Here is a 57,671-nt window from a genome sequence, read left to right as displayed (position 1 = left end):
GAAGCCAATATCTTTATCAAGATGAATCCCGGCGGCCTCGGGGGCGATCTGCTGGAGAACTCCCACTGGGCCATTAACAACTTCACCTGGAGCTACGTCAAGCTCCAGCCGAATGCCGATCCCGTACAACTGCAAAAGAAATTCGCTGCCATGCTCGCGAAATATGGCGGCCAGGAATTGAAGAGCCATGGCATGACCAAGGTCCTCAACCTCCAGCCTATCACCTCGATCCATACCACCGCAGGACTCGACATCGAACCGACCCCCGTAGCCAGCCCCACCTTCCTCGGCATCCTCATCCTTGTCGCCGCGCTTATCCAACTTATCGCCTGCATCAACTTCATGAACCTGTCCACCGCCCGCGCCTCCAACCGCGCCAAAGAAGTCGGTGTCCGCAAGATCGTCGGCGCCGGCCGCAGCAGCCTCGTCTGGCAATTCCTCGGTGAATCGTTCCTGCTCACCCTCATCGGCGTAGCCATCGCCCTGCCCCTGCTGGCCGCCTGCCTCCCCTGGCTTAACGAGATCACCCACAGCACGGTCAGCCTGAACCTCCTGAAAGGCACCGGCATCTGGCTCATGCTCGCGGGCATCGTCCTGGTCACCGGCCTGATCGCCGGCAGCTACCCCGCTTTCTATCTCTCCGCCTTCCAGGCGATAAAGGTTATAAAAGGGAATTTTACGAGTCAGATCTCCGCCACCGGTCTACGCCGTTCGCTGGTCGTTTTTCAATTCGTCCTCTCCATTGTTCTCATCAGCGGCATCATCGTTATCTACAGCCAGCTCAGTTATATAAAGACAAAAGACCTCGGTTTCAATGCCGATCAGGGTATCGTCATCGGCTTCCACCAGGACGAGACAAAAGCAAAAATGCCCCTTATCGCCGCCGAATTCCGCCGGCTTGCAAATGTCGGGGCTGTCAGCCAGACCAATGGGTGTCCCGGGCAGACCAACTATCATGACTGGGGCGTGTGGCTCGCCGGCGGCGATGAGGCCAACGGCATCCTTCAGGCCAATATCGCGTCCGACGAACATAGTCTCAAAGCGCTCGGGATCCAGCTCCTCAGCGGCCGCGATTTCCACTACCAGGACTCCGGTTCGGTCCTCATCAATGAGACCCTCGCCCGCCGGCTCAATCTCGATCCCACTAACGCCGCCGGCACCATGCTTTACAACGGCGACGGCCAGACCGTCAAGGTCGTCGGCGTCATGAAGGACTTCAACTACCAGTCCCTGAAGGCCGCTATCAATCCCTTCATGATCCTCTACAACCCCGCCAGCGGAGACATGGATCATCTTATCATTCGCGCGAAGACGACGGACTATCCCGCGCTTCTCCAACAAATGCAAGCCACCTGGAAAAAGATCCTGCCCTCGACACCATTCGACTATGCCTTTCTCGACGAACAGGTGCAAAAGCTTTATGAAGCGGATATTACACTCTCACATATCATCAATTCTTTTACCATCATGGCCATCCTCATCTCCACCCTCGGACTGTTTGGGCTGGCCGCCTTCAGCGCCGAACAGCGGCGCAAGGAGATCGGTATCCGTAAAGTATTGGGAGCAAATACGCCGGGACTCGTCCGGCTTCTGTCGCGCGATTTTCTGCGGCTCGTAGCCGTCGCGTTTTGTATTGCCGCACCCATCAGCTGGTGGGCTATGAATAAATGGCTCGCGGACTTTGCCTATCGCGTCACCCTTTCCTGGTGGATGTTCGCCCTCGCGGGTGCGCTGGCCATCGTCATCGCGATGGGTACGGTCAGCTTCCAGGCTATCAAGGCTGCGCTTGCCAACCCGATAAGGGCCCTTCGAAGCGAGTAACCGTGCGCCGAAATGCGTCGCTCTGCCGCGAACCGGCGGCGGCATTATTTATTGGCCTCAAGGGTCTTGCCCGAAACCTTTCTGCCCGGCAGCAGCCAGATGCCGGCAAAGAAAAGCACGGCCCCAAAAAATCCACAAACCAGCAATACATTGACGTCTTTGGAGTCCTCCACTGCATTCATAAAAAAAAGCGCCACCAGGAGGCCCAAAAACCCCAACGAAGACAGCGTTATTCCCAGAATCTTCCCTTCCATGATATTTAGTTTCTCTATCCTTTTCAATTATCATTCCACCCCCCAACCCCCAAAAGCCGTAACTTCCGGGAATGCGGGTAACTCCCATCATTATCATGCTTTTATCCGGGATCTGGGCCGATGCACAGCAACAGGATTCCCTATGGGTCCGCCGTAATTACACAAAGACGGAACAATATATCCCCATGCGCGACGGCATCCGGCTTTACACCGCGATGTTCCATAGTAAATCCGTATCTTTTGGTACAACTTCTCCCCATGATGAACAACTCCTTTCGTTCAGCCTGGCGCCACCTCCTCGCCCACCGGACCTTCACTCTTATCAATATTATCGGCCTGGCCATCGGCATCGCAGCCTGTATCCTCATCGGACTATCGGTATCCCACGAACGAAGCTTTGATGCCGATATCCCCAACATCGCCCATCTTTACCGGCTCAATGAATACGTCCATTATGACGGCACTCCACCCCAGGTCGCCGGCAACGTCGGCGCTCCTATTGCGCCTTTTCTAGCCGCCGACCACCCCGGGATCGAGGCCTTCGCCCGTGTTATCCCTTCCAGCTGGATCTATCCTTCGACCACGCTGGAAAAGGGGGGCAACAGTATAAAGACCGACGAGCTCGTCTGCACCGACACCGCCTTTGCCCGCCTCTTCGGTCTTCGCTTCCTCGAAGGCGACAAAGCAGACTATGCCCGCACCATCAATACCATCGTCCTTACCCGTTCGCTCGCCCATCGGCTTTTCGGCAGCGAAAGCGCTCTGCATAAGACCCTCCTGTTAAAGGTGGATGACACTATCCGTTACCCCGTCGCCGTCACCGGCGTGGTCGAAGACCTCCCCGCCACCTCGCATCTGCAAGCCGAGGCCATGATGCCCGTTCCAAAAAGCTTTGACACCGGCTGGGCCGGTAAGAACTGGGGAATGTTTGTCGCCGCCGCCTATGCCCGCGTCAAACCCGGTACCAACCCGGAGGACCTGCAGGCACAGCTGACCTCGGCGATCCACCAAAAGAACACCGGTATCGATATCCGTCTCCAGCCGGTGAGTGATCTGCACACCGGCTCGATCGACGTCAATTTCGATCACTTCAATTTTCAAAAGATCGACGGTAAGTACCTCCGCGTCTTTATCATCATCGGTCTCGCCATTTTTATCATCGCCTGCTGCAACTTCGTCAACCTCACCATCGCGCTGGCCGCCTATCGCGGTAAGGAGGTCGCCATGAAAAAGATCATGGGCGCCCGCCGGTCTCATCTTCTGTTCCAGGTCCTGACCGAAGCCTTTCTCTCTACGGCGATCGCCATCGGCCTCTCGGTGGGTCTTGTCGCCCTCTTTCTCCCCACGCTGAACAACCTGCTCGGCCGGGAACTGAGCTTCACCAGCCTCTGGCATTGGCCCATCATCGGCATCTATGGCGCGATCCTCCTTGCGACGACCCTCTTCGCCGGGCTCTATCCCGCGATCCTCATCGCTTCCGCCAGGGCCCAGCAGGCGCTGAGAAGCAAGGTCCTGCTCGGCGGCTCGCGCACTTCCCTCCGCAATATCCTTGTTACGGGCCAGTTCGCCATCGCCGTCATCTTTATCGTCTGCCTCATCGTTTTTGTGCGACAGCTGAACTATATGCAGAACAAGGACCTCGGTTATAGCCATGAGCAGATCTACAAGGTCAGGCTGGAAGGAAAGGACCAGGCAAAAGCCTATCTCTTCCGCAACGAGCTTGCCAGGGTTCCCGGGGTTAAAAGTGTTGCCGGTGGATTCTTTGAACTGGGTACCAGCGGTGGCATCTTCGGCGTCGATTATCTGAGCGCCGATGGCCAACAAAAACATGAGAGCTTCAATTTCGAGAACGGCACTCCCAACTATGTCAAATTCTTCGGGATGAAGATCGTCGCCGGCCGCGACTTCACCCCAGGCAAACCCCATAACGAGTACCTTATCAATGAGACCCTGGCAAAACATCTCGGCTATGCGGACCCGATTGGTAAACCCATCCATGTGTCCTCCTTCGATGCGGGTACCATCGTCGGCGTGGTAAAAGACTTCAACTTTAGTTCTCTCCACAAAAAGATCGAACCCCTGCTCATCGGCTCCATCGACTATGTTCCTTTGTGGCAACGGGAACTGTATCTGAAGGTGGCCACCGCCGATCTGCCTCAAACCCTAAAGGCCATCAACAGCACCCTCCAGTCCCTCTCGGCCGACGACAAGAGACTTACCGGCCAGTTCCTCGACGACCAGTTCCGCCAGCTCTATGCCGCCGACAAACAGGCCGGCTCGATGATCGCCGTCATCGGCACCCTGGCTGTCATCATCGCGGGTCTTGGCCTGTTCGGTCTCGCGGCGTTTATCATGGCGAAACGAACAAAAGAGATCAGCATCCGCAAAGTTCTTGGCGCTTCCGTCACCAACGTGGTCGGCCATCTGAGCAAAAGTTTTCTGGGGCTGGTGGTCATTGCCTTCTGCGTGGCGACCCCGATCACCTGGGTCCTCACCAACAGATGGCTCGAGGGCTTTGCCTACCGCATCGAGGTCCAATGGTGGATGTTTGTGCTTGCCGGCGTCCTCGCCGTGGGGATCGCCTTGCTGATCGTTGGCCTCCTGGCACTGCGGGCAGCAGTCGCTAACCCGGTAAGCAGCCTGAGGACCGAATAGGCGTCCCCCGGCGCGTACACCAACTGTATCGAAACCAACCACCCGTGCGGACCAGGCAATTCCAACTCAGTAAAAACCAGATGTTTGCAAAAGGGCATCCTTCTTGTTCAACACTCTCGCGAAAACCACCTGCAATGCTTAAAAACTTTTTCAAAATAACCCTCCGAACCCTCTGGCGGAGCAAGGACTTCTCCACCATCAACATCGTCGGCCTCGCCATCGGCATGGCGGCCGCCATGCTCATCGGCCTCTGGGTGAAAAACGAACTCAGCTACGATCGCTTCTACACCAACACCGACCGGACCTATCTTTTATATACCCGGGAGGACTATGGCGGTAGCCTCCAGGTCTGGCCACGGACTTCTTCGTTAATGGCGGCCGAACTGAGAACAAACTTTGCCGAGGTCCAGGACGCCGCCCGCTTCCGCAATGTCTACTTCCTCGTCACTCACGGTGACAAACACCTCAACCCCGGCGGCGCTTTCGCCGACTCGGGCTTTCTCCGGATATTCTCCTTTCCCATGCTGCAGGGCGATGCAAAAACCGCACTCAACACCGACAAGGGCATCGTCCTCACCGCCCGCCTGGCCCGGTCTCTTTTTGGTAACGAGGACCCCATGGGCAAGATCGTTCGTATCGACAGCACCGATATCTTCAGCGTTACCGGCGTGCTGAAGGACCTTCCCAACAACACGGACTTTTCCTTTCAATACCTCCTTCCCTGGACCTATGTCGATCACCTGAAATGGGACCCGTCCACCTGGAGCAGCACCTCTTCCCCCACCTATGTCCTGCTGAAACCCGGCGCCAAGCAAACCGCCTTCGATCAAAAAATAAAGCATCTCACGGCCAAACATATCACTGAGGGCAGGGGCCTCACCCGCGAGACCTTCACCCAGCCCATCAGTCGTCAGCATCTCTACAGTAAAGATGTCAATGGCCAACTCGTCACCGGTCAGATCGCCACGGTCCGGCTCTTCATCGTCATCGGCGTTTTCATCCTGCTCATCGCCTGCGTCAACTTTATGAACCTCTCCACGGCCCGCAGCGAGAAACGCGCAAAAGAAGTGGGCATCCGCAAGGTAGTCGGCGCCCGTAGGGCTTCTCTTGTCACGCAGTTCATCGGCGAAAGCACGTTGCTGGCGGCATTTGCCTTTGTGCTGGCCCTTGGCATCGTTCAACTCGGACTCAAGGCGTTTGATGAGATCATCAACACCCATCTCGCAATAAACTACGCCGACCCCCGCTTCTGGCTGGCAGCCGTCGTATTCATTCTCTTTACGGGCATCATCGCCGGCAGCTATCCGGCTTTCTTCCTCTCGGCCTCTCGGCCGATAAAGGTTCTGAAAGCATCCGCAAAGGCCGCCGGCGGCCGCCTTAGCCCGCGAAAGGTTCTTGTCGTGTTGCAGTTCACCTTTGCTGTCGTCCTCATCATCGGTACCATCGTCGTCAGGGATCAGCTCCGCTATGCCCGTGACCGGGATACGGGGTACGATCGCAATCGCCTCGTCTATGCCTTCAGTCAGGGCGGCAATATGACCCACTATGAAAGCATCAAACGCGATCTCCTTGCCAGTGGCGCGGCCGTTTCCGTTACCAGGACCTTCTCGCCGATGACAAGGGCATGGGGCTCCGTCGTGGACCTCTCCTGGCCCGGCAGTAAGCCCGATGACAAACGGCGCAGCTTCGTCCAGTTCGAGTCCGACGCCGACTTTGTCCGCACGACGGGTACAAAGCTGGTCCAGGGCCGCGATATCGATCTGAAAACCTATCCCACGGATAGCACGGCCCTTGTCGTCAACGAATCCGCAGTAAAAGCCATGCGCCTAAAGGACCCGATCGGCAAGATAGTGACCGATAAAGGCGGCAGTAACTATCATATCGTCGGCGTGGTAAAGGACTTTATCATCGAATCACCCTATGACCCGATTCAACCGATGCTTATCCAGGGATTGCAGACAAGCTATCCTGTTATCCATTTCCGGCTGAACCCTGCGGCCCCGATTGCGGACGACCTCGCAAAGGCCGAAAAAGTATTCAAACAGTACAACCCGCAATACCCCTTCGAATATTATTTCGTCGACGAGTACTATGATCAGAAATTCCGTGCGGAACAACGGGAGGGCACCCTTGGCTCCCTCTTTGCCCTACTCGCCGTCCTGATCTCCTGTCTTGGCCTCTTCGGACTCGCCACTTATATGGCGGAGAGCCGCCGCAAGGAGATCGGCATCCGCAAGGTCCTCGGTGCTTCGGTGGCGGGTATCGCCACCCTTATCTCCGCCGACTTCGTAAAGCTGGTGCTCATCTCGGTCGTCATTGCCACCCCTATTGCGGGCTATGCGATGCATGCCTGGTTACAGGGCTTCGACTATCGTATCGCGATCACGGGTTGGATCTTCCTGATCGCCGGACTGCTTGCCGTCAGCATCGCGCTGCTGACCGTCGGCTACCAGGCGATAAGAGCCGCGATCGCTAACCCGGTAAAGGCCCTGCGTAGTGAATAAATAGAAAAAGAAAAATTGCGATAGGCGATCCGGCGAATTTGTCGTATCTTTTAAGGACAAGATTGCTTTATGATTGCCTTGCCAAAACTCGTTCCCGCTACGGCGTGGAATGCTCTCTCCCTTGCTATCGCCCGCGGAGAAGCCAACCGTGTTCAGGAAATTATGGAAGAATACCGGCTTGACGTCAACGCCTGCGTCGACTCGTCCTCCTGGATGCCCATCCTGATGGAAGCCTTGCTCTCTTATGGCTTCCGAACGGAGGAAGAACGTCTCCCCGTCCTTCGATATCTGTTGAAACAAGGCGCTAACCCGAATATCATCTGCGCCCGTGGGTACAACTGTCTGCATATCGCCGCGCAGCAGGAAAGATATATCTATGCCCTCGATCTCATGCTCGACTATGATCCCGATGTCAACATCGGTGACTCGGACGGCTCGAACATAGCTTACTGGGCCGTTCAGGGCTGGTTCCTGCGTCGCGAGGGCGCCGACCGCGCCACCTATCTGCGCGTGCTGGAGAAGATCCTAAACCTTGGCGCCGATCTGGATCAGCAAAACCGCTATGGGATGAACACGCGGCGTTGGCTCGAAACCGCGTCGCCCGACGTTCAACAACTCGTTGCCCGCTGGGAGGCCGCAAGGCCAGCGGTGCATGCTGTCACTACCGTTCAACCCGTGTTTCCCACAAACCTTCGTTATCCCGATCTGGTGCGCGAGATCTGGGATCAGTTTGTTCCCGCCACCGGCGGTCCCGCCAAAACGGTCCAGGGTGAACTCCTTCGCGCTGTCGAGCATCTCCGCGACGAAGCGCGTCAACAGGAAACCAACGGCCGCCGCCTCCAGGGCTCTCATCGCAAAATGAACAAGAAGCAAGCCCTCTTTGTCCGGGATACCCTTCTCGCCTCCGGCCTCTTCGATTCCGCCGAAAGCGATCGCATCCGCACAGAGACCCAACGTCTCGCCAAGACTACGCATCCCCTGCCTCCCGATACGGTCTATGACGACCTTGTCGACAAGATCTGCGTTTTCTATTCGCGACATCCCGAACCCATCCCGCTCTAACTGCCGCGTATAGGTCGTTGCTAAAATACTTTGGTTGGTGTATTTTCTTACGACACGGGCATTAAAAAATGAGCAAAATTCTCAGAACTTTGAGTAATTTTACTCAATATATTGAGTATTTTGGAAAAAACATTTGAACGCTTTCATTTACAACAGATTATAACTAGATCACAAGAGCCCCGCCGGTTCCTTCAGGTCATCTTTGGCCCACGTCAGGTAGGCAAAACCACCCTTGTTTCCCAGTTATTGGAAAAAAAGAAAACCCCCAATTACTTCATTTCCGCCGATGCGGTTCCGGCCTCAAACACCGTTTGGCTCGAACAACAATGGGAGGTAGCCCGCCTGAAAATGGATCAGCAGCAGGCAAATGAGTTTTTGCTGGTGATCGATGAAATTCAAAAAGTAACTAACTGGAGCGAGACAATAAAACTCTTATGGGACGCCGACACACGGACTAAACGAAATCTAAAAGTGATCCTGCTGGGCTCTTCCCGCCTCTTATTGCAACAAGGCCTTTCTGAATCATTAGCCGGTAGATTTGAAACGACTTATATGGGGCACTGGTCATTCCGGGAAATGCATCAGGCATTTGGCTGGAACAGTGATCAATATGCCTGGTTTGGCGGATACCCCGGTTCAGCGGAATTGATCGGCGATGAACCGCGCTGGAAAGCATACGTGCAGCAGTCCCTTATTGAAACGAGCATCTCGAAAGATATCCTGATGCTAACCCGGATCGATAAGCCCGCACTGATGAAACGGCTATTCGAACTGGGATGCGCTTACTCAGGGCAGATACTTTCCTATAATAAAATGATCGGCCAATTGCAGGACGTAGGCAATACGACAACGTTGTCTCACTACCTGGATCTGCTCAACACCGCAGGTCTGCTCGCCGGCGTGGAGAAATTCGCGGGTAATCTGATCTATAAAAGATCCTCCAGCCCTAAATTTCAGGTCCATAATACAGCCTTGATCAGCGCACAAAGTGAGGATTCATTGAATGAGATCCAACTCAGACCAGCGGATTGGGGTAGGATAGTGGAATCGTCCATTGGCGCTCACCTCATCAACCACTCGATTACGGAAGGGTTTACGGTTTCATACTGGCGGGAAAGAAACGAGGAGGTCGATTTTGTCCTGGAGAAAAAGGGTAAGGTCGTCGGCATCGAAGTCAAAAGCGGAGCTAATCAATCCTCCTTCGGGATCGAAGCATTCAAAAGGACCTTTAACCCGTCTAAAGTTTTGTTGATAGGTAACACAGGAATGCCATGGCAGGAGTTCTTGCAGATAAATCCGGCCGAAGTATTTTAGTAGTTACTGATATTCATTGCTAACGGTAATCTAAGCCTATCTCTTTTCTTGACGCATCCCAATGCCGCTTGGCCTCCGCCAGCGCCTTGCTTCCCTTCTTGAACGTCCAAAACTTCGCTGTCTCGGCAGCACAGTGAAAAGTGAGCGCGTTCTTCCCGTAATCCGTCACATATAACGCAGACCCGCATACGGGACAAGTATAACGAACGCTATCGATTATCTGTTTGATTCGATCCAGATCATCCATAAAGTTAAAATAGGTCAGCAGGCCGGATAAACACCGGACCCGCCCTCTTAAATGAAAAGATGAGGAGTAAACAAAAACAACAACATCAGGAAAGAATAACACCGCAGACGGGCGGACCCCGCAGGAAGGTGCGGGAATAAAAACGGGCTGGAGGAGAGACAGGCAAGACATAACCGGCATGCACCGCCCTTGTTACAACAGTCAGTATCCGAAAACCCGGCTCGCCGATGCCGACGCTCATCGGCGAATGGTATCGCTTATCCACCGATGACAGCACCTTTCCGTAACGGTCCCCAAACTCCCGGTGAGCGGGATAGGGGTGGTGTTGCTTGTGCATCATCCGGGAAAGGCCGCCGGTGACACTTGCGCAGATATTGAACCGATCCGTGAGCCTGTTGCCGAAAAGGACAACCGAGCTCGCGAACAGCATCATCTTAAAAAATGCACGGAGGGTTTTATGTCTTAGCGTATACATGTACATGGCGGAACGCCCGGCCATCGGCCTTGGCTGCAAAAATACCACATTCCGGGTAGAAAGTCGGCCTTACCTCCGAAAACCATCGTAACTTTCCTTCCACCATTTAACAGTTAACCATGAAAAATGCACAAACAGGCCGCCGCGGCTTTATAAGATCTGCGGCGGCGCTCACCGGAGCGATGGCCGGAATGGCTTTCCTACCGGCAGGCGCAATGCCCCTTGCGGGAGCTCCCGGCTACTCCGCCGATAAGGACGTCAATCTCATCGGGCCGAAAGAAGGCTATAGTCCGCAGATCGGCACCCTTGTGTCGATGATGGCCTGGCTTCGGCCGCAGGTGATCAGTTCGATCAAGAACCTCACCGTCGAACAACTCGATTTTCTCCTCGATGAAAAAGCCAACACCATCGGCGCGCTCGCTTACCACCTGGCTGCCACGGATGCCTTCTACCATGAACACACGTTTAAGGGCCTCGCCTGGGGGAAATGGGACCAATCCGTAACGGATAAATTCGGCGCAGCCATGGAACTCGGCGACGCCGGCCGCAAAAAAATAAAAGGCAACAACGCGGATTTCTATCTTAGCCTCCTGCAGGAAACCCGCGAAAGCACGCTCGCGGAATTCAGGAAACGCGACGACAAATGGTTTATGGCGGTGGATGAAAAATGGTATTGGGGCCCGACCAACAATTACTGCAAATGGTTTCACGTCACTGAACACGAATCTCATCACCTCGGACAGATCAATCTGGTAAAGAGCCGTCTGCCCGGTGCAAAATCCGCCAACAATGGTTAAAGCCTGTTCCTTTCTGCCCGCCGCTACCCGCATGATCTATGACATGGGACTGCAGGAGCATCTCCACGGCATCACCTTCGAATGTCCCGCCGAAGCGCTCGCCGAAAAGCCAAAGCTCGTCCGATGTATCATGGAAGGGAAGAACTACAGCAGCGCCGAGATCGACACCGTCTTTCGCACCGCTAAGGCCCAGGGTAAAAGCCTGTATTATGTCGAAGAAGAACTGCTCCTGCAGATCCAGCCGGATATCATCTTCACCCAGGACACCTGTGAGGTTTGCCAGATCGACACGAAGTGTACCGCCGCCGCCGTTGCACGCCTGCCGCGCCGCCCGGAGATCATCCCGCTGACTCCCGGCAACCTCGACGATGTATACGACACCGCCGTCACCATCGCAAAAGCGCTCGGCCGCGAAGAAGCCGCTTATGCCTATCTTGGCGCGCTGCAAAAACGCACGGCTTCGATCCTCGATACACTGAGACAGCATAACATGCCGCTCAAACGCGTGCTGCTGATGGAATGGATCGACCCCGTCTACAACTGCGGCCACTGGATCCCCTTCCAGATCGCGCAGGCCGGCGGCATCGATATGCTCAGCAACCCCGGCGGCGACAGTATCACCATCGGCTGGGACAAGATCCGCAAATACAATCCCGAGATCATCGTCATCGCTCCCTGTGGTTTCCACATCGACCGCGCGATGCAGGAACTCCATCTTCTTACGCGTCATGAAGGGTGGGAAGACCTCGCGGCCGTGCGAGGCGACCGGGTCTTCGTGGCCGACTTCGATCTGTTCACCCAGCCCAGTCCCTCGACCCTCGTCGACGGCATCCAACTGCTGGCCGCCCTCTTTCATCCCGAACTCTTTACCCTTCCGCCTGCGCTGCAGCAAAAGACCGGGTCCCTGCTGGCCGGCGCTCGCCTGATCAGTAAATAGAACCTCCTCGTAGGAAAAATTTCCTAGAAACTTTTGGAATCTAGGAAATCTTTCCTACCTTAGGGAGACAATCGCCCGATATGGCCCTCTTACTCGACATATTCTTATCCGATGAATCCGCCAAAGCCGTCTGCTGGACGCTCGTCCACTCGGTTTGGGAAGGGACGCTCGCCGCGCTTGCCGCCGGCGTCATCATCCTCGCCACCCGCAAACGGCCGGCAGCCCTCCGGTACAATCTGCTCACCCTGGTCATGGCCGGTTTCGTATTTTTGGCCGGCGCCACCTTATTTTACGAGCTGAGCACCGGCGACCCGCGAATAACGGCTGACCCCGTGATCCCTGCATTCACAGCGGTTACAACGGCCCAACCTCAGATCCAGCACCATGTCACCGTAACTCAAACCACTCCCGTCTACAATACCCTTATTCCGGTCATCAGTGACTATCTTAATACCCACGCCGTCCTCATCACGCTCCTCTGGCTGATCTGCCTCCTGGCGCAACTGCTGCGCCTCTCCGGCGGCCTCTACCGGATCCACCGCATTCGCCGGGATAGTATCCTGCCTTTTAGCGATGTCTGGACCCATCGCCTCGACACGCTAGCCCGGCAACTGGGGATACGCCGCACCGTGACCCTGCTGCAATCGAAGCTCGTCCGGACTCCCGCGGCCTTCGGGTTCCTCAAACCCTCGATCCTCGTCCCACTCGGCTTCCTGGCCCAACTGCCACCCCACCAGGTGGAGACCATCCTCCTCCATGAGCTGGCCCATATCCGCCGCAATGACTATGTCACCAACTTATTATTGCATCTAACCGAAGCCTTGTTCTTTTTCAATCCCGGCATCCGCTGGATCGGCACCCTCATCCGCCGCGAACGCGAAGCCTGCTGCGATGACATGGTTCTTGCGGGTACGGCGGATCGCAATAACTATTTCGAAGCGCTCGTCGCCTTTACCCAACTGGCGGTCGATGGCCGTATCGGCAATGGCCGCCCGGCATATATGCTACCCCTCGGCGGCAGCCGAAAAACCGACCTGCTCTGGCGCATCAAACGAATGCTCGAGAAGGAGAATCAAAAACTCCATCTCCTCGAGAAGACTGTCCTGTCCCTCGCCCTCTTCGCCCTCGTTTCGTTCAGCCTTATAAAGCCCCGGCAACAATCCGGCACGTGGATCACCCCTGCTGCCGCGGTTCCGACCACCGGGGCCCCAACTGTCGAAGTCCCAACCGTCGCAGCTCCGACAGCCGCCGTGCAGGCCCAACTCGCCGCAGCCGCTCAGGCCCAGCTCGCAGCCGCTCAGGCGGTAAAACAGATCGCCGAGTCCGCGATGACGCCCGTTGCGCCGATAGCCGCCATTCCTCCCGTCCCTGCCATCGCGGTGCCGGTCCCGCCGGTTCCACCGGTGCCTGCTGTCAGGCCCGACACCGCTCCGCAAAAATTTGCGTTCCAAACGCTGAGCCATACCAGCAGAACGGAGAACGGATCCCAGGCTTACAAAGCCACCGCCCAGTCGAACGACGGCCACAGCTATGAGATCCGGAAGCACAACGACGAGATCCTTGAATTCAAAATAGACGGCCAACTCATTTCTCAAAAGGACTACCCGCGCTACCTGCCTGTTTTTGCCGAATTCGCCGCGGATGCCAGTGAATGCTCCAAAGGCTATGTCGCGCCGGCTGAACCGCTGACCGGCGCTCCGGCTGATCCCGTGGCTGTTTCGCCTGCCGATCCGGTGGGTGTTCCGCCGACTGATCCTGTGGCTGTCCCGCCGATGGATCCTGCCGGCTCCGGCGTCACTGACCAACCCCAGGATCACACCCCCCGCAGCAAACGTCCCCCGACCTTAGCCTATCCCCTCGTATTCACCAATAACCCCGACATCGATATCCTCCACATCGCGACCGATCTCGTCAACACCCATCTCATTACCGACGTCAAGCAATACTCATTCAATCTCACGCCATCCATTTTCCTCGTCAATGGCGTCCCCGTACCCGAGAACATTGCTCGCCGGTTTCGGGAGAAATATGTTCCCGGCCCTGGTTACGATTATGAGTACTCGCAATATTGGAACTCCAGGGGAAGCGGCTCACATTGCATCGTCCATACTCCCAATCGCACCGCCAACCTGACCAACCATTACTGATAACCCGCCTTACTAACTATAAAACGGACTTTCCATGTGGAAAAACTATCTGACCATTGCCTGGCGCACCATGACGCGGCACAAACTCTACACGGCCATCAATGTCATCGGTCTGGCCATCGGCATCTGCTCCTGTCTCGCCATCTGGACCATAACGCACTACGAACTCAGTTTCGATACCTTCCACCCCGACAGCGAACGTATCTATCGCCTTGTCAACACCCATAATCAGCTCGCCGGTGAAGAAGCCCACTGGCCCAATTTATCCGAACCCGCCGCGGCCCAGATCCGCAAAGAGATCACCGGTCTCGAGACTGTCGCCCAATTCCATAATTATAACGCCAGCGTCACCATCCCCGGCAACCACGGACAACAGAAGAAGATCCCCAAAGCCATCAGTGGAGAAAACAAGAACGACCTCATTTTCGCCGAACCGCACTACTTCGATATCTTCAAATATGAATGGATCGCAGGTAACCCCGCCGCGCTCGAACGGCCCTTCCAGATAGTGCTTACGGCCAGCGCAGTGGAACGTTATTTCGGTACCCGTGACTATCCCGCCGCCATGGGCCGCACCCTGATCTATGACGACTCCATCACGGTCACCGTCGCCGGGATCATAAAGGACTGGAACAAGACCACCGATTTCACCTTCAAAGACATCATCTCTTATGCTACGATAAAGGCGACAGGGCTAAAGAACGAATTCCAGGAGGACAACTGGGACAGTTTCAATTCCAGCTCTCAGGCCTTTGTAAAACTGGCAAAAGGCGTCACTCCAGCTCGCGTGGAAGCACAACTGATACCCTTTGCCAATAAATATTTCATCGGCTTCACGAAAGAGGATCGCTTTCGGGTCCATCTCCAACCCTTCTCCGCCATTCACTTTGACTCCGTCTATGGTAAGGACTATGGCACCGAAGCCAACCTTCCCACCCTTTACGGACTCATGGGTATCGCGTTGTTTATTCTCGTTCTCGCGTCCATCAATTTTATCAATCTGTCGACCGCACAATCTCTGCGGCGCGCAAAAGAGATCGGTATCCGCAAGGTTCTGGGAAGTCGCCGGGCCGGCCTCATCGTCCAGTTTCTCGGGGAGACGACACTGCTTGTCCTCATCTCCCTCCTTCTTTCGCTGGCCCTGCTGTATCCGGCGCTAAGCGCCTTTCCCAACTTCGTTCCCGCCGCGGCAAAAGCGTATGTCTTCACGCCGGCCACTATCGTGTTCGGCCTCGCCGTCCTGCTCCTCACCTCCTTACTCTCGGGTTTCTATCCCGCCTGGATCCTGTCCTCCTTCATCCCGGCCAAGACCCTGAAGAACCAGGGAGCGCCGGGGCGCAGTATTCGTAACCGCCTCGGCAAGGGGCTTGTCGTCTTCCAGTTCACGATCTCCATCGTCTTCATCATCTCTACGATTGCCGTCGGTAACCAGCTGCATTATCTGTTGAATAAAGACATGGGCTTCGCCCGCAATGCCATCATCCGGTTCGATGTGAATGGGAAGGACAGTCTCAACCGGCGTTACCTGCTTCGCGACCGGATCGCCCGGCTGCCGGGTGTCGCCAGGGTCAGCCTCGACTATTGTGCGCCCGTCCTCGGCGGCTGGTGGAAGACAACCATCGACTACAAGGGCGCCCACCCCTACAAGGGAAACATCAATGTCCGGGCGGCGGATACCAACTACATCCCGCTCTATGAACTCAGATTGCTGGCGGGCCGCAACCTCCAGCCCTCCGATACGGCAAAGGAGTTGGTCATCAATAACACCTATGCGCAGCTCCTGGGCTTCCGCCAACCGCAACAGGCCATCGGCGTGATGCTGCCGTTTTGGGACCATCAGATGCCAATCGTTGGCGTCGTCGCTGACTTCAACCAGCGATCGCTGCAATTCGCGATCGAGCCGACGGTCATAACCTCGTACACCCCTTCGCAGGACAGCTATAGCGTAAAACTTCAAACCGGCGGAACGGCATCTGCCGGCTGGCGGCAAACGATCAAGAACATCGAACAGACCTATAAATCTGTCTTCCCCGATGAGGCCTTCACCTACGCTTTCCTCGACGAGAACATCGCAAAATTTTATGGAAAGGAAAAGAAGACGGCCCAACTGGTCAACCTCTCCATGGCGATCACCATCATGATCTCCTGTATGGGACTTTTTGGTCTTGCCGCGCTTACCGCCGAACAGCGCACCCGCGAGATCGGCATCCGCAAGGTCCTCGGCGCCCGAGTTGGGAATATCACCACCATGCTTAGCCGCGACTTTCTGATCCTCGTTGTCATCGCTCTCGTCATTTCGTCACCCATCGCCTGGTATTTTATTCATGGCTGGTTGCAGGACTATTCCTATCGGACAAACATCAGCTGGTGGATCTTCGCCCTCGCCGGAGTCTCCGCCGTCGCGATCGCCCTGCTCACTGTCGGCTTTCACGCGGTGCGTGCCGCCCTCGCGAACCCGGTAAAGGCCCTACGAAGTGAATAAGCCGGTCACACCGCCTTGCGCGTATTCTGCCAGTAGATCCCGGCGATCACCAACACCATCCCCACGATGGTATAGGCGGTGATCGGTTCGCCCGTAAAAATATTGGAGTAAGCAAACCCGAAGACGGGACAAAGAAAAAGCCAGAAAGAAGACCGCGCGGCATCCCGCTTTAGAAGATAAAGCCAGAGCTGAACCGCCCCGATAGAAACGGGAATGGCCAGCCAGGCGATCGGCGCCCAGGCCTTCACCCCCCAATGGTTCAGCCCGGGGCGATAAACCGCCGCTGCCAGCGGCAGCAGAAAGACGCCGCCGAGGAACACCTGCCATCCGTTGATCGCCAGCAACGGCAACCCGTTCCACTTCGTCCGCGAAAAGTAGATCACGCCCACCGAATAGGCGATCATTCCCGCCAGCAACAGGAGCAAGCCAGCCGGCGTAGCCGTACTGTTCTCAAGCAGGGGCCAGGCTGCCAGCATGACTCCCGACATACAGATCAGCAGGCAAAGGATCGTCGTGAGCGTAAGCCGCTGGCGGAGAAAGACCGCCGTCAGCAGATTGATGAGCAGCGGGTTCATCGCCACGGATAAAGACCCAAGCCCGGCCGACACCTGCCGCATCGCGATCACATAAAGCCCGAGATAAACGGAATTATTCAGCAGCCCGTACAGCGCAAGCGAACGCCATTCACTGCCACGGGGCATTCGCTGCCGGAACAAGAGATGACTCAGGAGGATCATGAGGGTGCCCGCAAGAAAGAACCGGATGACACAGATCGTAAAAGGCTGCACGGCCTGCAAGCCGATCTTTGTTGCCGTTGCCGCCGAGGACCAGAGTAAAGAGAAGAATAAACCCGCCACCAGCGGCCAGACAGCTTTTCTCAAAATTTTTCGGCAAATGTATAACTTTTGTACCTTTCGACTGACGCGTAGGAAACTTCCTCCTCCATGCAAACAGACGTCCTCATCATCGGTGCAAGCGTCGCCGGCCTGTCCACTGCCGCCGTCTTGCAAAAACTGGGCATCCCCTACACGATCCTCGAAAAACGCGATCGGGTAGGGGCTCCCTGGCATGAACATTACCATCGGCTGCACCTCCATACCAGCAAGCGGTTCTCCCATCTCCCCTATAAAAAGTTTCCTCCCGATACACCCCGCTATCCCAGCCGCCGCCAGGTGATCGACTATCTCGAGGACTACCGCCGAACCTTCGGCATCAACCCCCGCTTCGACACCGAAGCCGCCTCCATCACCCGGGAAGGGGGTCAATGGCACACGGTTACCAATAACGGTGACTTCCGGTCGACCCACCTTGTGATGGCCACGGGCGCCTATTCAAGGCCCAACCCTGTCGAATTCAAGGGCATCGAAACCTTTCCCGGTAAGGTCCTCCATAGCAGTCAATACAAAACCGGCAGCGAATACAAGGGCCGGACGGTACTCGTCGTCGGCTTTGGGAATTCCGCCTGCGAGATCGCGATCGATCTCTATGAACAGGGCGCAACGCCGGTCATGTCGGTTCGGTCCCCCGTCAATGTCGTTCCCCGCGATGTCTTTGGGATCTCCGTACTGGAATTGAGTTATCTGTTAAGTCGCCTTCCCCCGCGCGTCGCCGACCGGATCAGCGGCCCCCTGATGAAAGGCCTCATCGGAGATCTCTCCAAACTCGGGCTGGAGCGAATGCCCTATGGCCCGCTCGAAGCGATCAGCCGTGACGGCAACCCGCCCGTCCTCGACATCGGCACCATCAAACACATTCGCCAGGGACATATCACGGTGCGTCCTGGCATCGATCATCTCTCGGGTAGCACCGTCGTGTTCCGCGATGGGCAACGCCGATCCTTCGACGCCATCATCGCCGCCATCGGCTATTATCGCGATTATGACAAGATCCTCCATGTCGACGCCGTTCGCTTCGCCGACCTCCGCCTTCCCGCCGTCAAACAAAAATATTTCGGCGCCGACGGGCTCTACTTCTGCGGCTATTGGATCAGCCCTACCGGTCAGTTTCGTTGCATCGCCTCGGACGCCCGCCTCATCGGCAGGCACATCGCCCGTCACAAAGCCGCCCCCTAATTGATCGGCATCACCGTCGTCGCCGTCAGATTCGGGTTGCTAAAACTCACCCGGTCACCGGCCTTCTTACCCGGCAACGGGAACAGCCTGGCCGAAAGCGCCTTTGCCGTATATTTCAGCGACAACGCCGCCACATCCGTCAGGATCCCCTCGATCACTTCAGCCGGCGTATCCCCGGCGATCGGCACCACATCCAGTCCTGTTCCCGAAACGGAAGAGAACAACAGCAACTCTTCTATCGTATACCGTTTCTCTGCTGCCCGCTCTGCCAGCACCGGATCTTCGATCACCGGCAGCATCAGTCCCGAATAACCGCATTTCTTAATATCGAGCCCCTTCAGCACATCGGTGATCAGGGCGCAGGCGCCAAGGGTGGAAGGACTGCCGAACGGCCGGTGAGTATAGGTCTCTATCGCTTTGCCGATGCTCGCATCGAGTCCCGGCGCGGCCGAGGCGTCGATCCCATCATAGGTCCACCCGCTTGCCGAGGCGATCTTCTCGCCCAGTTCCTGCACGGGCCGGAGATGTTTCTCCAGAAGCGCCTTCAATGCCTGCCGGGCGCCGGCCCGGTCGCTATGGGCGAAGGCCTCGGTCACCAGATTGGCCGACTCCAGGCCGACGGCAAAACTGTTCGGACCCTCGTGAAAGGCTGCCGGAAAGAACGGGATGCCCGCCGGACAGTTCGCTGATGCCGTAAACCGGAAATTGGCCTCGCCATGATCCACTCTCGAAAGCGCGAGGATGATCTCCGCCGCGGCCCGGATCGAATGCGTCTGGATACCCAGGGCATGCGAAGAGATCGGCAGGCTGAAGCTGATGGTCTTCGTCCGGCCGGCAAGCTTTGCCGCCCAATCCGCGATCCCCTCCTGGTACTGGTCCGGCGGCAGCACCTGCCCGATGGAAACGATAACCCCGCTACGGGCCGCGATCTGATCAAAGCGTTCGAGCCACGGCAACGCCTCGTCGAGGGAATGCCCCGCCAGATAGGTGTAGAGGTTGGACGTGGCTATCCGCATCGTCTGAACGGTATAGCCCCTGGCGAGAAATTCCTTTTTCGCCGCCGCCAAAAAATCCACCGCCTTCACCAGCGTCGCCGTGTCGGTAAGGCCCGTCAGTGTCACTCCGGCCGTAATCGCCCTCACCCGGAAAGGGTAGGCCGCGGGCTGACCGGACAACAGCCCGGCAAGGCCGAGGCAGGATATAAAGAGAAATAATGTTTTCTTCATAAGAATAAATATACCTCTTTACCACGAAGAAAAAGATGAGTTAAGCGGACGTGAACTCTTTATCCGCCAATTTGTCTAACTTACTACAAAATCAAAAAAACGGAAATATGATCCCAGTAAAAGGCTATGCTGCACAGTCCCCGACAACCGATCTGGCTCCCTGGAATTTCCAACGCCGCGACGTTGGCCCGCACGATGTACAATTCGATATCCAGTTCTGCGGAGTATGTCACTCCGACCTTCACCAGATCAAGAACGACTGGTTCCCCGGCATCTTCCCGATGGTCCCCGGCCATGAGATCGTAGGAAAAGTAGTCAAGGTGGGAAGTGCGGTAAAGAAGTTTAAGGTCGGTGACCTCGCCGGCACCGGCTGTCTCGTGGACTCCTGCCGGCATTGCGACAACTGCAAGGACGACCTCGAACAATACTGTACCAATGGCGGCTCTTATACTTACAACAGCACCGAACAGGACCATAAGACACCCACCTATGGCGGGTATTCCAACTCCATCGTGGTCCACGAAGACTTCGTCCTGCACATCTCCGAAAAACTCGATCTCGCCGCAACCGCGCCTCTCCTCTGCGCCGGCATCACCACCTACTCCCCCCTCCGTCACTGGAAGATCGGCAAGGGACACAAGGTTGCCATCGTCGGTCTCGGCGGGTTGGGGCATATGGGTGTGAAATTCGCTGCTGCCTTCGGCGCGGAGGTTACGGTCATGAGCACCTCGCCCTCCAAGGAAAAGGATGCGAAAAAGCTCGGCGCCCACCACTTCCTCGTCACCAAAGACCCCGAACAGGTGAAAGCCGCCGCCAACAGTTTCGACTTCATCCTCGACACTGTCTCCGCCGAGCACGATGTCAACATGTATATGTCCATGCTGAAGAGGGATGGCACGCATTGTATCGTGGGGCTGCCGTCAACGGCGATCCCCATCCAGCCCTTTACCGTCGTCGGCGGCCGTAAGAGCTTCGCCGGCTCCAGCATCGGGGGACTGAAGGAAACGCAGGAAATGCTCGACTACTGCGCCGAGCACAATATCGTCTCCGACATCGAAATGATCGACATCAGGGATATCACGAAATCCTTCGCACGGATGGAGAAAGGCGACGTCCGCTATCGCTTCGTCATCGATATCGCGACCATTAAATAACGCAGGGAATTAATACCGCAAGAGCCTGGTTTCCTCACGGGTGAAGCAAAATGTATAAGCCTTCCACCCAAATGTTCAAGTGGCCCATCCCCGCCGGATAGAACTTTGTATCAACAAAATGATACAAAATGAAAAAGACCGTCCTCATCACCGGCGCGTCCTCCGGCTTTGGTAAAGCCACCGCACAGCTCTTTCAAAGCAAAGGCTGGAACGTAGTCGCAAGCATGCGCAACCCCGAAAAGGAAACCGGGCTCGGCCCGGACAGCTTCCTGAAGGTCAAGCTCGATGTCACCGACAAAAAGAGCATCAGGGAAGCCGTAGAAAAAGCCATCCATCGGTTCGGCCGGATCGACGTGCTGGTCAACAACGCGGGCTTTGGCGCCATCGGCGTCCTGGAAGCAGCCTCCGACCAGCAGATCCGAAAGCAATTCGACGTCAACCTTTTTGGGCTCATCGACGTGATAAAGGCCGTGCTCCCCCGCATGCGGGAACAAAAGGAAGGTGTCATCGTCAACCTGTCCTCCATGGGCGGCCGCATCACCATTCCGTTTGGAACCCTGTACAACGCAACGAAATGGGCGCTCGAAGGCCTCACGGAAGCCCTGCAGTTCGAACTCAACCCCTTCGGCATCGGCCTCAAGATCATCGAACCCGGCAGCTACCGCACCAACTTCAACGGCTCGTCCATGGATTACTTCGGTGCCGGGGAACTCGGTGACTACCGGGAAATATTCGCTAAATTCACGGAGATCGCAAAGACGCCGGGGCGTGGAAACCCTGATCTTTCCGAGGTGAGCACGACCATCTATGCCGCCGCGACGGACGGCACGCCGCAACTTCGCTACATCGTCGGCGCCGACGCGGAGCAGATGATCAATGTCAAAATGGAAAAAGGCGACCTCGCTTACAAGCAAATGGTCGCCGCACATTTCAACCTCCAGGTATCATGACATACATCGATGTAAAGACCATTGGGGACGTTCACCGGTTCTATGGCTGCCCGCCGCCAAAGAATCCGCTCGTGACCGTCATCGATCTCACAAAGACCAACCCAGTCCGCCCCGCCGGCGAGGTCTTTCATCGCGTCGCTTTCTATGCCATCTCCTGTAAAAAGTTCACGGGAGAAATAAAATATGGCCGTAGCCACTACGATTTTGAAGAAGGAACCCTCATGTTCACCTCCCCCGGGCAGGTGATCGCTTCCAGCCCCGACCTCCGCGTCACCGAAGGTTGGGGCCTTTTCTTCCATCCCGATCTTCTCCACGGCACCACATTGGGCAGGAACATCCGGGACTACTCGTTCTTCGACTATGACACCAACGAGGCGCTGCATGTTTCGGAAGAGGAGAAGCTCATTCTCGGTACTACTATACAAACTATCGAACGGGAATACTCGCAAAGCATCGACAAACACACCCAAAATCTCCTCGTCAGCAATATCCAGCTGCTGCTCGACTACTGCACCCGCTTCTATGACCGGCAGTGGCTTACCCGTACAAAGTCGAGCCACGACATCGTGCAGCAGTTCGAAAGGTTGCTGAAGGACTGCTTCGACGGCCCGCTCATCGAGACCGGCCTGCCCGACGTAAAATACTTTGCCGTCCGGCTGAACCTCTCGTCGCATTATCTCTCCGATCTTCTCCGGAAGCACACCGGCAAGACCACCCAGGAATATATCCACCTCCGGCTCGTCGAGAAGGCGAAGACCCTGCTCTGGGATACCTCCCAATCCGTCAGCGGGATCGCGTACGAATTGGGGTTCGAACACCCGTCCCACTTTACCAAACTCTTCAAGGCAAAGACGGGCAAGTCTCCCAGCGAATACCGGCAGTCCAACTAAATGGTCACCGCCGTACCGGCCTCTCCATCGAAATAATAGGCTGTAGCCATAAACCGCTTTACATGCGTTCGCGATTCGTACGGCAGATAACGCTCCAGCACCCGGAAATCGGTGCTGTTCGACCGGTGCATAGCCCGGAAAACGGGTAAGGGCCCTGCGTTGTAGGCAGCCAGCACCAGCCGCCAGTCCTTAAAGGTCCGGTGCAGATCGCGCAGATACAGCGCCGCGGCCTTCGTGCTCTTATAAAAATTGGTCCGCTCGTCCTGCAGGCTATCGACTTTCAAGCCCAGGTCCTGAGCCGTAGCGGCCATCAGCTGCCAGAGGCCTTTCGCCCCGACACGCGACACCGCCGTCGTCTTCAGATCGGATTCGATGACGGCCAGATACTTCAGCTCCGCCGGCAGACCGAATTTCCGCAACACGGATTCGATGATCTTAAAATAACGCTTGCTTCTTTCCCTTACCGCGAGGAGTGACTCGTCGTTCTCGCGGATGTACGCATGGACATAGGCCATTTCGTCCCGGCCGGGCTGTGCGAAGGAAACCGTTTTTTGAGTGGTAAGTGGATCGGCTGTAACCATGACTTTCGTCTCACCGAAAGAAGGCAGGCCGGAATTTGCAGCAGAAGGAAATGCCAGCGCAATAGCCAGGCTGCAAACAAAGGGTACTTTTGAAATCAACATCGTTTTAAGTTTGAGTAAAACAATGCCGGTCCCAGGTATGGATTGCTAAATGATCGGTGTGAAGGTTAAGAATAGAATAGTGGAGAAGCGATAGTCCGCCGTGGGTACGGTGAAATGGGTTCTTCATTCACGGGGACGATGACTAAGCCTCAAAGATAATATCCATCCGTCGCCCGTCATAGGTGCTTTCCCTCGTAAAACCACGACATCGGACAATCGATGTATCACATTCGAACGGTTGCCATTTATAGCTGTGGCCGAATCATCTGACTCTCAAAAGTTTATGGCGTTGGCATATTTTTGGCCCTTTTTGGACATGCTTAAAAACTATTTCAAGGTCGCCTTTCGCAACCTGACCCGCAACAAGGTTTTTAGTATTATCAATATATTTGGCCTCTCCATCGGCCTCACCACCTGTTTGCTGATCCTCCTATATATTGTCAGTGAATCCGGGTATGACCGGCAGAATAAGGATGCCAACCTCATTTATCGCGTGGCCGCTGCCGGCGGCACGGCCGGAGCCACCGTGAACAAAGGCTGGGCCGGAACTCCCGCACCCGTCTCTGCCACTCTGAAGGCCGAGTTGCCCGAGATCGCCCAAACCACCCGTCTCCTGAAATTCCCCATGGCAGATAAGTTCCTCCTCACCGTCAAGACAGGCAAGGAACAAAAGCAGTTTTATGAACCCAACGGCTACTATGTCGACTCCACCTTCTTCCAGGTTTTCACCTATGACTTCCGCTACGGGAATGCCAACTCGCTCGACCAACCCAACACCATCGTCCTCTCGGCGACCCTTTCGAAAAAACTCTTCGGGGACGAGAACCCCGTCGGCCGCCCCATTACCCTCGGGCTTCCCTTCGGCAACAACGACTATACCATCACCGGCGTCTTCCGCGACGAGGATCTCAAATCGCATATTCCCGCCCATTTCTTCCTGTCTATGCGCAATAATGATATCGGCAAATGGGTGGTCTCGCAGACCAACTGGGCGACCACCAGCATCTTCCACACCTATATCCGGCTGAAGACGGCTCCCGATCCGGATGCCTTCACCAAAAAGCTCAACGCCGACATCGACAGGCACGCCGGCGCCGACCTCAAGGCCTTCGGGATCCAGCGGCGGTTCTTCCTCCAGCCCCTGACGAGCATCTATCTGCATTCCAACCTCGACTATGAGGTGGCATCTGTAGGCAACGCCACCACGCTTTATATCCTGGGCAGCATCGCCGCCTTCGTGCTGATCATTGCCTGTATCAACTTCATGAATCTCTCGACGGCCCGTTCCGCCAAGAGGGCGAAAGAGGTAGGCGTTCGCAAAGTGCTGGGTGCGGAAAGGCATTCGCTGGTCTATCAGTTCCTCGGTGAGTCGATCCTGATGAGTGGCTTCGCCTTGCTGTTGGCCAGTACCCTCACCCGGCTGCTCCTCCCCGCTTTCGGCGATCTCGTTCAAAAGCAGTTGCACCTCTTCGATGAGCCCCTCGTCTGGGTGAGCATCGGCGCTCTCACGTTGATCACCGGCATCGTCTCAGGGCTCTACCCCGCCTTCTATCTATCGGCCTTCCGCCCCATCACGGTGCTGAAAGGGCGGGTGCTCAATACTTTTTCCGCTGTCGCCATCCGCAAAGGGCTTATCGTCTTTCAATTTACCATTTCCATCGGTCTTGTCTCCGGCGCCATCATCATTGTCCGGCAGCTGAACTATCTCAACAGCCGTTCCCTTGGCTTCAAAAAAGACCAACAGCTTATTCTCCCCCTGCAAAATCAGCAAATGGCGGACAATTTTGTCGCGCTGAAAAACGAACTCGGCAAAATACCCGCCATCCGATCCGTTACGGGCGGCTCTTCCTATCCCGGAATTGCTAACATCAACGATCTGCTCTTCTACGGGGAAGGCAAGACCGTCCACGACGTCGTCGATATCAGCCTGATCGCTGCCGATGACGGCTATTGCAGGACCCTGGGACTGACGCTGCTCCACGGCCGCGAATTCACAAAAGGATCGACCGCCGACTCCAACAGCATCATCCTCAATGAAACGGCCCTGAAACAGCTGGGTTATGACCCGAATACCGCCGTCGGCAGAAAGATCTCTTACGACTTTCAGGGAAAACATGCCGTCATGCAGATCGTCGGCGTCGTCAAAGATTTTAATTTCGAAAGTCTGTACAAACCGATCTATTCGCTGGGTCTTACCACCACCCTCGGCAACCCGCACAGCTATCTCATCGCCAATCTGAACACCGGCGCCTACGCATCCATTCTGCGAGAAGCCGAAGCCGCCTGGAAACGGGTCAACCCCAACCAACCCTTTGCCTATTCCTTCCTCGACAAGGACTTTCAGGCCAACTACGAAAAAGATCAGCGCAGCTCCTCGATCGTCGGCTATTTCACCCTCGTGACCATCCTCATCGCCTGCCTTGGCCTCTTCGGACTCTCCGTCTTCTCCGCCGAACAGCGGACAAGGGAGATCGGCATCCGCAAGGTCCTGGGCGCCACGGTGACCAATATCACTCTCCTGCTCTCCCGCGATTTTCTCGGCCTGGTTTGCATCGCCATCCTCGTCTCCACTCCGATGGCCTGGTATGCCATGCACCGCTGGCTACAGAGCTTCGCCTACCAGATCGATATCGGCTGGTGGCTGTTCCCCCTGTCCGGACTCATCGCTGTCGCTATCGCCTGGCTGACTGTCAGCCTCCAGGCGATAAAAGCTGCGATTTCCAATCCCGTAAAAAGCTTGCGTAGCGAATAGATTTCGCGCACCGGCTGACCCGGCGCCGGCCGACCGGTAATGGGACGCTGCCGTCTCCCGTTATGATCAACTCGCGAAGGCTGGGGGTGCTGCGATCGTTATTTTAATTGCCCAGGCTCGCCATGGGGCCATACGTAAGCACCTCGATGGACTTCGATTCCGATAGCGCTTTCAGCCGGTCGAGCACGCTCTTTAACATCGCTCCCCTGAACGGGGTATACAGAAAGAAGATCGTCCCATCACTGAGGTCGGCATTCCGGGCATCGGCACAGATAAAGTCAACATCCTGCAACCCCAGCCCGCCTGCGCAGTCCCGCGCATAATCGCAATAGGCCGGCTCGATCTCGACGCCCCGGGCTCTGATACCCGTTAGCAGGTGCACTAATAACACCACCTGCCCCAACCCGGCGCCCACATCGTAAAAAACAGCGTCGGCGGGAAACCCGATCCGGTCTATCCAGCCGAAAACGATCCTCGCCGGGGTTTTATAAAATTCTACCATCTCCGGCTCCAGCTCCAGGGTCGGCATCGGCATTTCCTGCACTGACAACAGCCGGTTTATAAACAGATCGAGATGATCATAGCCTGATTCCTCATAATCGATCTTTACATACTCCGCCACCATTTCCCGGAATGCTTTTCCGCGGCATTCTCCGTTTCGGATCCTTTCCCGCAACTTTTGGAAAAGCGCCGCATCCACGTCCTCCAATGCGCGCCTCAGATCCGCCGCCTTCCTGCCAAGCGGCCCGTCATCCCCGGCCATCAAATAGTCCTCAAGCCCATCGAGCGCCTGGGCCCGGTCGGCAAAATTTTTCTCATCAAACAAAGATGCATCGGCGCCAATGGCCGCGATATCCACCATCTGCAGATCAAGATTTATAAAGGTCGCCATTAAGATATTTCAACCCCGAGTCGCAGATGATCGTGACGATCTTCTTGCCCGCGCCGATCACCCGCGCGCGCTGGATCGCTGCCCACACATTCGCACCGGAGGTGATCCCGCCAAAGATGCCCTCTTCCCGGGCCAGCCGGCGGGCCGTCGCATACGCGTCGGCGTCCGAAACGGCGATGATCTCATCGGCCAGATCAAGGCGGCAGATGGCCGGCACGAAACCGGTTCCGATCCCCTCCAGCCGGTGGGTCCCGGAGATATCCCCGCCCGAAAGCGCGCGAACACCCAACGGCTCTATCGGGATGCAACGGATCCCGGGAACTTCTTCTTTAAAGACTTCGGCATTGCCCGAAAAACAGCCGCCGGTCCCCACACCCTGCAGAAACTCGGCGATATCCTTACCCAACACGCGGATGATCTCCCTCGCCATGGCGTGATACGCGTTCCGGTTGTCTGTATTCTTGAATTGATCCGTCCAGAAAACATTGGGCTCCTTGCTCAGTTCCCGCGCCCGCACGATCATCTCATCGATCAGCCTGGCTGTGATCTTGCCGTTCTGACTGGGGAAAAGCTCCAGCTCGGCGCCAAAGGCCCGCATCGTCAGCAGCTTTTCCTGCGAGAAGGCGTCGGAGGACACAAAATGCGCCCGGTATCCCTTCGTGGCGCAAACCATCGCGAGCGAACTTCCCGTACTGCCCCCGGTGTATTCCACGATCTTGCCTCCCGGCTTCAGCTGGCCCCGTTCTTCGGCGCCCTCGATCATCGACAGCGCCATCCGGTCCTTCATGCTGCCGGTCGGATTGGCTCCTTCATATTTTACAAAGATCTCGGCGCACCCCGGCTCCGACAATCGCTCTAATCGGATCAGCGGCGTATTTCCAATGGCTGGCATAAGCGGTGATTTTGATGGAGGCACAAGGTAACTAACATCACAATTCCTTCGCAGAAAAAAATTTCTTGCTTCGTCCCTTCAACTCGCCGATAACCTTCCGGGCATTGCCCCACTCGAACAGCCGGATCACCCAAAGCGTAAACCGCATCAGCCCGGAATTATGCGTCAGCGCCGCAGCCAGCCTGGCGATATCCTGATCCCGCTGCCGGATCAGGGCCGCAACCGCTTCCCCTTTCGCCTTCCCCAGTTCCTCGGCAAAACACCATGCGCCGTCCCGGGCATTCCCGATACTGAACTGCACCAATAAAGAATCCGTTCGATTCGCATGTAACCCCATCAGCGAAAGCAGGGGAGACATATGATCGATCTCCCTGATCACCTCATTGGTCAATGACCCGAGAATGGCATTGATGGAATTGAAATCGATATGAATGCCATCCACCGGCTGGTTTCCCATCGTCTCTACGGCCGCAATGCCGAGGTCCAGGTTGATATGCGCATTGATGCCCAATAAAAGATGCTGCAGGATCAGCGGTGAGGAATGCCTGCTGGCTTCAAAAGCGGCCTTCCAGGAATCGGTAAGCGGCCGGCCGTTCTCCCAGCAATCAAGCGCATCCAGATAACGGCTGGCGAACAACACGTCCAGCCGGGCCATCCGCGGCCCATCTTCGAAAGTTCCTTTGGCGATCCCGTCCTTTACTGCGGCGGTCACCTTGTTATACAGCGCCGCGAAATAACCGGTCCGTTTTCCGTGTGCCTGTGCATCGGCAAGGATCGCCTCGAGTCGCGCAAGTACTTCGTCGATGGTAGATAGCTGTTGCATTGACTAAAAGTACCTAATCCGGGAAACGATGCATTATTAATAATTTGTTCAAATAAGAAAAAACAGCGATTTTTATTTTACCCCTAGATTTGCCCGCCATATCCTTGACAATCCTCCGTTGCTCCAATCCCGTTTAAGCCAAAACCAGACACTAATCAATTATTACCTTCAAAATCAAACTAATCTGTAATGGGAAAACTTTACCTGTTAGTCCTTGCATTCCTATTGCCCGCCCTGAGCCATGCCCAGATCATCTGGGACTTTTCGGCGGCAACTCCCACCTCCGGTATTCCGGCGGGGGTCTCCATCTCAGCCGTTATACAAGGCAACAACAACGGCACTACTCCGCTGTTGTCAACGACTTCTGCTTCATCTGGTTACACTGGCGCAACCGGCGGCAATAACGCCGGGGCCGCCGCCAATACCGGCGCTTTCCGCCCCGATACGACCACCTATTTCGAATGGACGCTGACCCCTTCTCCGGGTGTAGCCGTTACCGTCAGCCAGATCGGCTTCGGCAGCCGGTCCACCGGGACGGGACCGCAGGCATATGACATTCGCACCAGCCTCGACAATTTTGCCGCACCTGCCGCCGCCGGCGCACTGGCCAACAACAGCGCCTGGGCCCTCAATTCGAGCCCGGCAAATATCGCCGGCGCCGCCGGCCAGGCCATCACCATCCGCCTTTACGCCTACAACGGCGCGGGTAATGCAGGGAAGAATACCGCCAACTGGCGCATCGACGACCTGAGCGTCACCGCGACCACCTCCGGGAGCGTGCCGATACCGACGGTGACGGCTTCCCCCTCCTCGCTATCAGGCTTCAGCGCCGTATCCGGGACCGCATCCCCTGCTCAATCCCTCACCATCGGCGGCGTCAACCTCACCGGTAATATCATCGCGACCGCGCCCACCGGCTATGAACTCTCCCGCGACGGTACAAACTTTTTCGCATCGGCTTCCTTTACCCAGACGGGTGGAACGGTAGCCGACACGCCGGTCCTCGTCCGACTCACGGCAGGCGCACCCTCCGGCGCAGTCACCGGATCCCTCGTCCTTACTTCCACAGGGGCGATCACCCAAAACGTCCCGCTCACCGGTTCGGTAACGGCGCCGGCGGCAAAGATCGTCGTCAACCAGGTCTATGGCGGCGGCGGTAACTCCGGTTCTGTTTTCTCCAACGACTTTATCGAACTCTTCAACGACGGCGACACCACCGTGAATCTCTCCGGCTGGTCCGTTCAATATTCTTCCTCCGCCGGCACCACCTGGCAGGTGACGCCGCTTACCGGTACGATCCCGCCGCACGGTTATTTCCTGGTGCAGGAAGCCATTGGCGCCTCTCCCAACGCCCCGCTGCCGACACCGGACGTCACCGGCGCCATCGCCATGAGCGCCACCTCGGGGAAGGTCCTTCTGAGTAATTCCACCGCGGCTCAAACCGGCGCCAATCCCACCGGGGCATCGGTCATCGACATCGTCGGTTTTGGGCCGACGGCAACCGGCTTCGAAGCCGCACCCGCCCCGGTTTTGACCAACTCCACCGCCGACCTGCGCACGCCGGACGGCAAGGACGCGAACAACAACTCCGCGGATTTCCAGGTCGCCACGCCTAACCCGCGGAACAGCACCTTTACAACAGCGCCGCCGCTGGTGCAGACGCTTGTACCGGCCACCGGCTCGGTGCAGATCCCATCCAGCACCATCCCGGTTCTGGTATTCACAAAACCCGTCGTCAAGGGCACCGGCAGCATCGTACTCGTGACCAATGGCATCGATGGTACGCCCATCCCCGTCAGCGACGCCCGCATCGCGGTCAGCAATGACTCGGTCGTCTTCCATCTGCCACTCGCCGGTGGTAACAGCTACTCGATCCGCATTGGCGCAGGCACCTTCCTGGATATCTTCGGTAACCCCTTCGCCGGTCTCAGCACCAACAGTGCGTGGACCTTCAGCACCTTTAATAACACCGTCGCACGACCGCTGCCGTTCATCACCAGCTTTGACAGCTGTCTGGGCAGCGGCCAGCTGCCAAACGGCTTCACGGCCTTCAGCGTAACGGGCGCCCAGGTATGGGATTGCACCACCTTCGGCCGCGACAGTTCGGCGCCTGCGGGAACAACGCCGTTCGGCCATGCGGTTGAGATCAACGGCTTCGCCAATGGGATCAACAACGTCAACCAGGATTGGCTGATCAGTCCCCGGTTCAATCTCACCGGGACTACCTTCCCGCTGTTGGGCTATTGGAGCCGCAACGCCTTCGCCGGCTCTCCGCTGACGCTGAAGATCTCCACCGACTACACGGGTTCCGGTGATCCCAGCCTCGCTCACTGGACCGACCTGAACGGCAAATTCCCAAGCCAGGCCTCCGACGTCTGGACCCCATCCACGAACATCAACCTGTCCGGCTTTAAGGATACGGCCGTATACATCGCCTTTGTCTATACCTCGAGCACCCAGGACGGCTCCCGCTGGACGGTGGATGATATCAGCCTGGTCAACTCGCTGACCCCGCCGCCGCCAAGCCTCACCCTGAGCACGGATAATCTCGAATTCGGGTTTACGGCTGCCAACAGCACCGCGACACAAAAGCTGCTCGTCACCGGCAACGACCTCACTTCGAATCTCACGATCACCTCCTCGGGCAGCTTTCAGGTTTCCACCGACAGCCTGCACTTCAGCGACTCCGTCGGATTCACTGCAGCAACGGCCAACAACAAGACCGAACCGGTATTCATCCGCTTCACGCCCGCTGCCGGCAACCGCCAGTTTATCGACTCCGTCATCGTCGCCATCTCCGACTCGACGGCCGTCGTTAATGTAAAAGGCAACAGCATCGATCCCGCTTCCACTCTCAGCGTCATCGACTGGAACCTCAACTGGTTCGGCACCCCCGATCCGACACTCGGACCCACCGATAAGGCGCTACAGAAGAAGAATGTAGGCACGGTTCTTCCCAGCCTGCATGCCGATCTGTATGCTCTCGAGGAAGTTTGTGACCAACAGGCTCTCGACTCCATCGTTGCCACGATGCCGGGCTATGCCTTGGTAGTCGGTCAATACGGCTCGTTCTCCAATCCCACGATCCCCGGCGGTCCCGATCCGCTGATCACCGTGCAGAAACTGGCCTTTGTCTATAATACCGCCAAGATCTCGGTCGTCCGTACGGACTCCCTGCTGACCCTTGGCACCAGCAACCCGCTCGATCCGTCCACGCTGTATTACAATGATTGGGCAAGCGGCAGGTTCCCCTATATGCTGACGGCCAACATCACGCTTAGCGATAACCATGGCGGCACAAAGACACAAACCGTTCGCTTTATCAACGTTCATGCAAAGGCGAACACCTCACCCGTACTGACGGCTTACGCCCGTCGCGCGGACGGCGCCCATGCGTTGGACTCCCTGATTAAAGCAACCTATCCCAACGATAATGTGGTGATCCTCGGCGATTTCAACGACGACCTGAATACCACCATCACCGCAGGTGTCAACCCGCCGGTCACCTCCTGGAGTTGGTTCACGATTGACGACTCGGCTCTGTATAGCTTCCCGACCAAGCCGCTAAGCCCGACCGGTCAGCACTCCGACGTCAACTTCACCAGTGTGATCGACAACGTGATCCTCAGTGATACGATGAGCAGGTTCTATCTGCCCAACTCGGCCACGGTACGTTCCGATGTCGCTACCCTGGTTCCCAACTACGGCAGCACGACGACGGACCACTACCCGGTGTTCACGCAGTACTCATTCACGCCGATCGACACCGGAGCGATCCTGCCGCCGCTCACCTTCACCGCGGTCAAACAAGGGAACACGGGCCTGCTGAAATGGACGACCACTCCTGAAAACAAGACCAAGGTGTTCGAAGTGCAAAAGAGCCTCGATGGCAGGTTCTTCCTGCCGGTGGGCCTGGTGCAGGCAAAGAGCAGTAACGGCACGGATCCTTCTACGAACTACACGTTCACCGATCCGCTGCCCCTGCCCGGTATCAACTACTATCGGCTCAAGCAGATCGTATCGCTGGGGAACTTCACGCTCTCCAACACGGTTAGCCTGACCTTCACGCCTCCGCTGACGGTCACCGCTATTCCGAACCCCGCTATCGGCTTCACGGAACTCATCGTAGCCCATGCGGATGGTCCCTATGTCATCCAGATCCTTAACTCCAGCGGGAATGTAGTCAAGCAACAAAGCGGGCTGCCCGGCACGCCGATCGTCACCGTCGGCCTGGTCGGTCTCCGTGGTATCTATACGGTAAGAGTCACCACCGCCACTTCCTTCGCGACGACGAAACTGCTGGTACTATAAAAATTCCGGCTAATAAAAAGGGCCGCCCATCGGGCGGCCCTTTTTATTAGATACCGTATAAATACCCTTGTATTTGTGCCGATTCTCCGATACCTTGTATCATCCCCTCTCTTTTTCTGGTAACGCTCTAAATGTCGTCGCATGGAAGTATTTGTCGATGGAGGATTATTCGAGCTGCTGATTGCCCTCACGGTCGCAACCCTGATAAATGCCATTTATCTGCGGAGATCTCTGTTGATAGCCTATTCGATCCTTTCAGGCGCCGCATCGGTAGCCCTGTTCTTTCTCCCCAAAGGAGACGTCTTCTATGTATTGCTTGGCGTCAATGTATTGAACACCCTTCTGCTCATCGTGTTGCTGTGGAAGCGAAGGGCCGAGCATCCCGGTGCGCCCTTGTTTGAATTGGAACACTGGAAGAAGAAGATGTCGTTCAGGAAAAAGCGAACAAAGGAACCAAATGTTTCATCATATGTCAAACATCCAGGTTACCAGGAACAGCAGCACGAACAACGCCCACAGTGAATGTGCCATCGTTATCAATCCCAACAACCCGCTCCAGATCGTCACGGCCTCCAAGCGATTCAATAATATCCATACCTACGATTTTACGCTGGCAGCCGAATTTTCTGCCGACGGTGGCCACACCTGGCAGAATTCAGCGCCCTATGCATTGCCGGCCGGTGCCACGGTGATGACTGACCCGACGGTTGCGTGGGACGATATCGGCAACGTCTATACCCTGGGTCTCGTGGGAAAGAACCCGCCGAAATTCGACACGATCGGAATGGTCGTTTATAAATCTACGGACGGTGGTCAGACCTGGGGCGCCCCCAATCTCATCCATACCAGCGTCAACGATGACAAGCAATGGATGGTGGGGGATACCAATCCCGCCAGCCCCTTTCATGGAAGAATATATGCAGTCTGGGACGATCTTTCGACCATGCGCTTTGCCCGGTCCCTCGATCATGGCGCCACCTGGATCGGTGACGGCGGAAATACCGTCAGTGCAACCAGTCTTACGGGGGATTCTTACCTGCCGGAGATCAACGTGTCGGCTAATGGCGATATATACATCGCATGGCTGGCAGGAAGCATGATCAAGATGCTGAAATCGACGGATGGCGGAAATAGTTTTCAGTTGACGCCGGTTGCCCCTGCAACCGGTATTACGACGTTCGGTTCGGGATTGCCTAGTGCGGGTGGTTGGTCGGTATTTCCGGGTGCGAATTTCCGGGTAGTAACCTGTCCCACTGCCTGCGTCTCCGGTCAGACGGTAGTGGTTGCCTGGGATGATTACCGGGGAGGGGCATCCCGCATCTATTATGCCCGATCGGTGGATGGCGGCACTTCCTGGACGACGGGCGCCTCCGGTCAACCGCTGCTGACAGGTTCCATTCCGGCGAACATGCAGCATTTTTTTCCGCAATTCGCCGCCGACCCAAGTGGCGTGTTCGGCTGTGCGTTTTACGAATTCGGGCCGAAGCCGTCAACCCTGCTCATCGATGTGCTCATGGCGCAATCCTTCGACGGCGGCGCGACATTCAATTCCTATACCGTAACCGATCAGCCCTGGGATCCTGCCGTCGACGCACCCTGGGCGCATCATACCGACGGCACCATCGATTCCAGTGTTACGTTTATCGGGGACTATTTTGGCATCGATGCCAGCGTCCGCGGCTTCTACCCCTTATGGACGGATACCAGGACGGGGGTGCAGGAGTTGTTTACCGACATCGTGCCGGAGAAGAAAGTGACCATCGTGATCAACCGTAGTACGCTCGGGGAAGATGAGATCAGGGCGAGAAGGACACAGCCGAGAAACAGTCTGAACGGCCTGCCGGTCCCCGATGCCTTTCGCGTCGTCCTCGACGGGTTTACGGCAAATGAGATAGGCATTCACAACAGCTCGGCAAACCTTGCCGCTTCCCCCCAGGCCCTCCCGGCCACGGGACTGACTTTGCTGGCGGCGGGAAATCAATCGACTACCGGGAGTTATGGCGCCGAGGCGCAGCGGTTTACCTTTTTCTTCAATCTCGATTTTCCGAACGACAGCGCTTTTTCTTTTGCCCCGGAGACGGAGCTGGTAACCATCGCGATCACCGCGTTTAGTCAGCTTGCCGCGGCGCAGCTGGAGTTGATCAAACAACCCAACCCCTTTATCTTCCACGGGGATCCCTATTGGCTGAGTGTGGACCTTCGCTTCCTGGTCGTCCGGGAGGGGCAATCCAGTTTTGGAGCCGCCGCCTTGACCGGCGCTTCTGACGCCCCCCGCTTTATCCAGGAGGTGATGCAGCGGATAACGCCGGCGGAATTCGAGTCTCTGCCGAAAGAAGAAGAACAGTCGAAATTATTTCTCCAGCCCACCGACGACGACGGCAATGCCGTTTTCAATTTCGCGCTGGCCAAGGTGCATTATATCGGCCTGCTCGGCGCCGTAAACGTCCGCGTATTCTTTCGGATGTTCCAGGCGCAAACGACATCGGCCGCCTTCGACCTGTCGACGACGTATCGGCGGTGGCCGAACAACCCGGCGGGACAGCCCATTGCGCTGCCGGGTATCGGGGGCACTGAATTTGTGACGATCCCCTTTTTCGCCGAAAAACGGATCGACTCAACGATGATGGCGCTGACCCAGCAAACCGATGCTGCCAATGTCAAACCCATCACGTCAATAGGCGGTCCGGAGGTAGATACCTTTTTTGGATGTTGGCTGGACATCAACCAACCTTTTAAGAATGTTTTCTTCCCCAACCCGGTCTTGCCGGCGAGAGTTCCCGCCTCGCTGATAAACGGGCCGTTCACGGATCCTTCCAATCCCGCACTCACCATCCAGGAGTCGATGCTCCGCAACCTGCATCAATGCCTGATCGCCGAGATCGCCTTCGATCCCGTGAGCATCCCGGCGGGTAAAGACCCTTCCAACTGGGATAAACTTGCCCAACGCAACATCGCGTGGTCCGATGTGGGCTCGGCAATGGGTGTAACGACTTTTGTCATCCGGCCTACGGCGATGACGTTGCCCGCGGGCGCCCAGGCCGACGAGCTGATGATCGACTGGGGACAACTGCCGGCAGGCTGCGTGGCATCCATATTCCTGCCCGGCGCCCCCGCCGACACCATCCTGCAACTGGCATCCCGGATGTACACCTGGTCGCGATTCAAAAAAGTGGACGATTATACGCTTCAATGTGAACCCGTCGGGATCACCTGGCTGCCGGTCCCCCAAGGCACGGAAATTCACTTTCCGGGGATGCTGACGATCGGGATGCCGGAAGGATTGCCGCATAACAAAACATACAACGTCGTCGTGAGGCAGGTGACGCATGCGAACGGGAAGGGGAGGATTCCCGTGCAAAGCGGGCCCGGAGGCAGGAAAGCAGCCGCGTCGACGGGGTCCGGCGCCTTCCAATGGCGGAAAGTATCAGGCGCCTTCCAATTGACCATCCCGGTGCGCAACAAGGCGACGCTCCGGATACGGGAAGAACGGAACCTGTCCGTACTCAAATGGATCGGAGAGGCTGTTCCCGTGCTCAGCCGCTGGTATCCCGTCTTTCAGCGTTACCTGAAAGTGATCGGTGATAGAGTAACCTCTTTCGGTGGCAACCCTGCCCATATCCTTCCCGATCCCACCGGTAACAGCCAGGGCAAACTCCCCGGCGGACACCACAAACCTCCGCATCACGGCGGTGACAAGGATCTTTATGAATTTACCGGGAAGGTCGTGAGGCTGTTGTATGACTTCTTCGGCGACTTCGATGGATTTTATCTGGAGAACCGGGAAGGCGAGCACAAATTTCACCGGCGGGAACGGGATGTCGAGCAGCTGATCCTGCGGTGCTGGCGGGAAAGGCTGAGGCTGACCGTCACCGTGGACAAGGAAAACCCCCATCGGCCCCTGTCTTTCATCGTGCATCAACCCCCTGACTGTTGATCCTTTTCATCTCCGTCGGCCCCTTGCCAAACCTCGCTTTAAAAGCCCGGCTGAAATGCGCGGGACTCTGAAAGCCGCTTTCAAAAGCCGCTTCATTCACCGTCTTGTTCTGATTGTTCAACAGGTGCAGGGAATGGTGCAACCTTTTCTCGAGCAACCATTTCCCGGGCGTACTCTGGAAAAGCTTTCCAAAATCCCTTTTAAACGCCGAAAGACTCCGGTTGCTCAACTGAGCATAGGTTTCTAATTTCAGGTTAAAGCAAAAATTGTCCGCCATCACCCTTTTCAGCAACACGGTCTGCGGCTCGTGGGACAGCGAGGAGAAATAAGCCAGCAGGTCCTTATTGGCGGTATTGTCCGCGATGTTCAGGATCAATTCCTTGAATTTGATCTCCAGCAGGGATGGATCGGGGTCCCTGGTCTCTGTATAATAGGAGGACATCGAAAGAAAAAAACCCTTCAGGGTTTCGCTTGCCTCGATCAGCATCACCGGTTCGAAATTCTGCTCATAGCTTACCAGCGGTTTTGTCCGGGCCTGCAGGGTCTCGCAGATGAAATCATCGGGAATAAAGAACAACATCACGCAAAATCCGGTATCCAGAATCTGTTCCAGGATAAATCCGCCTTTTCGTACGAACACGCAACTATCCTTTTGAATATCATAAGACCCGCCTGCCGTGTGCCAGATCTTCCGGCCGTCGATCACATAAAAAAGATAGTTGTGTTCCGTCCACAGACCCGCAAACCGGCTTTTCATCAAACGGGCCTCCATGGGACAATTGAAGGCAGTGATCAGCGACTTGCCGCAATTGAATTGCCGGTAATATTGAGGATGCTGTAATACCCGTTCGAGAAAATTGTCCATAGACACTAAATTTATGAAAATTCCCGATCCCATCCTCCGGCCGGATCCCCCACCCGCGACTTCCGGCCCTTTAAGTCATACAATTGGACCCCTGAGTCAACTCCACCCCTTCGCAAACCGCTAACATTGCATTTCAAATTATAAAAACACCAAGCAGAATGAATCCTAACAAAGCACTATGGGAGAAAGGCGACTTTACGAAGATCGCCGAAAGCATGCGGGCCAGCGGTTCCGCGTTTGTCGCTCAACTGGGTATTACCAAAGGTCTGAGGATGTTGGACCTGGCTTGCGGCGATGGGAACACCGCCATCCCCGAAGCAAGACTGGGCGCCGAGGTATTAGGCGTGGACATCGCGGGCAATCTCGTCGAGGCGGCCCAGGCCAGGGCAAAGAAGGAAGGTCTTTCCAACTGTACCTTTCAGTTGGGTGATGCGACCGACCTGAGTGAGATCAGTGATCAGCGTTTTGATCTCGTCGTGACCGTCTTTGGGGCGATGTTCGCGCCAAAGCCATTCGACGTTGCCCGGGAATTAGTCCGGGTCACCCGTCCGGGGGGAAGGATCGTAATGGGCAACTGGATACCGGGCGATCCCACCCTTGTGGCCCAGATCCTGAAGATCAGCGCCGCCTATACTCCGCCGCCGCCCGAAGGTTTTGTCAGCCCCATGTTATGGGGAGTGGAAAGCAATGTGGTCGAACGCTTTACAAGTGCCGGCGTGGCAAAGGACGACATCGCATTTTTTACAGACAGCTTTACCTTCGCGATCTCCTGTACCCCGGCCGAATTCGTCGACCTGTTTCGTAAATACTATGGACCCACGATGAATGCCTTTGATGCCGCCGAAAAAATTGGAAAGGCGGATCAGCTGCAGCGGGAACTGGAAGACCTGTTCAGTCGCCAAAATCAAAGCGGCAATGCGAACACCACGTCCATCCCCGCCAACTTCCTGAGGGTGACCGTGACGAGGAGGTAAAGTTGTCGCTCATTTAACCGGTTCGACAAGCGGTTTACCTTTTTCGACGATATAGGTCGCAAGTTCACTTGCCTCGTCGCGCCCGACATTCTTCGCCGAATGGATCGCGCCCGCCGGGACAAACAAAACGTCCCCGGTCTTTAGTGTTACGGGTGGTTTGCCTTCCACCTGGTACTCGATGGATCCCCTGAGGACATAAATGATCTCTTCACCCGGATGCCGGTGCCTTGGGGCCACCACACCCGGGCCGAAGTCGACGCGCACCTGGATGGCTTCCCATCCGGGTGCGCTAAGATCATGCCGTTGCAGGTCGACGCGTTTGAGGCCTGGCTGCTGCGCCTGCACGCCATTTGGTATCGCCGCGAGGCCAAGGCCGATAACACCGGTAAAGAGCAAACTCGCAAGGATATTTTTATGTTTTTTCATCCTTCAAAAGTAAGGTAAGGATCGCGAGCGCCGGCCATTATCCGTTTAGGGAATCGTTACCGCAGCGACTTGAACGACGCACGCATCTCTTCCGTAAAATATTCCGGCTGTTCCCAGGCCGCGAAGTGACCACCTTTGGGAAGCCGGTTGTAATGGATGAGTTTGGGATAGGCCCGCTCCGTCCAGCTCTTTGGCGCGGCATAGATCTCATCCGGGAATACGCTGACGGCCACCGGGATGACTATATGCTTCGGAGCGAAAAACGGCAATTTGCTTTCCCAATATAGGCGGGCAGAAGAGACGGCCGTATTCGTCAGCCAGTAGAGTGTGATATTGTCAAGGATATCATCGCGGGTAAGCCCCTCGGTCTGGCCGTCAAAGACGCGGGCGATAAGCGCCTGACTGGCTGCATCGTGATCGAGCATCCAGCTCGCCAGGCCTATCGGGGAGTCTTCCAGTCCATAGAGCGTCTGCGGGCGACCCGCCATTTCCTGCGCGTAACCAAGGCCATGTTTGTAGAAGAATTCGAGCTGATCATAAGCCCCTTGCTCTTCGGCGGAGAGCCCGGATGGCGCTTTGCCGGTTTGGAGTGCCGTTGCAATGTCGTCCGGTACCGTGGCAGGCATGTTCGTATGGATCCCGATCAGTTCGGGCGGCGCCAGCAGGGCCATCTGTTCCGTGACGGCATTCCCCCAATCCCCGCCCTGCGCCACATAGCGCGTGTATCCGAGGCGTTTCATCAGCACGATCCAGGCACGGGCGATGCGGACAGGATCCCAGCCGGTCGTCGTCGGCTTCCCCGAAAAACCATGGCCCGGCAGCGAAGGGATCACGACGTCAAAGGCATCCGCCGCGCCTCCGCCATGTGCCGTCGGATTGGTCAGCGGGTCGATGATCTTCAGTTGTTCGATGATCGATCCGGGCCATCCATGGGTGATGATCATCGGCAACGCATTTGGATTCTTCGAGCGGACATGGATGAAATGGATGTCCACTCCGTCGATGGTCGTTACGAACTGAGGCAACGCTTTCAACTTTGCCTCGCATTTGTACCAATCGTAATCGGTCTGCCAATACTTCGCGAGTTCACGCATCGTCTTGAGCTGTACGCCCTGCGTGGCGTCGGTCACCGTTTCCTGCCCGGGCCATTTCGTGGCAGCGACACGCCGGCGAAGGTCGGCAATCGCCTCTTTGGGAAAATGGATCGGAAACGAACGGACCGACGTGTCTTCCGACAAAGTGATGGGTCGTCGTTTTGTTGCCTGGGTCATGTTGGCCTCCTTTTGTTTTATGATCGGTTTTGTGATGGGCTCGTTAAAAGCCATAACTGCGATGATAATTACTGATGCCGACACGGCAGTCATTGCGCCGGCAAGGGTGTTTTTATTCGGTTTCATGTCCGGGGTGATCCCAATTTCGAACCGATTCTTATCCGGCTGATTGCGAGGACGATAGATAATGCAACGAGGTGCCGAATGCGATATTTCGTCTTTCGACAAGGTGAAAACGACGATATTTCGTAAAATTGCCTGGGGGACACTCTCTTAGTGGTAATGAAAAAAACCAAGACATGCTCAAAAACTACTTTCAAACCGCCTGGCGCAATATTATCAGAAGCAAAGGCTACAGCGCCCTTAATATCCTGGGATTGGCAATTGGAATGGCCGTTACGTTGTTGATCGGCCTATGGGTTTATAACGAATATTCCTATGACCGGTTTCTCCCGGAATATCAGCAGGTCTACCAGGTGAAGAGCAATTACAACATGGACGGGAATCCGGATACCGAGAACAGCACCCCCACTAAACTCGCGGAAGTCCTGCGTACCGAGTTTCCCGGGATTGAATATGTTTCCGAAACGGATTGGTTTGGCGATCATGGCCTGAAGGTGGCGGATAAAAAATTATTTATCGATGGCGGCCAGGTGCAGAGCGACTTTCTGAAGATATTTCAATTTGCCTTGTTGGCGGGGAACGCCAATACGGTCCTGAAGGATCCCTACTCCATCGTCCTGACGGAATCGACCGCCAGGGCACTCTTTGGCAATGAGGACCCGCTCAGCAAGACCGTTCGCTTCGATAATAAGAACGACCTGAAGGTCACGGGTATTCTGAAAGACCTGCCTGCCAATTCTTCTTTCCAGGTTCACTATTTGGTACCCTTCAGCTATTACGAACAAATCACACCCTGGGTAAAACACATGCGGTCCTTGCCTTTTGGCAGCGGAAATGCTTTTCAGCAGTTCGTGAAACTGAAACCCGGGGTATCCTGGGCGCAGATCGCTCCTAAAATAAAAGACATTGAAAAACGGGAGAATGACCCCAATGCCAGGACGACGGAAGTGATCCTGCAACCGATGAAGAACTGGCACCTTTATACGGAGTACAGGAGTGGCAGGGAGGCCGGCGGCTTTATTGAATATGTCCGGCTATTCGGCATCATCGGGCTTTTTGTTCTGGCGATCGCCTGTATCAATTTTGTCAATCTTACTACGGCCCGTTCGGAAAAACGGGCGCGTGAGGTGGGTATCCGTAAGGCCATAGGTTCAGAGCGGAAGGATCTGGTCGTGCAATTCCTGACGGAATCGTTTGTGTTGGTGTTCCTGTCTTTTTTGCTTTCCATTGCATTGGTGCAATTGGCATTGCCGGCTTTCAATATTCTTACGAAGAACCAGATCCACATTCCCTATTCCAACGGTCTGTTCTGGCTTCTGATGGCCGGTTTCCTTTGCGTCACCGCCCTTGCGGCCGGCAGCCGCCCAGCATTTTATCTGTCTTCTTTCCAACCTGTCAAAGTCTTAAAAGGGGCCCTGCATGTCGGCAAGGTGGCGACGCTCCCCCGAAAAGTCCTGGTGGTGCTGCAGTTCAGCTGCTCCATCGCCCTGATCATTAGTACGATGATCGTTTATCAGCAGATACAGCATGCGAAGAGCCGGCCGACGGGTTACGACCTGAACCGGGTGATGGGGACGGCGATGAGCGAAGACCTGGTTCACAACTTCGATGCGCTGAAAAATGAGCTGATCGGAAAAGGAATTGCCCAATCGGTTACGATGGCCTCGGCGCCGGCAACGGGCATTAACTTACACGACGACATCAGTAACTGGCCCGGTAAAAAGGCCGGCCAACGGATGACCCTCGGGGTTGTTTGGGTCAGGAAGGATTATTTCAAGACCCTGGGAATGCAAATGGCGCAGGGCGTGGATTTCGACGGGATTGCGGATAAGACTACGGTGATCCTCAATGAAGCGGCCGTAAAACGGCTTCAATTAAAACAACCGCTGAAACAAAACCTCACCTACGACACTACCCGGACGATCATCGGGGTGGTAAAGGATGCATTGATGATATCTCCTTTTGAGCCCGCCGATCCCACCCTTTTCGTATATGACTACGAGCCGGCTCCGGGAGTTATGATGTACCGGTTATCTCCTCAGATCAGCACCCAGGAGGCGATTGCGAAGCTTGGCCCCATTTTCAATAAATACAACCCTTCCGTCCCCTTCGCGTATTTCTTTGAGGATGCCAGCTACGCGGCAAAATTCAACATGGAAATGCTGGTAGGGAACCTGTCGGCGGTCTTTGCCGGCCTGGCCATTTTGATTTCCTGTCTCGGGCTGTTTGGCCTTGCCGCATATATGGCCGAGCAGCGCAACAAGGAGATCGGGATTCGCAAAGTGCTTGGCGCCTCCGTATCGCAGATCTGGCTCTTGCTGACCAGGGATTTTATTTTCCTGGTCTTTATAAGTTGCCTGATCGCCAGTCCGATCGCTTTATACTTTTTGCAGGGTTGGCTGCAGAAATATGACTACCGGATCAGTATCGGTCCCGGGGTATTTGTAGCCGCGGGTACTGCGGCCATCGTTATCACACTTGCCACCATCAGTTTTCAGGCGATAAAGGCCGCAATCGCCAACCCGGCGGAGACCTTGAAGGCGGAGTGAGGGTGCGAGCCGCCGATAATCAGCCAAAAGCCGCCGTTCCTTAGAAATCGGGGCTCCAGGATAACGAAAAGCATTTCTTTGTTGTCAGGAGGGATACAATAAAACTGAGTTATGAAATTTATCTTTTCTCTCTTGATCCTGACCACAGGCATTGCGGCTTTATCCTCCTGCAAAAAAGATCATCCGCCGGCCCCGGTCGAGCCTCCCGGGCCGCTGCAGGTCACTTCTTTCGCGCCGGTGCGCGCGGCGAAGGATTCGGTCATTACCATCCTCGGGAAGAATTTCAGTACGACCCCTGCGGGGAATATCGTCACCATCAATAATGTGCCGGCGACAGTCCTCTCCGCGAAAGGGGACATCCTCACCGTGAAAGTACCGTTGCATGCCGGCATCGGGGTCGTACAGGTTCAGGTGGGAAGCCAGGTGGCCGGCGCTCCGACTATTTTTCAATATCTCTATACGGTTACCACTCTTGCCGGGGATGGAAATTTCGGGTTTAAGGAAGGGCCCGGAAACGCTGCGGAATTTAACTCCCCCAATGGCGCAGGGGTCGATGGCGCCGGCAATATCTATGTGGCGGACGTTCTCAACCACCGGATAAGAAAGGTCACATCCGATGGCCAGGTAAGCACCTGGGCGGGTGATGGCACAAAAGTGTTCAAAGAAGGGAAGGGGACTGCCGCCTCATTCTATAATCCTTATGGCGTAGCGGTAACTTCCGCCGGCGTTGTTTATGTGGCCGATGCCAATAACTACAGGGTCCGGAAGATCACGGCTGCCGGGGATGTCAGCACCCTCGCGGGCGACGGTACGCCGGGATTTAAAGAAGGCGCCGGTAATGTGGCCCAGTTCAAGAATTTGGAAGGCGTGGCAGTCGATGCCGCCGAAAATGTTTATGTGGCCGATACCTATAATAGCAGTATCCGCAAGATCACTCCTGCGGGAGAGGTAAGTACGCTGGCGGGGAACGGCACCTACGGCTTTCAGGAAGGGACCGGGAGTGCCGCCAGGTTTAGCTTTCCGAGAGGTCTGGCAGTCGACGGCGCGGGATATGTGTTCGTAGCGGATGGGGATAATAACCGGATTCGGCGGATCACTCCCGCGGGAGAGGTGGTAACCCTCGCAGGAGATGGAACGGCAGGGTTTCAGGATGGGAGCGGCCCCATAGCCAAATTCAACCACCCGTCCGGCGTGGCTGCGGATGGGCATGGAAATATCTATGTGGCGGATCTGATCAACCAACGGATCCGGCAGATCAGTCCGACCGGGGTCGTCTTTACCATTGCAGGAGATGGCGTTCAAGGCTTTAAAGAAGGCGTTGGCACCAACGCAGAGTTTAACTATCCCTCCGGGATCGCACTGGACGGCGCCGGCAATATCTATGTCGTGGATGCAGGGAATCACCGTATCCGGAAACTGGAATAGGGCTGATCGAACAGGCCGCTCTATAGGATCTCGACATAGCCCTCTGTTCCATTTACGCGAATTCGTTGCCCGTCTTTTATCAATTGGGTAGCATTTTCCACTCCGACAACCGCCGGTAAGCCATATTCCCGGGCGATAACTGCCCCGTGGGTCATCAGCCCGCCCACTTCGGTGACCAGGCCTTTTACGGAAACAAACAACGGTGTCCAGCTGGGGTCGGTAAAGGTGGTGACCAATATATCACCGGCTTCCAGATCGACTTCTTCCATATTTAAAATCACCCGTGCCCGGCCCTCGACAACTCCCGAAGAAACAGCCAGACCCGCAATCGCTCCGGCCGGGAGATGTTCCCGGTTATACGCGCCTGCACCGATCTCGCCATCAGAGGTGATAACGCGGGGCGGAGTTAATTTCTCATACGATCGATGCTCGGCTTTTCGCCTGTTGAGCGTCGAATAGTCCGGTTTATTCGTGCGGACGAGCTCACGAAATTCTTCAAATGTGAGGTAGTAGACATCTTCTTTTTCATGAATAACGTTGGCCTGGACGAGTTTTTCGGCTTCTTTCAACAGCGCAAGTCTATAAACAAAGAAGCGGCTCATCATTCCATATTTTGGGTATTCCCGATAGCCGATGTAATTCCGGACCAGGCTGATCATGCGTTTTGTCTCCCGGGCTTTTTGCTCCCCGTCCGGCAATGGCGCCAGACGATCCAGGATCTCCTGCTCTTTTTTCAATGCCTCCTGCAGCCCTTGCTCAAATTTCCGGCTGCCGGCGCCGGCCTCAAAATTTTTTATATTGCCGAGAAGAATGGGGATCAGTATAGCCGGTTTTTCGCTCCAACGGGCCTTGGTAATATCGATCTCGCCGGCGCATCGTATTCCGTATTTGTTGAGAAAATCATCAATGGCTTCCCTGGCTGCATTGCCGCCGTCAAACAAATGCAGATGGTCCAGGAAATTATCCTTTTTTACCTGTTGAAGATATTCGACCACTTCGGGATAGGGCCGGATCACGTCAGCGACATCCAATAATGCCAGCCCCATTTCCGAAGTGATATTGTTGGGTACGGATTGAGAGAGCGTGTCTGCCGCATTTTTTTCACCCAGCCATTCGTTCATTTTTTCATTGATCCATGCCGAAGCATTTATGGCGGCCATGAATACCGCCGAACTTTTCGGGTCGAATAAGATCTTCTTTAGTTGCTGGAAATCCTGCAGAATAAAATCAAGCAGCGCAGTCCCTGAGTGGGTTTGGATATTTTGTTTTAACTCTTCTACCGATGCCTGACTGTTCCTCATCAAATTGGCAACGATATCCGGATCGTTTTCGATTGGCGTTGGCGGACCCGGAGGCGGCATAGGGTTACCGGGGCTTTGTTGATCTTTATCCTCCGGCAACAAGTTAAGATCGCCCCGCTTGATTATGCTCATCAGCGCATCTTTTATGAGCGGATCATGTTGGCCCATGCCAATTAATAAGTTTTCCCTGCTGACCGATGAAGCCAGTTGCTGCGTGATATCGACAAACAACCTTCCGCCGGCTTTATACATGGGGCGTGCCGCTGTCAGCTGCCGGATGGACAACCCCAGTGGTTTTACGGCGTCGGTCATCATTTGTTGATGACCGACAGAAAGATAGACGCGAATTCCGGGATCGTTTGCTTCCGGGATAGGGTATAAGGTAGTAATGGGCCGGCTCTGGACAATATAAAAAATATCCTCAACCAGGCACCATTCGATGTCCTGGGGGCGGCCGAAATGTTCTTCGAGCTTTCTGCCGAGGCGATCAAGCGATAAGATCTGCTCATCCGTCAGCGCCTGGCTGTTCTGTCGTCCGGGCTCGATCGCCTGTTCTTCGGTTCCGCCGGCTTTCAGGGCATAGATAGCCAGTTTCTTGACGGATATCTTTTTTTCGATGATCTTGCCGTCCCGCACTTTATAGACGTCGGGGTTCACCCGGCCGGAGACCATGGCCTCACCCAATCCGAAGCCGGCATCGATGGATAACAGTTTTCTGTTTGACGTGATGGGATCGGCAGTGAACAGGATTCCCGCCGTCTGCGGGAAGACCATTTGCTGAACCACCACAGCCAGGTGGACTTTGCGGTGGTCGAAGCCGTTTTGGAGGCGGTAGATGATGGCCCTCCCGGTATAAAGGGACGCCCAGCACTTGCGGATATGCTTTAGGATGGCTTCCTTTCCGATAATGTTCAGATAGGTATCCTGCTGGCCGGCGAACGAGGCCGTCGGCAGATCCTCTGCGGTGGCGCTGGATCGTACCGCGTAGGCATTTTCTTCACCCCCGTTGACGAGGCGGCGGGTGATCTCATCGCTAATGTCCTGGGGGATGGCAATCCCTTCGATGGTGCTGCGGAGCTTACTGCTGAGTTCGACTATTTTTTCCCGGTCCTCCGCCTTTAGACGGGAAAGCTGGTCCAGTAACTCGTTGATCGATGGCGATTCCCCAATGACCCTGTTAAAGGCTCCGGTGGAAATACAAAAACCGTCCGGTACGCAGATCCCCGAGATCCTGAAGAGTTCGCCCAGGTTTGCCGCCTTACCCCCGGCAACTTCGAGTTTTGTCTTGTCAAGGTCCTGAAGACCAAACACAACTGTTTCCATGGTGTGAATCGTTTTGCCAAAAATATTTGGATGATCTTACTCAGGATCATTTTATCAACTATATTTTTTGAGCAAAACAATCGGGGTGGCAGTTGTGTTGTTAAAGCAAAAGGGCTTCTATTCACTGCGCAGGCCGGGAATGCTCTGGCCCATTCTAAGGGGTGTCGCGGCCCACGAACCGATTGCCCCCGGTCAGGAACCCAATCGCCCGGTCGATATTCCTGCTCACGCTCTCAGGTGTCTTCAAGGCCGAAATATACCGGACGATCTCTTTTTTCCGGGATGCAGGCAGGCCGTCAAAGATCTTTTTCGCTTCCTTATTTTCCCTAAGCGCTTTTTCAAAGGCGGGGTGAGGCTGCACCGTCCTGTCCTTTCGATCATGCTGGATCGTCACGGCAACGATCTCGCCTATCCGCCTGGGGGAATCCTTTAGCATCGTCGTATTGATGTAAAGTCTCCAGTGCCCGCGGTACCTTACCAAGGTCTGCCTGTAGGATCTTCGGTTGACGGAACCGCAAACCGGGATATGTCCCTTGTCTTTGCCCGATTGCCTGAATATTTCCATTAGGATCTCTTCAGGCACGAAGACGAAGGGGTTGATCCCGATGAGTTCGATCCTTGCCTTGAATTTCTGCACTTTCATGGGTCGAAATTACCCGTTTTAGCCTATCGGATGCAAACTTGTTGCCGTCACCGGGGCGACCATGATAACAGGATGGTTCTTTTGGCCGCACTGGAAAGGGTCATCACTGCCGGGATCGTACGGATCGTCGGGATCGTCGGGTTCAGGCGCCGGGTCCGGTTCGGGGTCATCATAGGGGTCAGGGTAATAGGTTTGGTCGGGATCCGGGCAGGGAACCGGCATGTCTTTGGAGCAGGAAGAAAGAGCAAGCAGAATGGCGGAGAGAATGATTAGCGTTTTCATCTGTTTAGTGTTTACTTTTCAGGAGAAAGGTGTCACTTTTAAGACGTACCGCGCTAAAAGAGGTTCAATGCATTAAAAGGAATTAATCGTTGTTAAATCGATTTTTAATAAGGATTAAACGGCCATTAAAAAAAACATACCCCCTTGTCCCTACTTGATCGCCCCAAATGCAGCGAAGGATGAGTTCTTATGCAGGATATCTATCTTACCGAATCCGACTTTCGCCAGCAAGGCAAGCTGATAATTCAAGGAACGGGGTGTATCCTCATAATGTACATAATCCAGCACTTTCTGCCGGTATTCTGGACCTCCCAGCGTCTCTAAATACCGGCTATAGCTGTCTTCGAATAGCCTTGTGATGGCGTCTGAGCTATGTGTGATCAGATCGGAGACCCAAAAGCTGCCGCCTGGCTTGAGTGCCGAATATATTTTCGTGAACATCAGTTCCCAGTCGTTGTCGTCACGTAAATGGTGCAAAGTGGCGGCGGCAAGAATGATGTCAAAATGATTGTCGGGCAGGTTCAGGTTCCGCATGTCGTCCTGGATGATGGTAACGTTGCCCTTTGTTTGCGACGACACCCTTTCCTTTGCCTTTTGCAGCATGGGCAGGCTCAGGTCATTCAGCACGCAGTTCAGATCTGGGATCTTACTCAACATCTTCAAGGTGTAATTGCCCGCCCCGCAGCCGACGTCCAGCAGTTGTGTTGCATGTGGGTTGGCATACCTTGCCGCTTCCGTGCATAACTCCATGGTTATCGGCGCGTCGATCGTCGTTTGCTGTCCTGTTTCGAGGTTGGAAAAGCGTTCGGTATCCTTGTCAAACCGTTCCCTGATCTGTTGGTTGGTTGCTTTTTTCGAGTAATCCGTGTTCATAGTTAAACTTTGATTTGGTAAAGCTACCTGGTTTTATTCGGTTCTCAGACTCTTTACCGGGTTATTCCGTGCCGCCCTGACCGTCAGAAAGCTCACGGTCGCCAGGGCGATCAGCAGCGCGGTTGCACCGGCCAGCACGAACACCCACCAACTGATAGGCACCCGGTATGCATACCCCTGGATCCACCGGTGGAGTGCCCACCAGGCCAGCGGCCAGGCGATCAAATTGGCGATCAGCACCGGTCTGATAAAATGTTTGGACAGCAGAAAAACGAGATCTTCGACAGAAGCGCCCAGGATCTTGCGGATCCCGATCTCCTTGGTTCGCTTCTCCGTGGAAAAGGAGGCGAGTCCGAATAGACCCAGACAGGAGATGACGATCGCCAGTCCGGCCATGATCGCTACCATTTGGGAGACCTGGGTATCGGTCTTGTATAGCTGCCTGAAATGATCGTCGAGGAACTGATATTCGAAGGGATACTCCGGTAAAACTTTCTTCCAGGTGGACTCGATAAGCGCGATGGCCTGCCGGGCCTGCCGGCCGTTTATTTTCACCGACAACGTGCTGAACGAACTTGCGCCCTGGTCAACCAGGAACAGGGGTTCGATCTTATAGTGCAGGGAATTGAAATTGAAGTCTTTGGAAATGCCGACGATGCGACAAAGGGTATCATCTCCCAGATGTTTACCGATGAGCCAGTCGAGCGGTGCTCCCGGTTGATCCTTGAGTAGTTCCCTGGCCAGCATTTCGTTGATTATAAATTCTTTCCTGAATGCGGATTTTTCCCGGGAAAAGTTCCGGCCCGCCGCCATTCGGATCTTATAAACGCTCAGATAATCGGGGTCCACGAATAAGCCGGTGGTGAAGAGTACCCGCATTGGTTTGTTACCTGGCCAGAATCCAAAACCCAGCGTTGTCAATGGACCACCCAACTGTTCCTGCGCCCCCGTCACTCCTGTCACCAGCGGACTGGCTGACAGTTCTTCTTTCATTAAAGCATATTTACCGGCGGTGATCCCATGTAGCGGTATGGTGACCAACTGGTCGCGGTCGAAGCCGGGGTCCTGGTTCTCCATATAATTCAGCTGGCGAAAGACGAGAATGGTCGCTATGATCAGGAAGGTGGCGCTGGCGAACTGGCCTACGACCAGGATATTCCTGAAACGGCTTTTGGTCTTGCCTGTATCACCGCCGCCTTTTAAGACTTTTACCGGCTGAAAGGCAGACAGATAAATGGCCGGATAGAGTCCTGATAGCACACCCAGCAATATCGTCCCGATAAGCAGGGCCACCTGCAGCTCGGGATGGAGGAAGAAAATGGGACTCAGGTCCCGCCCACTTAGTTTATCGATATAGGGCAGCGCCACGCTCACCAGCCCCAGGGCAATGGCCAGTGCGATCAGGGTTAGCAGCACTGACTCGCCGACGAACTGGATACTTAGCTGCGTGCGCAAAGCGCCGATCGTCTTGCGGATGCCTACCTCTTTGGCTCGTTCCGCCGACCGGGCGGTGGACAGGTTCATGAAATTAATACTGGCAATGAGCAGCACCAGCAGACCGAGCGCCATGAAAATATGCGTATACCGCTTGTCAAACTTTTGGAAATTGATGTCGTCATAGAGGATATCGGCGGCATTGGCATGGACATCCCTAAGCGAAAGCAGGAACAGGTCGTATTGGATGTCTTTGCCACCGATGTTATGTTTTTTCAGATAGGCAGGAAATTTCTTTTCCAGTGCGGCGACATCGGTATGGGGCGCGAGTTCCAGGTAGGTGTTCCCACTGCCATCTTCACGCGATCGATGTGCCCAGTCCGGCTTATAGGCGGTGTTAAATGATTGTAAGGCGTCGAATTGAAATTGGGAATTGGCAGGCACATCCTTCAGGATACCCGTAACCGTAAAAAGGAGGGTGTCTTCCCCATAATGCGAAACCGTCTTGCCTATCGGGTCCACGGTTCCGAACAATTTCCGGGCCGCTGATTCCGTCAGCACGATGCTATTTGGCTTTTGCAAGGCGGTTTGCCGGTCACCGCCCAGCAGCGGGAAATCGAACATCCGGAGAAAGGAGGTATCCACGAAGTAGGTATGTGGAAGGAACACTCTTTTCTCTCCGGATGTCATCTCGTATTGGTTATTCAGAGCCACGCGGCTGTAGTTCAGGACTTCGGGGAATTCGGCTTTCAGCGTCGGCCCCAGCCGGAACGACGTTACCGCCCCTTTCTGAGTGATCCCCGTGCTCGTAAACTTGTCCACTTCGTTTAGCCGGTAGAGGTTCCGGTGATGCATGCTATCGAAGCTATTCTCATAAAAAACGAACAGCAGGATCACGATGCACGCAGCCATCCCGGTGGCGAGTCCGATGATATTGATGGCAGAGTACAGCTTATGTCTGGTAAGGTTGCGCCAGGTGACGATGAAATAGTTCTTGAACATATGGCTGATCTTTTGAATTCGACGAAGTATTCTTTCCGTTTATAAGCGAAGAAAATGCCAGGATGCCTAGCCGCTAATAGTCAAATACTTGCGAAGTTTTCAAAAAATGCGATTGTTCGGATATGAACACCGGTTGGCCGATTGCACCAACAGCCGGCAGACCTGCCGCAGGTCTCTTGGGTCAGCGGATCGGCTGATATTCGAGGAGAAGAACCCCATTGTCGAACGCACGAGAGTGTTTGAGCCCGAATTTCTTCAATTCCCGGCTGTCATCGAAAAGCCTCAATCCACCGCCGATCGAAACAGGATATAGCAACAGCCGCAGTTCGTCGATAAGATCGTGGTGAAGCAGGGCCTTGGCGAGGGTCGCACTCCCATAGACGAGAATATTGCCACCTTCGGTCTTCTTCAGCGCGGCGACATCTTTGGCCACGTCACGAAGGATCTGACTGTTGTTCCACTCCGCCTTTTGCAGGCTCCGGGATACAACATATTTCGGCAGCTTGTTGATGGGGTCGGCAAACTCTTTGCCGGCCTGTCCGGGCCAGTACCCGGCAAACATTTCGTATGTGGATTTGCCCAGCAGCAAGGCATCCGCGCCTGCAAGCTCCTCAACCTTATACTTGCCGGTTTCCGGATCGTTGTATTTAAACTGCCAGCCGCCATGAGGATGAGGGGTTTCATTGCCGCCGGGCGCCTCGATAACCCCATCGAGGGTGATGAATTCGGTAACGATAATTTTTCGCATAAATTTGTTTTTGTAAAACTAGCGATCATCGTTTAATCAAACGGGGGGAGAAAAGGACAATAGACAGGGGCAAATGCGTCTGTCGGATCACCCCTCCGCGGCATTCATAAAATAAAAACACCGGTTCTTCTGCTCATTGGTCAGATTCAGCATCAGTACCATCTCCTCGACGATGGTGATATAAAAGAAGGCCGCCGCCGGATTTTCGATCTGTATAAAGTCCAGCACGGGATCCAGGAATGGCAGAGTGGAGGCATACCGGCTCCTGTCGGCCAACATCTGTTCCAGCGCTGCCAGAACCTCTGTTGGAACTGTTACATTAACATTCTCCTTGGGCACCTCTCGGGTCATAACAGTATCCCCTGCCTCAGCCATAACGGTACTCCGCATTCCCGCCATAGCAGCCAACACCAGCGACTTGTTCTTTTTGAATTCATCCTGCAGGATGCGGTATTTTTCTACCCGGTATTCCCGCACCGACTCATGCGAACTCAACAGCCTCAGATCGCTTCGCCTTATCAGCCAGCGTTGGGTCAGGTAAGTATTTGCCCGGACGAGATCGGCGCGGCTCATTTCAAGCTTTCTCATCAACCAGTAACATACCGTGATCACCCCCTTCCAGCGGAGTTCCCAGCACCGGTCTTCTTTCAAAAGGGCGGTATTCCATTCGCAAAACAGCGAGTTCAGTTTTTCTATCGCCTGGTCGAACGCTTCATTGACCCCTCGTTCCTTGGGAAAGATCGTCGAGATCTCCAACAGGTCGAGGCCTTCCCCCTCCAGGACAGTTTGCAGTTGGTCCACCAGGTCCATTGCCTGTCCCGGGTCCCCGGCATCGAAGAGGATACTGCAGTCATGCTGGTAAGTCGGCCAGTAATTACTTTGAGAGGCATAATGGTATCGGTAACGGTCACCCAGCGATGGATGCCGCCGGATAATGGGCAAAATAGATTCCGTAAATCGCTTAAGGGAATAGCCCGCAAAGGACAGGTCGGTGATCAGCCTGCCTACCGGCTTGACCGGCAGCCCCATCCTTCCCTGTGATTTGTTGTACTGCGCCAAAAACGCGGTAACCCCTTTCAGAGAGTCTTCCTGCACCGCGTTCCGGATGATGTTCATCAATTCATCCGTCAGCCGCCGGTCCTTGTCGTGCAGGATACGGACCCTGTGTTTCAAAGAAGGACGCCAGTGACGGATCCGCATCGTTTCGAGTGTAAGGATGGTGGCCACCAGCTCGCAAACAAAGAATAACCGTTCACGTTCCAGCAGTTCGCGGTTGAAAACCACGTTCAATCCCTCCAAATTGTCCATTAGCCGTGCATACTCCCGGTGCGTATTACTGCTGATCCGGTCGTAAACGCTCTGTACGAATTGCTTAATCTGTTTTACGATAGATCCGGTGTCGGCCAGGATAACTCCATCCACGACCAGTGTTAAGAAGGCTCCCCTTGTATCGCTGCTCAGGTTATAGACCGTGTTCTCTATATCGAACAGGGGAGCCAGCGTAAAATCGAATCGGTAGTCGCCATGCCGGATCTTTCGGTTGACCACCCCGCCATAATCGGGATGGAAGACCATTACATCGACATCGGACCCGACATAGATCTCGTTTCGGTTTACCTGGCTTCCGCCAAGGATAATACCCGTGTACCCGGGAAAATAAGATTCGGTGGTCTGGATCAGCTTCTCTCTTGTCATCGTTTTCAGTATTGTCCTATTTGCAAAGGCCGCTTCAGAAGCCGCGGTATCAATAATCGCAGATCGGCTACCGCATAAAGTTTGGGAAATTCCTGCCCGTTAAAGAATAAGGTCGGCGTATGGGTGATCTTGCTTTCTGCGAACCATTGCTGGTATTTGATCAACAACAGGCTGTGCCCCGGATCCAGCCCTGCCGGCAACGCACCTTCCGTCGAAAAACCGGCAAACCACCGCTCTAAGATCAGTGGCTGCTCCTCGGCGGGTGTAACGGAATATGCCTTCAGCAGATAGCGGACAGCCTGCGTCGTCTTATTTTCTTCGTCGGGGTAGACAAGGAATCGTATCGCAATACACACCGACTCGGGGAATTGGGCAAGGATTTGCAGGATATGGCTATAATCCCTTGCACAGGGTGGGCAAAAGGGGTTTAAGGCGACCGTCAATTGAATAGGGGCCTCTCTTTCACCCAATAGGAAATCATCTTCCCATAGCGCGGTATTGATCATTCGCTGAGGTTTGATCATGGCCTTGAAAACTCTGGAATTACCCTTGAAAAGGATGAGTTGCTTTTTTATAGCCGAGGTTTCCACCCCGATAAGGATCGCTTCTTTAAGGACAAACCAGACACTGGCGATCGCCACGCTAAAGACGAACATCAAAAGCGAAGCCAGCAGTCTTCCCTCGAAAATATTTTCCAGGAAATATCCTTCGGCGCCGCTCTTCCGCAGACCAAAGCCGGCGGCCAGCGCCAAGCCCTGTAACCAGACGATGGTTACGACGAGCAGACACATTTTACACCATGCCTTAATGATAAAAGCCTGGTAGAACAACGAAGCCAGGGTGAGCGCGAATGCGAACAGATAGGGTAAGGTCAGGATATTGATACTATCGGCGGCTTTGCCATTGATACTCTCTAAAAGGAGGAACAGCGACTGCGCGATAAAATACGCCAGCCCGACATCGCCCAGGTGAATATTTTTGGAGATTTTTCCCAGGCTGGATCCGAGGACGCGATCACAGTCGAACCTCCCACCCGTGCTGCACAACTTTTCGCCCAACGGGCTGTCCCGTTTCATCAGGTGCAAATGGATCAGCCGGCAGATGAAAATTCCAGCCAGCGAGAGAAGCAGCAGGGCTGCCAGGATCAGCAGGTCCATTCAGGATAATTTTAGGGTTGAACAAACACCAATGGACCGAACGCGAACGATCCATTGGTGTCGGAAAGGCATTGATACGCAGGTTTAGATAACGCAGCCGGCCGCAAAACGGCAGGTACCCAGGGCAACAGCAGCCGTTGAAAGGGCAATGCTATACGACGCAGCGGCACGATCCCGGCAGTCCGCAGCCGCCGCGGGCGCACCCGCTGCACAAGCCGGCAGTGCGACGGCGGTATAGTTCGCCGTAGCAGCAGCTACTGCTGCCCCAAAGGTGACCCAGCAAACATTGCATTTTGCAGTCGCTGCGGCCGTAGCAGTCGGATCGGCTGGCGCACAGGCCGATGCATCGGGGTTCAATGAACAAACACAACTCTGGTAGTCATCGGGTGTGCCGCCATTGATCATGGTAGCCGTACAGGGATCATCCGGATCACCGGCATCGGGGTCGCCATCCTCTTCACTCTCGCCGCCGCCGGGAGGGTCACTGCTGAGGTCACTGCTGAAATCACTGGTAGGACCCCCCTCACTACTTTCCGAACTGGAGTCGTCCACTTCTTTCGTATCGTCATCTCCTGCGCCCGCGAACCCGGATCTGACGGAGAAACGACCGACAGGCGGAAAAAGAATAAAAGGTTCCGGAAACGGCACTCCCCGTTGCTTGTCGTCGGGCGCCGAAGGGATACTTCTTTTATTCAACAACAACGCGGTATTGCCACCCGGAGCCGTTCCTGCCGGCGCCACCGGATCAATGCCGGGAACGATCTTCGGCAGGGACCGGCTTCCCCCGATCAACCTGCCGGCAACAGGTATACTTTTCATTAAAGCCGGAGCCTTTGCCATCGTCGACACTTCCCCTGTCGAAAAGGTCGGGACCCGTCCCGCCTTACCGGTAAGCAGCCCCGCCGCAGAGATACTTCCCCTGCCGGTCGAAACAGGCTCTAATGACGCTCTCACGGGAGAGAACGCAACACCCTCCGATTCGGTCTCGTCAATGGATCCCAGCGCGACGACCAGGCCGTTGTTAAAGTCGTCGTTATCCGTATACGTCCTGTCGTCGGATAATGAGACCTGGAGGAATCCATCTTCCGTAGCCTTACCGCTAACCGCGATACCACCACTCTTTTTCAATTGTTTGTTCGTTACCAGCACCACCTTCCGGCTCACGAGCACCTTGTCCATATTATAAAGACTATAGGTGATGTAGGTCCCGGGGTCTTTTTTCCGGCCGGCAATAGGGTCCGCCGTCAATGTCAGTGCGGCACCGACGGGAAGTAGCCAGCGGTTGCTTTCCTGGATAGTGGCGGGAGCCTTGACATTTGATCGGGAAAGAATCTTTTCGCTGCCATAGGCCATGGCGCCTACCCCGGCTACACGAAGGATATTTTTTAAAGTATTTCGACCGGGTGGTAAACTATAAGGCGATCGGATGGTGAAGTTTTGTCCCTGGCGGACCGGAATAAGGTGTTGCGGAGATTGAGCAGAGGCTTGTACAGCAAGAAACAGGAAGGGTAGTAAATAAAATTTACTCATAAAAAAAGGTTTAATGTTTAAATAGCAACCGGCGGATGACTAATTGCAAGGAAATGCAGGATGCATAAGGTAGGGAAGTGGAGGATGCATAAGGCAGGAATATACGGGATAATAGGGCCGGAGAAATAAATTGACCCTAGTGATTCCCGTGATTAAAAATAAATATTGCTGTATTCATTTTAATGCGACCGGCAGTTAAGCTCTTGTTAACGGGATAAGACCCTGTTAACAGCACTGCAGCCCGGCTGCAGCGCCAATGGCATCTGAGGCAAGTTTATCTGAAAGATCAAAAAAGGGCCTCGGGAGCAACTACATATTGGATAGCTTTAATGTAGGTAGACGCCAGCTTCTAATTTGCTTCCTCCTGTTGGGGGTATACACTATCGGTTTACGCAGGACCTTTCTCTTGATATTGGCCAAAAGTTCGGCGATGAAATAGCTAACATCAATTTAGTTTTGGCTAAGTATTAGGGCTCAACGGCTATCGTTCTCATGAATAGCCCTGCCTTAATTGGGAAGCCAATTGGTTGCAAATATGCATGCAACTTATCGGTTGCGCAAGTTTTTCTTAAAATTCGCGGAGCTGCTTCGAACCACTTTCTTAATTGATTCCTATATTAGGGGAATGGCCGATAGGATCAAAGAAAGAAATTATGAAACTACTTCTCACTGCCGCGGGTATTAGTAACACCAGCATCCGGAACGCTTTAATCGACCTTTTGGGCAAACCAATTGCCGAGGCGAGCGCCCTTTTCGTCCCCACTGCGATCTATGCC

Annotated in this window: 40 protein-coding genes (1 of these 40 running past the window's edge); 20 read left to right on the top strand and 20 right to left on the bottom strand. The window is 55.1% G+C overall.

Annotated elements, in window-relative coordinates:
* A protein-coding gene (locus tag VGM48_RS22995) for an ABC transporter permease (RefSeq protein ID WP_331582943.1) crosses the window boundary here: on the top strand, positions 1-1,821 show its 3' portion. Its footprint begins 591 nt before the window's first position; only the last 1,821 of its 2,412 coding nucleotides appear in the window; its start codon lies off the left edge, out of view; the stop codon is at positions 1,819-1,821.
* Positions 1,822-1,865: 44 nt separating this feature from the next.
* On the opposite strand, the gene VGM48_RS22990 is transcribed toward VGM48_RS22995, so the two are convergent.
* On the bottom strand, positions 1,866-2,075 hold the full coding sequence (locus tag VGM48_RS22990) for a hypothetical protein (protein WP_331582941.1): 210 nt from the start codon (positions 2,073-2,075) through the stop codon (positions 1,866-1,868).
* Positions 2,076-2,315: 240 nt separating this feature from the next.
* Between VGM48_RS22990 and VGM48_RS22985 the strand changes: the two genes are divergently transcribed.
* From VGM48_RS22985 to VGM48_RS22970, 4 genes are all read left to right on the top strand, one after another.
* Positions 2,316-4,730 carry an ABC transporter permease gene (locus VGM48_RS22985; protein ID WP_331582939.1) on the top strand — a complete coding sequence of 805 codons (2,415 nt, stop codon included), beginning with the start codon at positions 2,316-2,318 and terminating at the stop codon, positions 4,728-4,730.
* 134 nt (positions 4,731-4,864) lie between these two features.
* The gene (locus VGM48_RS22980) at positions 4,865-7,234 is read left to right on the top strand and encodes an ABC transporter permease (protein WP_331582937.1); all 2,370 of its coding nucleotides are present in this window, start codon (positions 4,865-4,867) and stop codon (positions 7,232-7,234) included.
* Positions 7,235-7,312: 78 nt separating this feature from the next.
* On the top strand, positions 7,313-8,296 hold the full coding sequence (locus VGM48_RS22975; RefSeq protein WP_331582935.1) for an ankyrin repeat domain-containing protein: 984 nt from the start codon (positions 7,313-7,315) through the stop codon (positions 8,294-8,296).
* A 120-nt stretch (positions 8,297-8,416) separates the two neighbouring features.
* Complete coding sequence (locus VGM48_RS22970) at positions 8,417-9,610, top strand: ATP-binding protein (protein ID WP_331582933.1); 1,194 nt, start codon at positions 8,417-8,419, stop codon at positions 9,608-9,610.
* 332 nt (positions 9,611-9,942) lie between these two features.
* Here VGM48_RS22970 and VGM48_RS22965 read toward each other — a convergent pair whose 3' ends face one another.
* Entirely contained in the window at positions 9,943-10,290 is a 348-nt protein-coding gene (locus VGM48_RS22965; protein WP_331582931.1) for a hypothetical protein, read from the bottom strand.
* Between the two features lie 161 nt (positions 10,291-10,451).
* On the opposite strand from VGM48_RS22965, the gene VGM48_RS22960 reads away from it, so the two are divergent.
* From VGM48_RS22960 to VGM48_RS22945, 4 genes are all read left to right on the top strand, one after another.
* Entirely contained in the window at positions 10,452-11,129 is a 678-nt protein-coding gene (locus tag VGM48_RS22960; protein WP_331582929.1) for a DinB family protein, read from the top strand.
* The gene (locus VGM48_RS22955) at positions 11,122-12,066 is read left to right on the top strand and encodes an ABC transporter substrate-binding protein (protein ID WP_331582927.1); all 945 of its coding nucleotides are present in this window, start codon (positions 11,122-11,124) and stop codon (positions 12,064-12,066) included. The genes VGM48_RS22960 and VGM48_RS22955 overlap by 8 nt, the downstream gene beginning before the upstream one ends.
* Positions 12,067-12,146: 80 nt before the next feature.
* Positions 12,147-14,213, top strand: coding sequence for a M56 family metallopeptidase (locus tag VGM48_RS22950; RefSeq protein ID WP_331582925.1), 2,067 nt, complete (start codon positions 12,147-12,149; stop codon positions 14,211-14,213).
* 34 nt (positions 14,214-14,247) lie between these two features.
* A complete protein-coding gene (locus VGM48_RS22945) occupies positions 14,248-16,695 on the top strand; it encodes an ABC transporter permease (protein WP_331582923.1) in 2,448 nt (815 codons plus the stop codon).
* 5 nt (positions 16,696-16,700) lie between these two features.
* Here VGM48_RS22945 and VGM48_RS22940 read toward each other — a convergent pair whose 3' ends face one another.
* Positions 16,701-17,576 carry a DMT family transporter gene (locus VGM48_RS22940; RefSeq protein ID WP_331582921.1) on the bottom strand — a complete coding sequence of 292 codons (876 nt, stop codon included), beginning with the start codon at positions 17,574-17,576 and terminating at the stop codon, positions 16,701-16,703.
* Positions 17,577-17,639: 63 nt separating this feature from the next.
* Between VGM48_RS22940 and VGM48_RS22935 the strand changes: the two genes are divergently transcribed.
* A complete protein-coding gene (locus tag VGM48_RS22935; protein ID WP_331582919.1) occupies positions 17,640-18,767 on the top strand; it encodes an NAD(P)/FAD-dependent oxidoreductase in 1,128 nt (375 codons plus the stop codon).
* On the opposite strand, the gene VGM48_RS22930 is transcribed toward VGM48_RS22935, so the two are convergent.
* Complete coding sequence (locus VGM48_RS22930) at positions 18,764-19,993, bottom strand: DUF711 family protein (RefSeq protein WP_331582916.1); 1,230 nt, start codon at positions 19,991-19,993, stop codon at positions 18,764-18,766. The two genes, VGM48_RS22935 and VGM48_RS22930, sit on opposite strands and share 4 nt — an antisense overlap.
* A gap of 107 nt (positions 19,994-20,100) precedes the next feature.
* On the opposite strand from VGM48_RS22930, the gene VGM48_RS22925 reads away from it, so the two are divergent.
* The 3 genes from VGM48_RS22925 (at position 20,101) to VGM48_RS22915 (ending at position 22,987) form a co-directional block, all read left to right on the top strand.
* Positions 20,101-21,147: an NAD(P)-dependent alcohol dehydrogenase gene (locus tag VGM48_RS22925; protein WP_331582914.1), complete on the top strand. Its 1,047-nt coding sequence runs from the start codon at positions 20,101-20,103 to the stop codon at positions 21,145-21,147.
* Positions 21,148-21,275: 128 nt separating this feature from the next.
* Positions 21,276-22,097 (top strand): SDR family oxidoreductase, encoded by an 822-nt coding sequence (locus VGM48_RS22920; RefSeq protein WP_331582912.1) that lies wholly within the window; start codon positions 21,276-21,278, stop codon positions 22,095-22,097.
* On the top strand, positions 22,094-22,987 hold the full coding sequence (locus VGM48_RS22915; protein ID WP_331582910.1) for a helix-turn-helix domain-containing protein: 894 nt from the start codon (positions 22,094-22,096) through the stop codon (positions 22,985-22,987). Before VGM48_RS22920 ends, VGM48_RS22915 begins: the two co-directional genes overlap by 4 nt.
* On the opposite strand, the gene VGM48_RS22910 is transcribed toward VGM48_RS22915, so the two are convergent.
* On the bottom strand, positions 22,984-23,670 hold the full coding sequence (locus tag VGM48_RS22910) for a lytic transglycosylase domain-containing protein (RefSeq protein WP_331582908.1): 687 nt from the start codon (positions 23,668-23,670) through the stop codon (positions 22,984-22,986). The genes VGM48_RS22915 and VGM48_RS22910 overlap by 4 nt on opposite strands.
* Before the next feature lie 316 nt (positions 23,671-23,986).
* On the opposite strand from VGM48_RS22910, the gene VGM48_RS22905 reads away from it, so the two are divergent.
* Positions 23,987-26,422 carry an ABC transporter permease gene (locus VGM48_RS22905; RefSeq protein WP_331582906.1) on the top strand — a complete coding sequence of 812 codons (2,436 nt, stop codon included), beginning with the start codon at positions 23,987-23,989 and terminating at the stop codon, positions 26,420-26,422.
* A 103-nt stretch (positions 26,423-26,525) separates the two neighbouring features.
* Here the strand turns inward: VGM48_RS22905 and VGM48_RS22900 are convergent, their stop codons facing one another.
* From VGM48_RS22900 to VGM48_RS22890, 3 genes are read right to left on the bottom strand one after another with little or no spacing between them, the layout of a single operon-like run.
* Complete coding sequence (locus tag VGM48_RS22900; protein WP_331582904.1) at positions 26,526-27,314, bottom strand: hypothetical protein; 789 nt, start codon at positions 27,312-27,314, stop codon at positions 26,526-26,528.
* Complete coding sequence (locus VGM48_RS22895; RefSeq protein WP_331582902.1) at positions 27,292-28,206, bottom strand: cysteine synthase family protein; 915 nt, start codon at positions 28,204-28,206, stop codon at positions 27,292-27,294. The genes VGM48_RS22900 and VGM48_RS22895 overlap by 23 nt, the downstream gene beginning before the upstream one ends.
* Positions 28,207-28,243: 37 nt before the next feature.
* A complete protein-coding gene (locus VGM48_RS22890) occupies positions 28,244-29,029 on the bottom strand; it encodes a DUF5995 family protein (protein WP_331582900.1) in 786 nt (261 codons plus the stop codon).
* Between the two features lie 189 nt (positions 29,030-29,218).
* Between VGM48_RS22890 and VGM48_RS22885 the strand changes: the two genes are divergently transcribed.
* The 3 genes from VGM48_RS22885 to VGM48_RS22875 all read left to right on the top strand — a co-directional run bounded on the left by VGM48_RS22885 (position 29,219) and on the right by VGM48_RS22875 (position 37,274).
* Entirely contained in the window at positions 29,219-33,340 is a 4,122-nt protein-coding gene (locus tag VGM48_RS22885; protein ID WP_331582898.1) for a lamin tail domain-containing protein, read from the top strand.
* A 141-nt stretch (positions 33,341-33,481) separates the two neighbouring features.
* Entirely contained in the window at positions 33,482-33,862 is a 381-nt protein-coding gene (locus VGM48_RS22880; RefSeq protein WP_331582896.1) for a hypothetical protein, read from the top strand.
* A complete protein-coding gene (locus VGM48_RS22875) occupies positions 33,810-37,274 on the top strand; it encodes a sialidase family protein (RefSeq protein WP_331582894.1) in 3,465 nt (1,154 codons plus the stop codon). Before VGM48_RS22880 ends, VGM48_RS22875 begins: the two co-directional genes overlap by 53 nt.
* Here VGM48_RS22875 and VGM48_RS22870 read toward each other — a convergent pair.
* Positions 37,246-38,139 carry an AraC family transcriptional regulator gene (locus tag VGM48_RS22870; RefSeq protein WP_331582892.1) on the bottom strand — a complete coding sequence of 298 codons (894 nt, stop codon included), beginning with the start codon at positions 38,137-38,139 and terminating at the stop codon, positions 37,246-37,248. The genes VGM48_RS22875 and VGM48_RS22870 overlap by 29 nt on opposite strands.
* A 158-nt stretch (positions 38,140-38,297) precedes the next feature.
* Between VGM48_RS22870 and VGM48_RS22865 the strand changes: the two genes are divergently transcribed.
* Positions 38,298-39,113 carry a class I SAM-dependent methyltransferase gene (locus tag VGM48_RS22865; protein ID WP_331582890.1) on the top strand — a complete coding sequence of 272 codons (816 nt, stop codon included), beginning with the start codon at positions 38,298-38,300 and terminating at the stop codon, positions 39,111-39,113.
* A gap of 9 nt (positions 39,114-39,122) precedes the next feature.
* Here VGM48_RS22865 and VGM48_RS22860 read toward each other — a convergent pair whose 3' ends face one another.
* Complete coding sequence (locus VGM48_RS22860) at positions 39,123-39,539, bottom strand: cupin domain-containing protein (protein WP_331582888.1); 417 nt, start codon at positions 39,537-39,539, stop codon at positions 39,123-39,125.
* A 56-nt stretch (positions 39,540-39,595) separates the two neighbouring features.
* The gene (locus VGM48_RS22855) at positions 39,596-40,936 is read right to left on the bottom strand and encodes an epoxide hydrolase family protein (RefSeq protein WP_331582886.1); all 1,341 of its coding nucleotides are present in this window, start codon (positions 40,934-40,936) and stop codon (positions 39,596-39,598) included.
* 173 nt (positions 40,937-41,109) lie between these two features.
* Between VGM48_RS22855 and VGM48_RS22850 the strand changes: the two genes are divergently transcribed.
* Together VGM48_RS22850 and VGM48_RS22845 are read left to right on the top strand one after the other, a co-directional pair.
* A complete protein-coding gene (locus VGM48_RS22850; protein ID WP_331582884.1) occupies positions 41,110-43,482 on the top strand; it encodes an ABC transporter permease in 2,373 nt (790 codons plus the stop codon).
* Positions 43,483-43,593: 111 nt separating this feature from the next.
* Entirely contained in the window at positions 43,594-44,907 is a 1,314-nt protein-coding gene (locus VGM48_RS22845) for an IPT/TIG domain-containing protein (RefSeq protein WP_331582882.1), read from the top strand.
* A gap of 20 nt (positions 44,908-44,927) precedes the next feature.
* Here VGM48_RS22845 and ppsA read toward each other — a convergent pair whose 3' ends face one another.
* The 9 genes from ppsA to VGM48_RS22800 all read right to left on the bottom strand — a co-directional run bounded on the left by ppsA (position 44,928) and on the right by VGM48_RS22800 (position 56,895).
* Positions 44,928-47,531 carry a phosphoenolpyruvate synthase gene (ppsA, locus tag VGM48_RS22840; protein ID WP_331582880.1) on the bottom strand — a complete coding sequence of 868 codons (2,604 nt, stop codon included), beginning with the start codon at positions 47,529-47,531 and terminating at the stop codon, positions 44,928-44,930.
* 154 nt (positions 47,532-47,685) lie between these two features.
* A complete protein-coding gene (locus VGM48_RS22835) occupies positions 47,686-48,174 on the bottom strand; it encodes a YdeI/OmpD-associated family protein (protein WP_331582878.1) in 489 nt (162 codons plus the stop codon).
* A gap of 18 nt (positions 48,175-48,192) precedes the next feature.
* Positions 48,193-48,456: a hypothetical protein gene (locus tag VGM48_RS22830; RefSeq protein ID WP_331582876.1), complete on the bottom strand. Its 264-nt coding sequence runs from the start codon at positions 48,454-48,456 to the stop codon at positions 48,193-48,195.
* 150 nt (positions 48,457-48,606) lie between these two features.
* Positions 48,607-49,329: a class I SAM-dependent methyltransferase gene (locus VGM48_RS22825; protein WP_331582874.1), complete on the bottom strand. Its 723-nt coding sequence runs from the start codon at positions 49,327-49,329 to the stop codon at positions 48,607-48,609.
* Positions 49,330-49,362: 33 nt separating this feature from the next.
* Positions 49,363-51,765, bottom strand: a complete 2,403-nt coding sequence (locus VGM48_RS22820) for an ABC transporter permease (RefSeq protein WP_331582872.1) — start codon at positions 51,763-51,765, stop codon at positions 49,363-49,365.
* Between the two features lie 181 nt (positions 51,766-51,946).
* Positions 51,947-52,513 (bottom strand): dihydrofolate reductase family protein, encoded by a 567-nt coding sequence (locus VGM48_RS22815; protein ID WP_331582870.1) that lies wholly within the window; start codon positions 52,511-52,513, stop codon positions 51,947-51,949.
* An 87-nt stretch (positions 52,514-52,600) separates the two neighbouring features.
* Complete coding sequence (locus tag VGM48_RS22810; RefSeq protein ID WP_331582868.1) at positions 52,601-54,208, bottom strand: hypothetical protein; 1,608 nt, start codon at positions 54,206-54,208, stop codon at positions 52,601-52,603.
* A 5-nt stretch (positions 54,209-54,213) separates the two neighbouring features.
* Positions 54,214-55,365, bottom strand: a complete 1,152-nt coding sequence (locus VGM48_RS22805) for a vitamin K epoxide reductase family protein (RefSeq protein ID WP_331582865.1) — start codon at positions 55,363-55,365, stop codon at positions 54,214-54,216.
* An 84-nt stretch (positions 55,366-55,449) separates the two neighbouring features.
* The gene (locus VGM48_RS22800; protein ID WP_331582862.1) at positions 55,450-56,895 is read right to left on the bottom strand and encodes a hypothetical protein; all 1,446 of its coding nucleotides are present in this window, start codon (positions 56,893-56,895) and stop codon (positions 55,450-55,452) included.
* Positions 56,896-57,671 lie beyond the last annotated feature (776 nt).

The sequence above is a fragment of the Puia sp. genome, assembly GCF_036500295.1.
In the GTDB taxonomy this organism is placed as follows: domain Bacteria; phylum Bacteroidota; class Bacteroidia; order Chitinophagales; family Chitinophagaceae; genus Puia.
The sequence above is the reverse complement of the archived record's forward strand: the minus strand, read 5'-3'. Positions and strand labels throughout refer to the sequence as shown.

What these genes read in the sequence shown, in the direction of transcription:
- VGM48_RS22990 (WP_331582941.1), bottom strand. Translation starts at nt 2,075, where the DNA reads ATGGAAGGGAAGATTCTGGGAATAACGCTGTCTTCGTTGGGGTTTTTG.
- VGM48_RS22980 (WP_331582937.1), top strand. Translation starts at nt 4,865, where the DNA reads ATGCTTAAAAACTTTTTCAAAATAACCCTCCGAACCCTCTGGCGGAGC.
- VGM48_RS22965 (WP_331582931.1), bottom strand. Translation starts at nt 10,290, where the DNA reads ATGATGCTGTTCGCGAGCTCGGTTGTCCTTTTCGGCAACAGGCTCACG.
- VGM48_RS22960 (WP_331582929.1), top strand. Translation starts at nt 10,452, where the DNA reads ATGAAAAATGCACAAACAGGCCGCCGCGGCTTTATAAGATCTGCGGCG.
- VGM48_RS22955 (WP_331582927.1), top strand. Translation starts at nt 11,122, where the DNA reads ATGGTTAAAGCCTGTTCCTTTCTGCCCGCCGCTACCCGCATGATCTAT.
- VGM48_RS22950 (WP_331582925.1), top strand. Translation starts at nt 12,147, where the DNA reads ATGGCCCTCTTACTCGACATATTCTTATCCGATGAATCCGCCAAAGCC.
- VGM48_RS22945 (WP_331582923.1), top strand. Translation starts at nt 14,248, where the DNA reads ATGTGGAAAAACTATCTGACCATTGCCTGGCGCACCATGACGCGGCAC.
- VGM48_RS22935 (WP_331582919.1), top strand. Translation starts at nt 17,640, where the DNA reads ATGCAAACAGACGTCCTCATCATCGGTGCAAGCGTCGCCGGCCTGTCC.
- VGM48_RS22930 (WP_331582916.1), bottom strand. Translation starts at nt 19,993, where the DNA reads ATGAAGAAAACATTATTTCTCTTTATATCCTGCCTCGGCCTTGCCGGG.
- VGM48_RS22925 (WP_331582914.1), top strand. Translation starts at nt 20,101, where the DNA reads ATGATCCCAGTAAAAGGCTATGCTGCACAGTCCCCGACAACCGATCTG.
- VGM48_RS22920 (WP_331582912.1), top strand. Translation starts at nt 21,276, where the DNA reads ATGAAAAAGACCGTCCTCATCACCGGCGCGTCCTCCGGCTTTGGTAAA.
- VGM48_RS22915 (WP_331582910.1), top strand. Translation starts at nt 22,094, where the DNA reads ATGACATACATCGATGTAAAGACCATTGGGGACGTTCACCGGTTCTAT.
- VGM48_RS22910 (WP_331582908.1), bottom strand. Translation starts at nt 23,670, where the DNA reads ATGTTGATTTCAAAAGTACCCTTTGTTTGCAGCCTGGCTATTGCGCTG.
- VGM48_RS22905 (WP_331582906.1), top strand. Translation starts at nt 23,987, where the DNA reads ATGCTTAAAAACTATTTCAAGGTCGCCTTTCGCAACCTGACCCGCAAC.
- VGM48_RS22900 (WP_331582904.1), bottom strand. Translation starts at nt 27,314, where the DNA reads ATGGCGACCTTTATAAATCTTGATCTGCAGATGGTGGATATCGCGGCC.
- VGM48_RS22895 (WP_331582902.1), bottom strand. Translation starts at nt 28,206, where the DNA reads ATGCCAGCCATTGGAAATACGCCGCTGATCCGATTAGAGCGATTGTCG.
- VGM48_RS22890 (WP_331582900.1), bottom strand. Translation starts at nt 29,029, where the DNA reads ATGCAACAGCTATCTACCATCGACGAAGTACTTGCGCGACTCGAGGCG.
- VGM48_RS22885 (WP_331582898.1), top strand. Translation starts at nt 29,219, where the DNA reads ATGGGAAAACTTTACCTGTTAGTCCTTGCATTCCTATTGCCCGCCCTG.
- VGM48_RS22880 (WP_331582896.1), top strand. Translation starts at nt 33,482, where the DNA reads ATGGAAGTATTTGTCGATGGAGGATTATTCGAGCTGCTGATTGCCCTC.
- VGM48_RS22875 (WP_331582894.1), top strand. Translation starts at nt 33,810, where the DNA reads ATGTCAAACATCCAGGTTACCAGGAACAGCAGCACGAACAACGCCCAC.
- VGM48_RS22870 (WP_331582892.1), bottom strand. Translation starts at nt 38,139, where the DNA reads ATGGACAATTTTCTCGAACGGGTATTACAGCATCCTCAATATTACCGG.
- VGM48_RS22865 (WP_331582890.1), top strand. Translation starts at nt 38,298, where the DNA reads ATGAATCCTAACAAAGCACTATGGGAGAAAGGCGACTTTACGAAGATC.
- VGM48_RS22860 (WP_331582888.1), bottom strand. Translation starts at nt 39,539, where the DNA reads ATGAAAAAACATAAAAATATCCTTGCGAGTTTGCTCTTTACCGGTGTT.
- VGM48_RS22855 (WP_331582886.1), bottom strand. Translation starts at nt 40,936, where the DNA reads ATGAAACCGAATAAAAACACCCTTGCCGGCGCAATGACTGCCGTGTCG.
- VGM48_RS22850 (WP_331582884.1), top strand. Translation starts at nt 41,110, where the DNA reads ATGCTCAAAAACTACTTTCAAACCGCCTGGCGCAATATTATCAGAAGC.
- VGM48_RS22845 (WP_331582882.1), top strand. Translation starts at nt 43,594, where the DNA reads ATGAAATTTATCTTTTCTCTCTTGATCCTGACCACAGGCATTGCGGCT.
- ppsA (WP_331582880.1), bottom strand. Translation starts at nt 47,531, where the DNA reads ATGGAAACAGTTGTGTTTGGTCTTCAGGACCTTGACAAGACAAAACTC.
- VGM48_RS22835 (WP_331582878.1), bottom strand. Translation starts at nt 48,174, where the DNA reads ATGAAAGTGCAGAAATTCAAGGCAAGGATCGAACTCATCGGGATCAAC.
- VGM48_RS22830 (WP_331582876.1), bottom strand. Translation starts at nt 48,456, where the DNA reads ATGAAAACGCTAATCATTCTCTCCGCCATTCTGCTTGCTCTTTCTTCC.
- VGM48_RS22825 (WP_331582874.1), bottom strand. Translation starts at nt 49,329, where the DNA reads ATGAACACGGATTACTCGAAAAAAGCAACCAACCAACAGATCAGGGAA.
- VGM48_RS22820 (WP_331582872.1), bottom strand. Translation starts at nt 51,765, where the DNA reads ATGTTCAAGAACTATTTCATCGTCACCTGGCGCAACCTTACCAGACAT.
- VGM48_RS22815 (WP_331582870.1), bottom strand. Translation starts at nt 52,513, where the DNA reads ATGCGAAAAATTATCGTTACCGAATTCATCACCCTCGATGGGGTTATC.
- VGM48_RS22810 (WP_331582868.1), bottom strand. Translation starts at nt 54,208, where the DNA reads ATGACAAGAGAGAAGCTGATCCAGACCACCGAATCTTATTTTCCCGGG.
- VGM48_RS22805 (WP_331582865.1), bottom strand. Translation starts at nt 55,365, where the DNA reads ATGGACCTGCTGATCCTGGCAGCCCTGCTGCTTCTCTCGCTGGCTGGA.
- VGM48_RS22800 (WP_331582862.1), bottom strand. Translation starts at nt 56,895, where the DNA reads ATGAGTAAATTTTATTTACTACCCTTCCTGTTTCTTGCTGTACAAGCC.